Genomic DNA, 57,671 nt, shown 5'->3' on the forward strand with positions numbered 1-57,671 from the left:
CTCGGGGAGGGTGCGGCAGCGGAGAATGCTGCCGGCGCGGCGATCCTCCAGCCGCTCGCCATTGCCTATGTCCGCCAGAACGGCGTGCCGCTCGGCCGCACGGGACGCCCGCGCCTCGCCTGGTATGGCGACATGGACCTCGCGCCCCATCTCCTCGCCGTGCTGCGGCGCGGAGCGGTGGATGTCGAGGTGCATTTCGGTGCCCCGCTCGACGCCGGCGACCGCAAGGCGGCGACGCTCAAGGCGGAGGCAGCGAGCCGCGCCATGCTGGCGCGCGCGCTGACGGGGCGCTGATATTTTCCGGGCAAGACGCGTGCGCGCAGGCGCCTCCGTCTCGTGTCTCCCGCATTCCCTTTTCGCGGGAATCCCGCTACACAGGTCACAAGGTGTCATTTGTGGAGACGTAGGCGATCCCGACCTCGGTGCGAGCGACGATTTTCGGATGCGCCTTGTCGAGGGCGCTCTCGTCGCGCGCCCGAACCTTCAACGCAAGGGACCGCGCCGCCACCGGCGCCGCGCGGGCCGGGTCGATCGATACGCAATGACTGAGCCGCGCAAACTCTACGTCCGCTCCTTCGGCTGCCAGATGAACGTCTATGACGCCCAGCGCATGACGGACACGCTGGCTGGGCACGGTTATGTCGAGACCGACACGGCCGATGACGCCGACCTCGTCATTCTCAACACCTGCCATATCCGCGAGAAGGCGGCCGAGAAGGTCTATTCCGAGCTGGGGCGCCTGCGCAAAAGCCAGGAAGAAGCCGGCCGTCGGCAGATGGTGGCGGTCGCCGGCTGCGTCGCGCAGGCGGAAGGCGCGGAAATCCTCAAGCGCGCCCGCAGCGTCGACCTCGTGGTCGGCCCGCAGAGCTATCACAAGCTGCCCGAGCTGATCGCGCAGGCGGAAGCGCGCGGTTCCAACCGCCGCGCCGGCATCGTCGAGACCGAATTCCCGGTCGAGGACAAGTTCGATTTTCTCCCGCCCCCGAGCCGCGCCGCCATCGCCAAGCGCGGCCCTACCGCCTTTGTCACCGTGCAGGAAGGCTGCGACAAGTTCTGCACCTTCTGCGTCGTGCCCTATACGCGCGGCGCCGAGGTCTCGCGCCCGGTGGCCAGGATCCTCGACGAGGTGATCCGCCTCGCCGATGGCGGGGTGCGCGAGGTGACGCTGATCGGCCAGAACGTCAACGGCTATCACGGCGTTGACGCAGGCGGGCGCGATGTCGGCCTCGCCGAACTGGTGCGTCGCGTCGCGCAGATTCCGGGCATCGCCCGGGTGCGCTACACGACCAGCCACCCGCGCGACATGGATGACGACCTGATCGCTGCCCATCGCGACATGCCCGCGCTGATGCCCTACCTGCATCTGCCGGTGCAGTCGGGCTCCAACCGCATCCTCGCGGCGATGAACCGCCGGCACGACCGCGAACTGTTTTTCGCGATCGTGGAAAAGGTGCGTGCGGCCCGGCCGGACATTGCCTTCTCCTCCGATTTCATCGTCGGCTTTCCCGGCGAGACCGACGAGGATTTCGCCGACACGATGGACCTCGTCGAAAAGGTCGGCTTTGCCGGCGCCTTCTCGTTCAAATATTCCTCGCGCCCCGGCACGCCGGCGGCCAGCATGGACGGGCAGGTTCCCGAGGACGTGAAATCGGCGCGCATCCATGCGCTGCAGGCCCTGCTGGACCGGCAGAAGGCGGCGTTCGACGCCGCCTGCCGCGGCCGCCGCTTCGAGATCCTGCTGGAGAAGCCGGGCCGTTTCCCCGGCCAGCTCATCGGCCGCTCGCCCTATCTGCAGTCGGTGGTGGTCGAGGCGCCGGTCGAGGCGATCGGCACGCTGGCGCTGGTTGACGTGCGCGAGGTCAGCACCAAGAGTCTTTCGGGCGACATCATCGGGGGCGAATTCTTCGCCGGTAATGTCGGCGAAAAGCGTTCGGCGAGGCAGAGCGAGAAGGTGGAGGCGTGAGCGTGCGTCGACCTGGTGGTTCCGATTCCGACCGTGCCTTGGTTGCCACCCGCGCGGGTGGACCGGGAGGTTCGCCGCCGCGAACCGTCAGCCGCCCCGAGGCGCGCTGGCTCGACACCCCGGACGACGCGCCGAGCCAGATCGTGCTCGCCTTCGACGACAACCGCCTCGCCAGCCTGCTGTTCGGCCATTACGGGCAGAACCTCGCGCTGGTCGAGCGGCGGCTTGAGATCGTCGCCGAGCAGCGCGGCAACCATGTCACGCTGGAAGGCCAGCGCGAGGCCTGCGACCAGGCCCGCCATGTGCTGGAAACGCTCTATGCCCGCCTCAAGAAGGGCGGCGAAATCGCACCGGGCGATGTCGAGGGCGTGCTGCGCGAGGCGGCGAGCCAGGGCTTCCTGTTCGATTTCGATCCGGCCGCCAAGAAGCAGAGCTTCGACGAGATCCAGCTGCGCCGCCGCCCGGTGCGCGCCCGCACCGCCGCGCAGGATGCCTATATCCGTGCGCTGAAGCGGCACACGCTGGTATTCGGCGTCGGCCCGGCCGGCACCGGCAAGACCTGGCTGGCCGTGGCCTATGCGGTGCACCTGCTGGAGCGCCGGGTGGTGGACAAGATCATTCTCTCCCGCCCGGCGGTGGAGGCGGGCGAGCGGCTCGGCTTCCTGCCCGGCGACATGAAGGAGAAGGTCGATCCGTATCTGCGGCCGATCTACGACGCCCTGCACGACCTGATGGACCGTGCCTTTGTCGAGCGGGCGATGACGTCGGGCGAAATCGAGATCGCCCCGCTGGCCTTCATGCGCGGGCGCACGCTGGCCAATGCCTGCGTCATCCTCGACGAGGCGCAGAACACCACCTCGATGCAGATGAAGATGTTCCTCACCCGTCTCGGCGAGAATTCCCACATGATCGTCACCGGCGATCCCAGCCAGATCGACCTGCCGCCCGGCCAGACCTCGGGCCTCGCCGAGGCGGTGGCGCTGCTGAGCCATGTCGAGGGCGTCGAGGTCTGTCATTTCGCGGCCGCCGACGTGGTGCGGCACGAACTGGTCGGGCGCATCGTCGCCGCCTATGACGGCAAGGCCGCGAGCGCGCGGGCCCGTGCCGAGGCGCGCGCCAACGAGGTGGCCGGCGCGGCCGAGGCGCCGCCGCGATGAGCGAGGCGCCCGCCATCGGCTTTGCCCTCGAGGTCGACGTCCTCGTCGAGGCCGGCGCCTGGTCGGCCATCCCCGAGGCGGCCGGGCTTGTCGCGCGGGCGGTGATCGCGGCCTGCGAGGGCGCGTCCGCCGATTATGAACTCGACCTCGACGGTGCCGAGATCGCCGTGAAGCTGACCGACGACGCCGCCATCCGCGCGCTCAACCGCGACTGGCGCGGCAAGGACACCGCCACCAACGTGCTGTCCTTTCCCACGCCCGAGGTGGCGCGCGAGGGTGGCGATCCCCATTTCGGCGACATCGCGATCGCCTTCGAGACGCTGGAGCGCGAGGCGGCCGGCGAGGGCAAGCCCCTTGCCGACCATCTCGTCCATCTGGCGGTGCATGGTACGCTGCATCTCGTCGGCTACGACCATGAAACCACCGAGGAGGCGGAGGAGATGGAGGCGATGGAACGCCACGTGCTCGCCAGCCTCGGCATTCCCGACCCCTATGCCGACACTGAACCCGTTCAACAACACCCTTAGAGGCCAATGTCCGACCCCGTCTCCCATTCCTCTTCCGGCTCCAGCGAAGGGCCGGCCGCCGGGCCAAGTAGCTCCGGATCAGGCAACGGTTCGTCCGGTGGCTCGGCGTCAGGCGCCGGGCAGAGTAGAAGCGCCGCCCGCGCCGACGCGCGCGGCGGCCTGTTTGATCGGCTTCGCCATCTCATCGGCGGCTGGCGGTCCACCGGATCGCTGCGCGACGATCTCGCGGAAGCGCTGTCGACCAGCGTGGACACCGGCTCCGACCTGACCGCCACCGAGCGGTCCATGCTCAAGAGCATTCTCGACCTGCGCGAACTGCGCATAGGCGACGTGATGGTACCGCGCGCCGACATCATCGCCGTGCAGAAGGACATCACGCTCGGCGAACTGCTCGCCGTGTTCGCCGATGCCGGGCATTCGCGCCTCGTCGTCTATGACGACACGCTGGACGACCCGGTCGGCATGGTCCACATCCGCGACCTCGTCACCTATCTCACCCAGCGCGCCATGATGCCGCGCCGGGGCGAGGCGCGGAACGACGCTCGCAGCGAGGCGAAGAACGAGCCGAAGAGCGAGACCGGGCGCACCAATGGCGAAGGCGCCAAGGAACGGCCCCACATGCGCGGCTGGGATCTCGCGCACCCGCTGCCGGCCTTCAACCTCAAGGCCATCGACCTCAGCGCGACGCTGAGCGCCGCCAAGCTGATCCGCCGCCTGCTCTTCGTGCCGCCTTCCATGCCGTCCATCGAACTGCTGGCCAGCATGCAGGCGAGCCGCATCCATCTCGCGCTGGTGGTCGACGAATATGGCGGCACCGACGGCATCGTCTCGATGGAGGACCTGGTCGAGGAGATCGTCGGCGATATCGAGGACGAGCACGACGACGACGAGACCCCGCTCATCGCCCGCCAGGCCGATGGCAGCTTCATCGCCGATGCCCGCGCCAGCCTTGAGGACGTCGCCGAAATGATCGATCCGGCCTTCGCGGCAGGCGAGGAGGCGGAGGAAGTCGACACGCTGGGCGGCCTTCTGGTCACCATTGCCGGGCGCGTGCCGGTGCGCGGCGAAATCGTTCCCGGGCCGGGCCAGTTCGAGATCGAGGTGCTCGATGCCGATCCGCGCCGGGTCAAGCGGCTGCGCATTTCCCGCGCCGGCGAAGGCGATGCCCCGGTCCGCCGGGCATCGGCCCCGTCTGAGGAGCGTGACCGGGAAGATTCCGCACGGGTGGAGCGCAGCGGCGCGGCCAGCCTGCCGCCACCGGCCGAACAGGCTAGCGACCGGCGTCCAGAGACCCCCGGCAAGCCGAATGAAGCGGCTTAAGCCACGTCGATGATGCTGACCCCGGTTCTGCTGCGGGGGGCATCCACCCGCTGGCGCGTGCTTGCCGCGCTCACGGCGGGGGGGCTCTCCGCGCTCGCCATGCCGCCATTCGGCCTGTGGCCGGTGCTCGCCGCCACCTTGCCGGTGCTGGTCGGGCTGATCGACGCGGCAAGCGAGGAGCGCAGCCTGCGGCGGCGGCTCGGCGGCGCCTTCGCCAGCGGCTGGCTGTTCGGCATGGGCTATTTCCTCGCCGGCCTGTGGTGGATCGGCGAGGCCTTCCTGGTGCAGGCCGATGCCTTCGCCTGGCTGATGCCCTTCGCCGTTCTGCTGCTGCCGGCAGGCCTGGCGCTCTATATAGGGCTTGGCTGCGCGCTGGCGGTGCTGCTGTGGTCGCGTGGCTGGGGGCGGCTGTTGGCCTTTGCCGGAGCGCTGACGCTGACGGAATGGCTGCGCGGTTTCCTGCTGACCGGCTTTCCCTGGAATAATTTCGGCTACGCGCTGGCCAATGACCTGCGCTTTGCGCAGGCCGCCTCGGTGGTCGGGCTCCTGGGCCTGTGCTGGCTGACGCTGATCACCCTCGCCAGCCCGGCGGCGCTGTTCGACGAGGAGGCGACGCCGCGCGGGCGCCGGTTCCCGCTCGCGCTCGCCGTCCTGCTGCTCGCGCTGGTCTGGGCCGGCGGGCAGTGGCGCCTCGCCTCCACCGAGGTCGGCACCGTGGCCGGCGTGCATCTGCGGATCCTGCAGCCGGATCTGCCGCAGGACCAGAAATTCCGCTATGACGCCCGCCGCAGCGTGATGGACCTTTATGTCGCGACCAGCGAGAGCCAGGGCGGCCTTGCCGGCGTCACCCACCTGATCTGGCCGGAATCGGCCTTTCCCTTCTTCTATGAGCGCGAACCCGAGGCACAGGCCCGCATCGCCGCCATGCTGCCGCCGGGGGCGCTGCTCATCACCGGCGCGGCGCGGCTGGAGCCGGTGCCCGGGCAGCCGCGGCCGAAGGCCTATAACAGCCTCCGGGTGATCGACGCGCGCGGCGAGGTGATCGCCGATGCCGACAAGGTGCATCTCGTTCCGTTCGGCGAATACCTGCCGTTTCAGGAAACGCTGGAGGCGCTCGGCTTCGAGCAGCTGACCCGCCAGCGGGGCGGCTTCACCGCCGCCAGCCATCGCCAGCCGATGGCGATCCCCGGCCTGCCGCTGGCGGTGCCGCTCATCTGTTACGAAGCGATCTTTCCAGAGGAACTGATGCCGGCATCCGCGCCTGGCGCGGCGCGGCCGGGATTCCTGCTCAATGTCTCCAACGATGCCTGGTTCGGGCTGACGCCCGGCCCCTACCAGCACTTCGAACAGGCCCGCCTCAGGGCGGTGGAGCAGGGCCTACCACTTGTACGTGCAACCAATAACGGCATTTCGGCGATCGTCGATCCGCTTGGTCGAATTGTAGGCATGCTACCTCTGGGTGTACGTGGCGTGCTCGACGGTACGCTCCCATTACCGCTGGCGCCGCCAATTTATACAAGCATCGGCAATTTGATACCGCATATCCTTGCGTTGATGAGCCTATTGCTGGCTCTGCTGCTGCATCGGCGGCAGTTGCACCTCTAGATTGATCGACGGTGCCCAACGCTTTGCCTAGACTGATGCTTGTTCGGGCACACCTTCTCCCCGCTGGGCCGGCGGGGACAGGGTTTTTTTTGCTTGCGGTCGGAGACCTCGATGACCAAGAAATCTCCCAACCCCATCGACAAGCATGTCGGGAGCAGGGTGCGGATGCGCCGGATGATGATCGGCATGAGTCAGGAGAAGCTGGGGGAAAATCTGGGCATCACCTTTCAGCAGATCCAGAAATACGAGAAGGGCACGAACCGGATCGGTGCCAGCCGGCTGCAGAACATTTCCAGCGTGCTCGGCGTGCCGGTGGCGTTTTTCTTCGAGGGAATCCCGAACACCACGCCCGGAACCGTGGGATTTGCCGAAGATGCCTCGCCCGCCTATGTCGCCGATTTTCTCGCCACGAACGAAGGCTTGGCCCTGACACGCGCCTTCCTGAAAATACCGGATAGCAAGGTGCGGCGCCGGATTGTCGATCTCGTCGAGGCCCTGGCGGGCGGCGAACCGGTGGCCTGAGACACACCTGCCACAGCGTTCTTTTTTCCGAACGAATTCGCTTGGCAATCTTGACCCGCGTGCCGGCGCTTGCGACACAGGCCAAGCCGGAGCCTGTGCGCGCGCCGGCGAGCATTGAGGAGCTGACGCGTGTCTCGGCAAGCCTACCTGTTCACCAGCGAATCCGTTTCCGAAGGTCATCCCGACAAGGTGTGCGACCGCATTTCGGACGAAGTGGTCGATGCCTTCTTCCGCCTCGGGCCGGAACATGGCTGGGACCCCAGCCACCTGCGTGTGGCGGCCGAGACGCTGGCGACCACCAACCGCGTGGTCATCGCGGGCGAGACGCGCGGTCCGGCCCAGATCACCAAGGATCTGATCACCCATATCGCTCGGCTCGCCATCAAGGATATCGGCTACGAGCAGGAAGGCTTCCACTGGGAGAATGCCGAGGTCGAGGTGCTGTTGCACGCGCAGTCGGCCGACATCGCCCAGGGCGTCGATTCCGCCAGCAACAAGGACGAAGGTGCCGGCGACCAGGGCATCATGTTCGGCTATGCCTGCCGCGAGACCCCGGAACTGATGCCGGCGCCGATCCTGTACGCGCATCAGATCCTGAAGCGCCTCGCCGAGGCCCGTCATTCCGGCGAAAGCACCGTTCTCGGCCCGGATGCCAAGAGCCAGGTCACCGTGCGCTATGAGGACGGCAAGCCGGTCGAGGTCACGCAGATCGTGCTCTCCACCCAGCACCTCGACGCCGACCTCTCCTCGCATGACGTGCAGTCCATCGTGGAGCCCTATATCCGCGAGACACTGCCGCAAGGCTGGATCACCCCCGCCACGATCTGGCACGTCAACCCTACGGGTAAGTTCGTGATCGGCGGCCCGGACGGCGATTGCGGCCTGACCGGGCGCAAGATCATCGTCGACACCTATGGTGGGGCGGCGCCCCATGGCGGCGGCGCCTTCTCCGGCAAGGACCCGACCAAGGTCGACCGCTCGGCCGCCTATGCCGCGCGCTATCTCGCCAAGAACGTGGTGGCGGCCGGCCTCGCCGACCGCGCCACCATCCAGCTCGCCTATGCCATCGGCGTGTCCGACCCGCTGGCCATCTATGTCGACCTGCACGGCACCGGGCAGGTCGAGGAGGCCAAGCTCGAAAAGGTCCTGCGCGAGGTGATGAACCTGCGCCCGCGCGGTATTCGCGAGCATCTCGGCCTCAACAAGCCGATCTATGCGCGCACCTCGGCGTATGGTCATTTCGGCCGCGCCGCGGAGGCCGATGGCGGCTTCTCCTGGGAGCGTACCGACCTCGCCGAGGCCATTCGCGCCGCGGTCGCCTGAGCCGGCGGTTGCACGCGCCTTTCCTGTTTATGATAAGCGGGGCGGACGTCAGTGTCCGCCCCGTTTGCTTTTCTCCCTGTGCCGATGACCGATCCCGCTGCCGACCCCGCAAGTAATGCCTGCGCAAGCGATGCACCTGCCCGTGACGGCCGGGACGGTGACGCGCCCGCGTCCGGCGCCCCCGCCCCCGTGCGCGAGGCCGCCTTCTATGGCCGGCGCAAGGGCAAGAAGCTGCGCGCCGCGCAGGCAACCCATCTCGCCCGCGACCTGCCGGCCCTGGCCATCGACCCCGACGCGTTGGAGGGCCGGCCACTGGCCGAGCTGTTTCCTCATCCGGTACGCGCGGTGCGACTGGAAATCGGCTTCGGCGGCGGCGAGCATTTGCTGTCCGAGGCGCGGCGTCATCCCGATATCGGCTATATCGGCGCGGAAGCCTTCCTCAACGGCATCGCCAAGATGACCGCGGCCATCGCCGAGGCCGGCCTCGCCAATGTGCGCCTCTATGGCGACGACGTCGTGCCGTTGCTCGACCGGCTGCCCGATGGCGCGCTGGAGCGCATCGACCTGCTCTATCCCGATCCCTGGCCCAAGCGCCGGCACTGGAAGCGCCGCTTCGTGCAGGCCGATAATATCGACCGCATCGCCCGCCTGCTGGCGCCGGGCGGGCATTTCCGCTTCGCCACCGACATCGAGCACTATGCCGCCTGGACGCTGGCGCGGCTCAACGCCGATCCGCGCTTCGAATGGACCGCCCGTCGCGCCGATGACTGGCGGCGGCCCTGGGAAGGCTGGCCGGGCACGCGCTACGAGGCGAAAGCGCTGCGCGAGGGGCGCCGACCGGGTTATTACGAGTTCCGGCGCATCTGACTACCGCGTAGAGTGGAACCCGAGTTCCGCGATCGGCGTTGTCGGAACAGCTACCAAAGCACCCGTCAGGAGATGTTCATGGCCGAACCCAACGCGCAGGAAGATTTCGCCCAGCTGTCCGCCGATCTCGCCGTGCTGCGCGCCGACGTCGCCAGGCTCGCCGAAACGCTCACCACATTTGCCAAGGTGCAGGGCGAGGCGGCTGCGGACGCGGTGGCCAGCCGCGTGCGCCAGGGCAAGGAGAAGGCGGAGGCAACCGCCGCCGATCTGATGGAGGAAGGCGCCGACGCCTATCAGGAGGCGAAGGAGCGCGCCAGCCAGTTCGGCGGCGAGGTGACCGCGACGATCGAGCGCAATCCGCTCGGCGCGGTGGCGGCGGCTCTGGGCGTCGGCTTCCTTCTCGGCCTCATCACCCGGGGCCGCTGATGCTGCGCCTCCTCACGGGGCTGGTCGCCGGCGTCGTCGGCGCCGAACTGCGCGTGGCGACCCGCCGCGCGGCGGTCACGATCGTCATCCTGCTCATCGCCGGGCTCATGCTCGGCGGTGCGGTGCTGGCGTTTCTCGTCGCCTGCTTCCTGCTGCTCGCCAGCCATTACGACCCGGTAATCGCGGCGTTCATCATTGCCGGCATCCTGCTGCTGCTGGCGTTGATCCTGTTGATGACGGCGCATCTGCGCTCACGCCGGCGGCATGCGCGGGGCGCCTATTCGAGCCTCGCCGGGCTGACCGCGCCGCCGCCCGCCATGCAGCCGCTGGCCGGGGCGGCACCGCCGCGGCCGACCAATGCCGCAACGGTGATCGCCGTTGCCGCAGGGGCGGCACTTATCGGCCTTATTCTGGGCCGACGCATCTGAAACCGTCGCGGAACGTTCCGCAGCGGCCTGTTTCGGACTCCGGCGATTGTTGCAGGGGGAGCCAAAAAGGACCAATCTGCCGGCGAGCAATGGCTGCGAGTCACGCCGAAGGCATGACGGATGCGCCGCAGGAGGTTCTAACTTGACGTTCCGCCGTTTGTCGCTGCGGCCCGGTGCGGCCATTCTTGCCATCATGACCGCGCTTGGAGCGTCGCCGGTGCTGGCCGATGCCCCGCCGGACAATTTCATCGCCCGCTCCGCGCCGGCCGGCAATTATCTCGCCGCCCGGCTCGCCACCGCCGAGCGTGATACGCCGGCGGCGGCGGCCTATTATCGCGCGCTGGTGCGCAGCTTCCCGCGCAGCGGCGAGATCCTGGAGCGCGCCTTCCTCGCCGTGCTGGCGGAAGGCTCGATCGATGAAGCGGTCGATTACGCCCAGCGCATCGTGCGCATCGATCCCGAGCACACGCTGGCGCGCCTCGTTCTGGGCGTGCGCGCCATCAAGTCGAAGCAATATGTCACCGCCCGCAGCAATCTGCGCCGCTCCGGCCAGGGGGCGATTGCCGAACTCAACTCCACGCTGCTCAGCGCCTGGAGCCAGTATGGTTCCGGCAATCCGCGCGCCGGCGTGGCCGCCATCGACGAGCTGAAGGGCCCGGAATGGTATGCGGGGTTCAAGGACTTCCATGCCGGCCTGCTGCTGGAGGCGGCGGGCGCCAAGAAGGACGCCGGCCAGCGCCTGGAGAGCGCGCTCAAGATCGATCCGCGCACGCTGCGCGTGGTCGATGCCTATGGCCGCTGGGCCTCGCGCTCGGGCAACAAGAAGCTGGCCGTCGACACCTATGAGGCGTTCGACAAGCTGGTGCCGAACGATCCGCTGGTGGATCAGCAGCTGAGCCTGCTGGAAGCCGGCAAGACGCTGCCCGCGCTCATCACCACCCCCTCGGCCGGGGCGGCGGAGGTGCTCTACGGGCTCGGCGCGGCGCTGGCCCGGCAGGGCGGCGAAGACCTCGCGCTCATCTACCTGCAGCTCGGCCACTGGCTGGATCCCTCGCATCCCCTGATCGAGATCACCCTCGCCGACCTGTTCGAGACCCAGAAGCGCAATAACGAGGCCATCACGCTCTACCGCAGCGTGCCGTCCGATTCGCCCTTCAAGGTGAATGCCGACGTGCAGATGGCGCTCAACCTCGACGCCGTCGGCGATTTCGAGGGTGCCCGCAAGACGCTGGAAGCCGTCGTCGCCAAGAACCCGAAGGACCTGCGGGCCCTGATGGCGCTGGGCGACGTGCTGCGCTCGAACGAGAAATATGCCGACGCCGCCGACATCTACACCAAGGCGATCGACCAGCTGCAGACGCCCACCGCCGCCAACTGGATGCTCTATTATTTCCGCGGCACGAGCTATGAGCGCACCAAGCAGTGGGAGAAGTCCGAGGCCGACCTCAAGAAGGCGCTGGAGCTGAAGCCCGACCAGCCGCATGTGCTGAACTATCTCGGCTATAGCTGGATCGACCAGGGCATCCATCTCGACCAGGGCACCGAGATGATCCGCAAGGCGGTGGCGCTGCGGCCCGATGACGGCTTCTTCATCGACAGCCTCGGCTGGGCCTATTACCGCACCGGCCATTATGAAGATGCGGTGCGCGAACTGGAGCGCGCGGTCGAGCTGAAGCCGAACGAAGCGGTCATCAACGACCATCTCGGCGATGCCTACTGGAAGGTCGGGCGCAAGCTCGAGGCGACCTTCAAGTGGAACCACGCCCGCGACCTGAAGCCCGATGCCGACGAATTGCAGGAAATCGAACTGAAGATCGCCGTCGGCCTCGACGAGGCGGAGCGGCGCAAGAACGACAAGCCGGACATCCAGAAGACCGAGGTCGACCCTGCCGCGGCCACCCATCAGGCCGAGGCGCCCAAGGCAGCCGAGCCCCCGGCGCCGGTGGAAACCAAGCCTGACGGCGGCGGCTGATCCGGGCGGGCCGGCAACGGCCCCGAGCGCTCGCGGCAGAACGACATGAAAAAGGGGCGGACCTCATGGGGTCCGCCCCTTTTTCATCCGTCGATTGCCTTGTCCGGCACGGCTGCCTTGTCCGGCACGGCGCCCGGCCGTCAGGCGGCCACTGGGCGCCCGACGAAGAGCAGCGGGCGCGCGCGCAGGGCAAAGGCGCCGTCGCCGATCAGCCACAGGGCGAAGGAGGTGACGATGAGGAAGGCGGGATATTCCCACCCGCCGCCGGCCGCCGAGAATACCCAGCCATTGCCGATATGCGCGGTGGACGCCGCCACCATGACGGGGATGAGCAGCAGCGCGACATGGCGCGCATAGACGCCGAGCAGGATGAGGATGCCGCCCGTCAGTTCCAGCAGGAAGACCGGCCAGGCGAGAGCGGGGGAAAAGCCGAGACTGCCGAGATAGCCGGCAAAACCGGGAATGGTGAAGACCACATATTTCAGCAGGGCATGCGAGACCCACATGCCGCCAAGAGCGACACGCAGGAGGAAAACGCCATAGGGCGCCGAGTTCTTGTCGATCATGGCACAACCTCAGGTGCGAAGGACGGGACGGGTGATCCGTCGGGCCCGTTTGATGCACGGAGGTTTAGATCAGTCAATTACGCAAGGAAATGGCCTTTAGTACCAAGCTCGCATTGCATTCATGCAAAAGCAAAACGCTAGCAGATCCTACTTTCCTCGCCGGCCGCGCGAGGTCAGTGCGGCGGGTCGGACGGGGCTTTCTCGTCGGCCGTTGCCACGTCCTTGCGCTTGGGCGTGGCACGCTCCGCCATGCGGGTGCGGCCGCTGCCACCGCGCTTGAACTCGCACCACATCTTGTCGGCTCCGGCGAGATTGCCGCGGAAGCTCTGCTCGCCGGTCTTGTCGAGGTCGAAACAGGGCTGGAAGGCGAGACCCTTCACCTTGGCGCAGACTTTTTCGCCACGAACGAGAATGGTGCCGGCCGGCAGCGCGACATAGCGCACATTGCCCTTGCCGCGCATCTGGATGGTGCCGGCCACCGAGCCGTCATCCAGGATGCGGCCAGCCCCGGCCGTGCCCTCATAACAGGTGTAGGAAAAAGTCCGGCCATAGACGAAGCGCTCGGCCGACTGGGCGTTCATCGGGTCGGCGGACGCTGGCGCCATCCCCGCCAGGGAGGGGGCGAGGCAGGCGGCAAGCGTGAGAACGGAGGGGATACGCATTCCGGCTTCCATCGTCAGGACGAGCTAGGTTGCGCTGCGAAGGCCCCATCCTGTCAAGGATTAGCGGCCCGCCGCGCGCCCGGCGGCGTGCTTGCGGATCGCCCTGTGACATGGGCGCAACGCCATCGGCACCGCAACACCGCCATGATGAACATACAGGGTTAACAGGCGGCAAACGGCGCCGCCGCTCCCGCCACCCCGCCGGCAATGGGTCAGGCCGGCCGCGCGCGGCGCTCCTCCGGGCGTTCCACCGGGCGTTCCACGATCGGCAGGTTGATCGCCGCCGAGGCGAAGGACAGCGCCACCGCCAGCCACCAGACCAGGTCATAGGAACCGAGCCGCTCATAGAACACGCCGCCCAGCCACACGCCGAGGAAGCCGCCCACCTGGTGCGAGAAGAAGGCGAAGCCGTAGAGCATGGCGAGATAGCGCGTGCCGAACATGAGCATCACCAGCCCCGAGGTCGGCGGCACGGTGGACAGCCACAGCAGCCCCAGCACGACGCCGAAGCCGATCGACGTGACGGGCGAGGCGGGCAGCAGAACGAACACCGCGATGGCGATGCCGCGGGCGAAATAGATCGCCGCCAGCAGATAGCGCTTGGGCATGCGGCTCGACATCCAGCCCGAGCCGAGCGAGCCCACCATGTTGGACAGGCCGATCGCCGCCAGCGTCCAGCCGCCGATGGCGATGGAGAGGCCGCGATCGGCGAGATAGGCCGGCAGGTGGGTCGTCACGAAGGCGAGCTGGAAGCCGCAGGTGAAGAAGCCGAGCACCAGCAGCACATAGCTCGGGTGCCGGAACGCCTCGCCGAGCGCGGCGCCGATCGACTGGCGCGGCCCGGCATCCGCCTTCGCCGCCCCGCGCGGGGTGGCCAGCGCCAGCGAGAAGGGCAGCACCAGCAGCATGGCGAGGCCGAACAGGGTCAGCGTCTCCTGCCAGCCGATGCTGGCATTGAGCCCGGCCGCGAGCGGGGGAAACAGGAACTGGCCGAACGAGCCCGCCGCCGTCGCCGCGCCGAAGGAGAGCGGGCGCCAGCGTTCCGGCAGCATCTTGCCGAAGGCGGCCAGCACGATGTTGAACGAGCAGCCCGACAGGCCGAAGCCGATGAGCCCGCCGGCCGACATGTGCAGCAGTTCCGGAGTCGCGGCATGCGCCATGGCGATGAGGCCCAGCGCATAGAGGGCCGCGCCCACGAACAGCACGCGCACCACGCCGAAACGATCGGCGATGGCGCCGGCAAACGGCGTGCCCAGCCCCCAGATCAGGTTCTGGATGGCGATGGCGAGGCCGAACGTGTCGCGGCCCCAGCCGAATTCGCCGGTCATCGGCAGCAGGAAGATGCCCGAGGAGGCGCGTGGCCCGAAGCTGAGCATGGCGATCATGCAGCCGCACAGCACCACGATGAGCGGCGCGCGCATGGCGAGGCTCGGACGAGCGGCGGGGCTGGACATGGATATCTCCTCCGGCACGCTGGGCGACGGCGGCGCGGGGCCGCGGGCGATTTCGACCACCCGTCACTGTGGAATAAATGGCCATCCTTCGGAAGGAAAACGAATAATTTTCAGGTTGGCGATCAGGAAAAATGATGGACGCAGGTGAGGCGGATCGGCCACAGGCCGTCCGCGAATGAGCGCCATAACGCCACCGTGAAGGCGCTGGCACCAGAAGCGCCATCGCGACACGCTATAGGGGAACATCCCTGTCCCTTCACGCCTCCCGGTCCGCCCGCCATGCTTCTCGACCGCCGCCTGTTCCTGATCGCCTCCCCGCTCGCCCTCGCGGCCTGCACCACCACGCAGGGCCCGCGCGTCAGCCGCGTCCTTCCGCCGTCGATGGATCCACAATTCCTGAAGATGTACGCCGCGATCACCGACGAGCCGTTCCCGGTGCCGGCGGTCGACCTGAGCGAGATCGATCCACGCTTCCTGCGCCAGGAGGTGGCGTATCGCTCGCCGTACCAGCCCGGCACCATCGTGGTCGATCCGAACGAACGCCACGCCTATCTGGTGCTCGGCAATGGCAGGGCGCTGCGCTATGGCGTGGGCGTGGGCCGGCAGGAAGGCTTCAATTTCCGCGGCGAGGGCACGATCGCGCGCAAGGCCACCTGGCCGCGCTGGACGCCGACGCCGACCATGATCGCCCGCGAGCCGGAGCGCTACGGCCCCTATGCCGGTGGCATGCCGGGTGGCGAGACCAACCCGCTCGGCCCGCGCGCGCTCTACCTCTACAAGGACGGGCAGGACACGCTCTATCGCCTCCACGGGACGACCGAGCCCTCAACCATCGGCACCATGGTCTCCTCCGGCTGCATCCGCTTCATCAACCAGGACATCATCGACCTCTATCGGCGCGTGCCGGTGGGCACCAAGGTCGTGGTCCTGCCCGCCACGGGGGCGGCGACGAGTTGAACGCCAACCGCGCAGAGCCGGAGTTCGGCCGCGCGGCTGTTCCGAAACGGGGGCATCCATGGGCCGGGCGGGGAGGCATCGCACCTCTCCCCCCGAGCCGTGCGTTGGACGGGCGCGATGTGTCCGGCCGAGCGAGCGCGGCACCCGACCGGCGAGATCTACGGCGTCGAGACCTTCCGGACGACGATGATCGGGACAAGGGGTTTTTTTTGGGGGCAGTGGCTTTTGGGACGAAAACCTCCGGAACAAGGCCTTGCGAAACAATGGCTTGACGGAGCATGGCCTCTCCGGACGAAGGCCGGCGGGGGGCCGGCGGCACAGCGGCGCCATGCCGTGGCCTGTCGTCATCTGCGGCCGCAACGCGGTCGAAAAGGCGCTTCATCCCCGCGATGTCGCGCGAAACGCGTCGGGTGATTTTCCCACGGGAAGGGCGGTGGCGCCCCCAGCTTCCCACCCGGCGGCGGCTCTCCCCGACACTCACGCGTCAACCGAAACGATCCTCCCGCTGGCATCGCGGGCAAGCCAGGCGGCTGTGGCGCCTCTCCCGCTCATCGACGCGCATCAATCCAGCCGGAGTTCGAACGGCACGTTCTCCATCGCCTCCTCGCCCCGGCCGATGGCGGCGATGGCGGCGCTCATGCGGCCCTGCCGGCCGAGCGCGGCATCGGCGAGCGATACCAGCAGCGCGTTCGGTGTGGCGATGGGCGAGGCGGCGCGCAGGGCGGTGGCGATCTCCGCCTCGTCGCGGGCCGGATTCAGCGCGCAGGCGGCGATATAGGCAGAGGCGGTGGAGCGGCTGATGCCGGCGAAGCAGTGCACCACCAGCGGCGCCGAGCGCGGCCAGCGGCCGGCAAAGGCGAGGATGGCCTCCACATGCTCGATCGCCGGATGGATCAGCCCATCGCGCGGCTCGATGATGTCGTTGAAGCCGACGAACAGATGGTTGTCGCGCGCGATGCTCGCCGGCAGCACGACCGGCGTGCCGCGATTGATCACGCTCAGCACATGCGCGGCGCCGGTGCGGGTCACCGTCTCTTCGAGGCGCGAGAGCGGGCAGATATGGATCATGAGGAACCCCTCCGGACGGCGGATGCGATATCGGGCGCTGATTCGGGTGCCCGCTCGGGCGCGGCCGGCCCGGCGGTGATCTCGCGGAAACGGGCGAGGAAGCGCGTCTTCGCCTCCTCCGCGCTCCACGGGGTGAGATAATCCCGCTCGGCGGCGGCGTCGAGCGGGAAGGGCTGGCCGAAAAAGGCCCGCGCCTCGGCCAGTTCGAAACCGGCCAGACGCGTCGCTTCAAGAAAGGCGCTCGCCCGGTCCGCCGCCTTGACCTGCTTCACCAGCGCGGCCGGCCACAGCGCCGGCAGGCCGAAGCGCAGGCTGATGGCGCCCAGCAGGCGCGCCTCCACCAGCTTGTAGTCGCCACCGAGAACCGCCTTGAACGGGCTGATCATGTCGCCCACCACATATTCCGGCGCGTCGTGCAGCAGCGTGGCGAGCCGTCCGCGCGGATCGAGATCGCGGCCGCGCGCCAGCGCCTGCCGGCAGGCAATGTGCTCCACCAGCACCGAATGCTGGGCGACGGAGAAAATGTGCTCGCCCCGCGTCTGCCCGTTCCAGCGCGCCACCCGGGCGAGGCCATGGGCGATATCCTCGATCTCGACATCGAGCGGGGACGGGTCGATCAGGTCGAGCCGCCGGCCGGACAGCATGCGCTGCCAGACGCGCGCCGGCTTGACACGCGCCGCCTTCACCCATGACGCCGTGCCGTCCCCATTGCCGCCCGCACTCACGCCGGCGCTCCCGGGGATGGGCTCCCGGCATGCGCGCCGTGCCGGTGGCAGGTCACGGCATGGTCGTCCACCATGCCGACCGCCTGCATGAAGGCGTAGACGATGGTGGGGCCGACAAAGTTGAAACCGCGCGTCTTCAGTTCCCTGGACATGGCCACCGCCACCGGCGAGGTGACGATGGGCGGGGCGCCGGGATTGCGGGCATTGTCCAGCACCGGGCCGTTGATGCCCCATAGCAGCTTCGAGAAGCCCGGCCCGCGTTCCATGATGTCCAGCCACACCTGTGCCGAGCGCACGGTGGAGACGATCTTCGAGCGGTTGCGCACGATGCCGGCATCCAGCATCAGCGCTTCCACCTTCTCGGGCGTGTAGCGGGCGATGATTTCCGGCTGGAAGCCGTCAAACGCCGCGCGAAACCCCTCGCGCTTGCGCAGGATGGTGATCCAGGCCAGCCCCGCCTGAAAACCGTCGAGGATCAGCTTCTCGAACAGCGCGCGGTCGTCATATTCCGGCACGCCCCATTCGTCGTCGTGATAGGCGACATAGAGCGGGTCGGTGCCGCACCAGGCGCAACGCGTCACGCCGTCGGGGTGATGGTGCACGTTCACGCCGGATTCTCCCCGCCCGCCGTTCCGGGGACCGCGAAGGACACCCAGCCCGGCTTTTCCGGCACCAGCGCGGCCCCATCCGCTTCGATCACATGGCCGCCGGCGCGGGCATCCTCCAGCCGGTCGAGCCGTATGAGGCCGAGCACCCGCCCTTCGGTGCCCGAGCCGAGCCGGCCGATGGTCTTGCCGCCCGCGAGGATCGGCGTGCCCTCGGCTGGCGGGCGCCCGCACACCGCGAACGGAATGATGCGCGTGCGCGCCGTGCCGCGATGCTGCATACGGCTGACGATCTCCTGGCCGACATAGCAGCCCTTGTCGAAATCGATGCCGCCAAGCTGGTCCATGTCCGCCTCGTGCGGGAAGGCGTCGCCATACAGGAAATCCATGCCGCCCTCCGGCACGCCGAGCGCGATGCGATGCGCCTGCCACTCCTCCTCCGGCACGGCGCCGATCTCGCTGGCCTCGGCGACGGGCAGCAGGAAGCGGCGGCCGAGCGCGGGCAGGCGCGGATCGTCATAGGCGAGCGCATCGACACGCGGGCCGGCGCCGCCCCAGGCGACCGCGACAGCCAGGTCCTCCAGCACGCCGATCTCCACCTTGGCGCGCAGCCGGTAGAGCTGCAGGCGCTTGATCAGGTCGGCCAGCGTGAGGCGCGGCACGTCGAGCCGAAAGCCGCCCTCGGTGGCGAGCACGATCATGTCGGAGACGATCTTGCCCTGCGGGGTGAGCAGGGCCGCGTAGCGCCCCGCCCCGGGCTCGCCCGGCACACGGGCGGTGAGCAGGTTGTCGAGGAAGTGGGCGGCATCGGCGCCCGCAATGCGGGCAACCGCCCGCTCCTTCAGGATCGCGATCGGCATGAGGCAGTTCCGTAGGCAGTTCCGTCGACGGGGTTGCCGCATCCCCTTGCGTCAGATCCGGGCGCGCGGGAACGGGACATTGTGGGTGACAGGTAAGCCCTGCCGCGCGGATGGGCAAGCGGAAATGAACAAACAGGGAACATAGAGAATATCGTGCGTCGGGGCAATGCATCGTGCCGATCCGGATTGCCGCGCGCGGCCGTCGCACCATTTTAGCAGGCGGGCGCTACGCTGCGTCCGGCCTGACCGGTCCGGCTTCACCGGTCCCAACCTTCACCGGTCCCAACCATCACCGGTCCCAAGACGTCATCAACCGAGGAGATTCCCATGTCCGGCACCGTCCTCTTCACCGGCACCGCCACCGCCATCGGCGGCCGCAACGGTCATTCCCAGACCAGCGACGGCTCGGTTTCGGTCGATCTCGCCATGCCGCATAATGGCGTGCTGGATCCCGGCAAGACCACGCCCGAGCATCTGTTCGCCACCGGCTACGCCGCCTGCTTCGGCTCGGCGGTCGAGGCGGTCGGACGGATGAAGAAGCTCGATGTCACCGGCGCCGCCGTCACCGTGGCGGTCTCGCTGGTGAAGGGCGATGACGGCTTCAGCCTCGCCGCCAAGCTCTCGCTCAAGGCCCCGGCGCTCTCGCCCGCAGAGGTGCAGGAAGTGCTCGATGCCGCGCACCAGATGTGCCCCTATTCCAAGGCGACGCGCGGCAATATCCCGGTCGAACTCAGCGTGGGGTGAGCCTTCCCGCCAATGGCGACGTCATCCCGGACGGCCAACAGGGCCGAACCGGGATCGTTCTCCGGCGTACGGAACGCGGCACGCGATCCCGGCTCTCCGCTGCGCTGTGGCCGGGATGACGTATTCAGCCCTCAATGCGCCTCGTCCCAGTTGTCGGCGGCGCGGGCGTCGACCTTGAGCGGCACCTTGAGCGACAGCGCGGGCAGCGGGGCCAGTTCCATCACCTCGCGCACGACCGGCACGGTGGCGCCGATCTCGTCGTCGGGCACCTCGAAAATCAGTTCGTCGTGCACCTGCAGCAGCATGCGCGCGGCGAGCCCCGCCCGGGCCAGCGCCGCGTCCATGCGCGCCATGGCGCGGCGGATGATGTCGGCGGCCGAGCCCTGCAGCCGTGCGTTGATCGCCGCCCGCTCGTTGAAGGCGCGGATGGACGGGTTCTTGGCGGATATGTCGGGGTAATGGCAGCGCCGGCCGAACAGCGTCTCGACATAGCCATGCTCGCGGGCGAAGGCACGGGTCTCGTCCATATAGGCGCGGATGCCGGGGAAGCGCTCGAAATAGCGCTTGATATAGGCGCCCGCCTCCTCGCGCGGGATGGCCAGCTGGTTGGCGAGGCCGAAGGCCGAGATGCCATAGATGATGCCGAAATTGATCGCCTTGGCGCGCCGGCGCACCTCGCCCGGCATGCCCTCGATCGGCACGCCGAACATTTCCGAGGCGGTCATGGCGTGAATGTCCAGCCCGTCCTGGAACGCCTGGCGCAGCGAGGGCGTATCGGCGATCTCGGCCAGCAGGCGCAGCTCGATCTGTGAATAATCGGCCGAGATCAGCTTGTGGCCGGGGGCGGCGATGAACGCCTTGCGGATCTTGCGGCCTTCCTCGGTGCGCACCGGAATGTTCTGCAGGTTCGGCTCGGAGGAGGAGAGCCGGCCCGTCGTGGTCGCCGCCAGCGCGAACGAGGTATGCACCCGGCCGGTCTCGGGGTTCACGTAAGACGGCAGCGCGTCGGTATAGGTCGATTTCAGCTTCTGCAGCTGGCGCCAGTCGAGGATGCGACGCGGCAGCGCGTGGCCCGCTTCCGCCAGTTCCTCCAGCACGTCGGCGCCGGTGGACCAGGCACCCGTGGGCGTCTTGCGCCCGCCGGGAATCTGCATCTTGCCGAACAGGATATCGCCGAGCTGCTTGGGCGAGCCGGGATTGAAGCTCTCCCCCGCCATCTCGGAAATCTCGGCCTCCAGCCGGCCCATGCCCTGCGCGAATTCGCCGGACAGGCGCGAGAGCAATTGCCGGTCGATCATGATGCCGCGCGCCTCCATGCGGGCGAGCACGGTGACCAGCGGGCGCTCCAGCGTCTCATAGACATTCGCCTTGCCCTCCGCCGCGAGGCGGGGCTTGAGCACCCGCCAGAGCCGCAGCGTCACGTCGGCATCCTCGGCGGCGTACTCGGTCGCCCGGTCGATCGGCGCACGGTCGAAGCGGATCTGCCCCTTCCCCTTGCCGCACACCTCCTCGTACTTGATCGGCGTATGGCCGAGCCAGCGGATCGACAGCGGGTCCATGCCATGGGGCGAGGCGCCGGCGTCGAGCACGTAGGAGAGCAGCATCGTGTCGTCATACGGGGCGACCTCGATGCCCTGGCGCTGGAGGATCAGCCAGTCATATTTGAGGTTCTGGCCGATCTTGAGCACGCCCGGATGCTCCAGCAGCGGCTTGAGCGCGGCGATCGCTTCCATGGGCGGGATCTGGCCGGGCAGCAACCCCTCGCTGAACAGCCCCTCGTCGCCGCCCTTGTGGACGAGCGGCACATAGCAGGCCTCGTTCGGCGCGGTGGCGAGCGAGAAGCCGACAAGGTCGGCCTGCATCGGGTCGAGCCCGGTGGTCTCGGTATCCACCGCCACCACGCCGATCTCGATGGCGCGGGCGATCCATTCGTTCAGCCGCGCCAGCGTCGTCACGGTCTCGTAGCGGGACCGGTCGACCGGCGTGGCGGCGCCCTGCGCCACGCGCGCGGCCGACAGTGCTTGAGGCGTCAGCGCCGGCCCGGCACCGGCGGTCGCCCTGCCCTCGTCGGCGGGCGTGGAAGCGGAAGCGTGGGTCTCGGGGTCGATGCCGGCGGCGACCAGCACCGTCTCCGCCCCGCCCGCCTTCAGCCCCGGATCGGGCTCGATGGCGGCCGGGTCGATGCCATAGGCCTCGGCGACGCGACGGGTGAGCGTGCTGAACTCCATCGCCTTGAGAAAAGCGATGAGCTTGCCGCCCGCGGGCTCGATCACCGCGATATCGTCCAGCGGCACGTCCAGCACCACGTCGCGCTTGAGCGTCACCAGTTCGCGCGAGAGGCGGGCCTGGTCGGCGAATTCGATCAGGTTCTCGCGCCGCTTGGTCTGCTTGATCTCGGAAGCGCGGGCCAGCAGCGTGTCGAGATCGCCATATTCGGCGAGCAGCTGCGCCGCGGTCTTGATGCCGATGCCCGGCACGCCCGGCACGTTGTCCACGGAATCGCCGGCCAGCGACTGCACGTCCACCACTTTCTCGGGCGCGACGCCGAATTTCTCGAACACTTCCTCGGTGCCGATCGCCTTGTCCTTCATCGGGTCGTACATGCGCACCCGCGCATCGACCAGCTGCATCAGGTCCTTGTCGGAGGAGATGATGGTGACGAGCGCGCCCTTGGCCTTGGCCAGCTCGGCATAGGTCGCCATCAGGTCGTCGGCCTCGAAACCGGACTGTTCGACACAAGCGAGGTCGAACGCGCGGGTGGCTTCGCGGATGAGCGGGAATTGCGGACGCAGATCCTCCGGCAGGTCCGGGCGCTGCGCCTTGTAGAGCGGGTAGATGTCCTTGCGGAAGGTCTGCTCGGACTTGTCGAACACGACGGCCAGATGCGTCGGCGCCGGGGAGAAGCCGCCCCCGTTCTGTCCGGCCCGCACCAGCTTCCACAGCATGTTGCAGAAGCCCGCCACCGCGCCGACGGGCAGCTTGTCCGACGAGCGGGTGAGCGGGGGCAGCGCGTGATAGGCGCGGAAGATATAGGCGGAGCCGTCGATCAGGACGACATGGTCGCCGGCTTCCAGAGGATCGTGCTCGGGCATTTCGGGCTCCGGTGGGAGCGGGACGGGCCCGCCCCAATTCTCGATTGCCTGAGCTGCGCTCAAGCGGCCGCACGATGCCCGAAGCGGGGCGGGCGGGGCAAGGGGCGATGCCCTCTTGTTCGACGTCATCCCGGACGGCCGCAGGCCGATCCGGGATCGTAAGCAGAATGGAGAGCGATCCCGGCTCTCGCTGCGCTCGACCGGGATGACGGCCTCGGCAATAGATGACGCCGCGCCGTCGCGGCGCTACAGAGCACCATGCCCCGCTACAAGCTCACCATCGAATATGACGGCACCCCCTTTGTCGGCTGGCAGATCCAGAAGGCGGGCGCGAGCGTGCAGGGCACGCTGGCGGGGGCGGTGACGCGCTTCACCGGCGAGGACGTGACCGTGCACGGCGCCGGACGCACCGATGCCGGGGTGCACGCCACCGGCCAGGTCGCCCATGTCGAGCTGAGCCGGGACTGGCGGCCCGACACGGTACGCGACGCGCTGAACGCGCATCTGCGCCCCCATCCCATCGCCGTGCTGGCCGCCGAAAGGGTGGCGGACGATTTCCACGCCCGTTTCTCCGCCACGGGGCGGCGCTATGTCTACCGCATCCTCATCCGCCGGGCCGATCTCGCGCTGGAGCGCGATCGGGCGTGGCGGGTGCTGCGCCCGCTCGACGCCGCGGCGATGGCGCAGGGCGCGGCGCGGCTGGTCGGAAGGCACGACTTCACCACCTTCCGCGCCATCGGCTGCCAGGCCGCCTCGCCGGTAAAGACGCTCGACCGGCTGGAGGTGGAGACGGTGGCGCAGGATTTCGGCCATGAAATCCGCGTGCATGCGGCGGCGCGGTCCTTCCTGCACCATCAGGTGCGTTCCATGGTCGGCACGCTGCTGAAGGTCGGCGAGGGCGCCTGGACCCCGGACGATGTCAGCGCCGCGCTGGAAGCGAAGGATCGCACGCGCTGCGGCCCGATGGCGCCCTCGGCCGGGCTGTATCTGGCGGAGGTGAGGTATTGAGCACCTCGCCCCCTCTCCCCACGGGAGAGGGCTGGGGTGAGGGGCCTGTGCCGTCGGCTCGGGAAGGCCCCCTCACCCGCCGCCGCGCGGCTCCCTCTCGCCCTCGGGAGAGGTCAAGGCGACGGTACTTCGCGCATCACGGCAGAGGCTTCAGCGCCTCCAGGAATCGCACCGGCGCGCCCTGCGACGGGGTGGTCAGCTCGCCTTCCCACATCACCTTGTTGCCGCGAACGAGCGTGCCGACCGGCCAGCCGGTGACCTCGACCCCGTCATAGGGCGTCCAGCCGGGCTTGGAGGCGATCCAGCCATTGCGGATGATCTCGCGGCGCTTGAGGTCGACAATGGTGAAATCGGCATCAAAGCCGACGGCGATGCGGCCCTTGGTGGCGATGTCGAAGATGCGGGCGGGGCCGGCCGAGGACAGGTCGACGAAACGCTCCAGCGTGAGACGGCCGGCATTCACATGGTCGAGCATCATCGGCACCAAGGTCTGCACGCCGGTCATGCCCGAGGGGCTGTCGGGATAGGGCTTGGCCTTCTCCTCCAGCGTGTGCGGCGCGTGATCGGAGCCGAGCACGTCGACCACGCCCTCGGCGAGGCCGCGCCACAGCGCCGCCTTGTGCCGGGCCTCGCGCACCGGCGGGTTCATCTGCACCAGCGAACCCAGCCGGGCGTACCAGCTCGCATCCATGGTGAGGTGGTGCGGCGTCACCTCGACGGTGGCGACATCCTTCTGGGCGCGCAGATACTCGATCTCCTCCTGCGACGTGACGTGCAGCACGTGCACGCGCTTGCCCTCCTCGCGGGCGAGGTTGACGAGGCGCATGGTGGCGGTGAGCGCGGCGATCTCGTCGCGCCAGACGGGATGGGACGCGGCATCGCCCGGCACCCGCAGGCCCCGGCGCTCCGCGAGGCGCGGCTCGTCCTCGCAGTGGAAGGCGGCGCGGCGGTGGATGACCTTCAGGATGGCGCGCACGCCCGGATCGTCGGCCACCAGCAGCGAGCCGGTGGAGGAGCCGATGAACACCTTGATGCCGGCAGAGCCCGGCAGCCTTTCCAGTTCCGGCAGGTCCTTCACATTGTCATGCGTGCCGCCGACGAAGAAGGCGAAGTCGCAATGCATGCGGCCGCTCGCGCGGGCGATCTTGTCGGCCAGCGCGTCGCCCGAGGTGGTGAGCGGGTTGGTGTTGGGCATTTCGAACACCGCCGTCACGCCGCCCATGACCGCGGCGCGCGAACCGGATTCGAGGTCTTCCTTGTGCTCCAGCCCCGGCTCGCGGAAATGCACCTGCGTGTCGATGACGCCCGGCAGCAGATGCAGGCCCGTGCAATCGAGGGTCTCGCCGGCCTGGCCGGCATCGAAGGAGCCGAGGCCGGCGATGCGCCCGCCGCGTATGCCCACGTCGCGCGCGCCGATGCCGTCGTGATTGACCAGCGTGCCGCCCTTGAGCAGGAGATCGAAGGTTTCAGTCATGCCGTCCTCGCCGGTGGGCCCTCTCACGCGCCTCTCCTACGCGCCCTGTCCGGCCGGATGCAAGAGTCCGGATACAAGAGTCCGGATACACGCGCGCGGTCCGGATACACGGGCGCGGATGGAGCGGGAGGTACTGGCGGCGGCGGGCCGGCGTGATTCAGGCGATCACGTCAGGCGATCGCGAACTCGACCCGCACCGTGGTGCCGCCGGCGCTGCCATAGTCGAGCGTGCCGCCGAGCTGGCTGGCAAGGCTCTGGATGATGCGCCAGCCCAGCCCCTGGCTGGCGGCGAGATCCAGCTGCGCCGGCAGGCCGCGCCCGTCATCGGCGATGGAGACTTCATAGCGGTCCGGCCCGCGCGGCACGACCAGGATGCGGATGCTGCCCGCCCGCCCGTCGGCGAAGGCATGTTTGAGCGAATTGGTGACGACCTCGGCCACCAGCATGGACAATGTGGTGAGCTGGGTGACGCTCAGCGGCAGATCGGGCGTCGTCACCTCGCAGCGTATGTTCTCGACGCCGGAGGCGGCGACCAGATCGCAGCACAGTTCGCGCAGATATTGCCCGGTCGGCAGGTCCAGCCGCTCCGGCGCGTGCAGCTGGCGGTGGATGCGGGCGATAGTATCGAGCCGCGCCCGCGCCTCGTCGAGTGCCGCCACCGCCTGGCCCGGATCGTCGGCGACCCGGCGCTTCTGCAACAGGAGCAGCGCGGCGACGAACTGCATGTTGTTCGCCACGCGGTGCTGCAACTCCTGAAACATGGTGCGCTGGCTCTCATAGAGCCGGGCGGTGGTCTCCTTTTCCGCGCGCAGCTTGTCGGCGGCGCTGAAGGTGAAGTGGATCAGGATGATGTCGATGCTGGCGATGCTGATGAAGAAGGCGAGCGCCATCATCGCCTGGCCGGTCATCTCCATGCCGGTGGCCGGGCCGATGAAGAAATACCAGGAGGCGATGGTGGAGAGCGTGGCGCAGGTGATGCCCGGCCGCAGCCCGCAGAAGAAAGTGGTGAGAATCACCACGGGAAAGAAGGTGAGGAACGGGAAGCCCGGCGGCAGGACCGCGTCCACCGCGAATCGCAGCGCGAGCGCTGCCGCGAACATGGCCACGCCGAACGCATCCGGCAGCCAGCGATGCCGGCGCAGCGGGCGCGCGAACTCCACCAGCCGCCAGAAAAACGCCGGATTGGCTGCCGCCGCCGCAGCGTTTTCAGACATTATGCCACGCCGCCGCGTTATCCGCCGCCGGCAGGGCCGTCGCGAGCGGGATGGTCCCGCGGACGCCGGTCCGTCTCATTGCTAGACCCCTCAAGCGCCCCACCGCATCCGCTAGGCCGGATCGGCCTTGCGAATAATGGCAGACTCTTATCGCGATCGTCACGCCGCTTCTGTGCAGGAGTGAACAAAGCGCCGCGTCGTGCGTTCTGGCTCGGGAAGCCCTGGGGAGAACCTCATGACGCACGCCAGCACGGGATCGCTTTCGGAGCCGGTGGCCAATGCCGCCGAAGCCTCCTCGGGCGGCAACAACCTCATCGGCGCCCTGCGCGCGGCCGATTTCCTGCTGATCCGCCACCAGCTGCGGCGCATCGACCGCGCCGCCGGCACGGTGCTGTATGAGCCGGGCGACGACGTGCGCTCGGTGTATTTTCCCTGCGGCCAGACCCTCGTCTCCTTCATGGTGATGATGGAGGACGGACGCCTGGTCGAGATCACCTCGATCGGCCGCGAGGGGGCCGTCGGCGGCATCGTCTCGCACGGGCGGCTGCCCGCCTATGCCCGCGCCGTGGTGCAGATCGGCGGCCCGCTGCTGCGGCTCGACGTCGCCGACCTCGAACGCGCCAAACAGACCTCGCCGCCGCTCGCCAACCTGTTCGCCCGCTATGCCGACTGCCTGCTGGCGCAGGTGTTCCAGTCGGTCGCCTGCAACGGCGCGCACTCGATCGAGCAGCGCGCGGCCAAATGGCTGCTCGCCGCGCTCGACCGCACCGGCGAGGACAGCGTGCGCCTGACCCAGGACCAGCTTGCCTCGATGCTGGCGGTGGGGCGTTCCTATGTCAGCCGCGTGCTGCAGCACCTGCGCCGCTCCGGCGCGGTGGAGCCCGGGCGCGGGCGGCTGACGGTGCGCGATCCGGAACGTCTCAAGGCGATGAGCTGCGGCTGCCACGACGTGGTGCGCCGGCATTTCGACGACGTGCTGGGCGGCGTCTATCCCACCGGCAACGAGGTATCGGACGGGCCGGTCATCACCCATGGGCCGGCCTTCCGGCCCTGAAGCATTGCCCGTGAATTGCGGTTCACCGGAAATGCTCCAGGTTCCTGGTTTGACGCGTTTTCTTCACGCGAACCGGAACCCATTTCGCTGGAAAACGCCCTGGCTGCGTCACACCAGCCCCGGAAACAGCGCGCGCAGGCTCGCCACCAGCATTTCCATGGCGATGGCGGCCAGCACCATGCCCATGAGCCGCTTGGTCACGCTCATCACGGTGGGCGAGACCACCCGGCCGATGAGGGGCGCGGCAATAAGCGTGGCGGCCAGCAGCAGCAGGAAGGCGACGAGCCCGAGGCCGAGCGCGAGGAACTGCTCGGTCCGCTCGGCGGTATGGGCATAGACGATCAGCGCCGAGATCGTGCCCGGCCCCAGCAGCATCGGGATGGCGAGCGGATAGAACGCCACGTTGCTCGCATTGTTGAAGGTTGCTTTCTCCGCGCTCGACCCGCCATGGGTGGCGCTGTCCTCGCCGTGCAGCATGGAGAGCGCGATCAGCAGCACGATGAGCCCGCCCGCGAGGCGGAAATGATCCACGTCGAGGCCGAAGAAGCCGAGAATGGCATTGCCCGCGAGCACGGATACCAGGCAGCCGACCGCCACCGTCAGGCTGACCAGAATCGCGGTGCGGCGCTGCTCGGCCTCCTTCATGCCCGAGGTGAAGGACAGGAAGATCGGCAGGTTGGCGATCGGGTTCATGATGGCGAACAGGGCGGCGAACACCTTGGCCGCGAAGGCGACATCCATGGCGCTGAAGTCTCCTCCGGGGCGGGTGGGCGCGCGCAGCTTCGCGGCCCCTCGTTCCTCGTAGCAGGGACGGGGCGCTGCGGGGAACCCACCCGGGGCACCGCCCGGAAGCATGTATGAAGCGCGCGGGATGAAACGCACGGGATGAAACGCGTGGGATGAAACGCGTGGGATGAAACGCGTGCATGGCTCCTGCGCCGCGGCGGGCCTTGTGCCGCCGCCCGCGCCGTGGCATGCGCGGGGCATGCAAACAGACACCGTTCCGCCCGGAATCCTGCCACCCGTCATCACCTCCTTCGCCGCGCTCGCCCCGCGCTACGACGTTGTGCTGTGCGACGTATGGGGCGTGCTTCACAACGGCGTGGTCGCCGCTGCCGCCGCGTCCGACGCGCTCATCCGCGCCCGGGCGGCCGGCGCCACGGTGATTCTGGTCTCCAACGCGCCGCGCCCGCGCGACGGGGTGGCGAAGATCCTCGACGGGTTCGGCGTGCCGCGCGCCGCCTATGACACGATCGTCACCTCCGGCATGGTGACGAATCGGCTGCTCGCGCGACATGCCGGCGCACGGTTCTGGCATCTGGGCCCCGAGCGCGACCTCGGCATCTATGACGGGCTCGACCTGACCTTCGCCGGGCTGGACGAGGCCGAGTTGATCGTCTGCACCGGCCTGTTCGACGACACGGTCGAGACACCGGAAGACTATGCCGACCGGCTGAAAGCCGCGCGGGCGCGCAACCTTCCCTTCATCTGCGCCAACCCGGACATCGTGGTGGAGCGCGGCGGCGATCTCATCTGGTGCGCCGGCGCGCTGGCCGAGGCCTATGCGGCCCTGGGCGGCGACGTGGTGTTCTGCGGCAAGCCGCACCGGCCGATCTACGAGACGGCGCTGGCCACCGCGCGCGAGCTGCGCGGGGCCGAGACGCCGGCCGGCCGGGTGGTCGCCATCGGCGATGCGCTGCGCACGGATCTCGCCGGCGCGCTCGGCGTGGGCATCGACTGCCTGTTCGTCGCCGCCGGCATCCATGCAGGCGAACTCGGGCTGGAACACGGCGCCGAAGTGGACCCGAAGGCGCTGGCGCGCCTGCTAGCCGACGGGCCCGGCCAGCCGGCGGCCGTCACCACCCGCCTCGCCTGGTAAGGCGGTCCGTCGTCAGGGCATGGTCCGTGCGCAGCCGCATTGACGCCGACGCCCGGCAGCGCCACTAAGGCGGCGCGCCCGTCCCCTCGTGCCGTGTCCGGACATGACCCACGCTGCCGCCCGCCCGCATGATTTCCCCATCTTCCAGGATCCTGCGGGATTGCCCGCCGCCCTGGCCCGGCCGGTCGTCGCCATCGGCAATTTCGATGGCGTGCATCGCGGCCATCGCGCGGTGATCGGCACCGCGATCGACCAGGCCCGCTCCTTCGGGCGGCCGGCGCTGGCGCTGACCTTCGAGCCGCATCCGCGCGCCTTCTTCCGGCCGGACGAGCCGATGTTCCGCCTCACCCCGCCGCCGATGAAACTGAAGCGCCTGGCGCAGACCGGGCTCGACGGCGCCGTGGTGCTGACCTTCGACGCCGGGCTCGCCGGCCTCGATGCCGAGACCTTCGTCAGCGAGATCCTGCTCGGCCGGCTCGGCGTCTCCATGGTGGTCGCCGGCTATGATTTCCATTTCGGCAAGGGGCGCGGCGGCTCGCCGAGTTTCCTGCGCGAGGCCGGCCACCGCCACGGCTTCCCGGTCGAGATCGTCGCGCCGCTGCTGGATGAGGGGGCGCAGATTTCCTCCAGCGCCATCCGCGCGGCACTGGCGCAGGGCCGGGTCGAACAGGCCGCCGACATGCTCGGCAGCCCGTGGGAGATCGAGGCCGAGGTGATCCACGGCGACAAGCGCGGGCGCGAACTCGGCTATCCCACCGCCAACATGCGGCTCGATCCGGCGATCCGCCTCGCCCACGGCATCTATGCGGTCACGGTCGAGGTGGACGGCGTGCGCCACAAGGGCGTCGCGAGCTTCGGCCGGCGCCCGACTTTCGACGATGGCGCGCCGCGGCTGGAGAGCTTCCTCTTCGACTTCCACGGCGACCTCTATGGCCGCGTGCTGCCCGTCGCCTTCCATGCCTATCTGCGCCCCGAGCTGAAGTTCGACAGCATCACAGCGCTGATCGCGCAGATGGACATTGACAGCGCGCGGGCGAAGGCGGCGCTGGAGTAGTCGGGTTTCGGCCGAAGAGTCTTTGCGCCGGGTCCCGCGCCGGGTCCCGGCTCTGCGCTCCGCCTGCGGCGTCGCGGGTCCGGGACACGAGGCCATTTCTGTTTGCCGGACGAGGTGCGCGAAGCGCGCCGCCGATCCGGGACCCCGCGCAGAACTCCGCGCAGCGGCCAAGCCGCCTTTCCGCGCCAACCATCTCCGCCCCCATCCCCGCCCTTGCACCGCCTTGCCGCTGCGCTTAAACCGTGCGGCGAGTGAAGGAGTCCGTCATGACGAGCCGCAACAGCGATGGTCGATCCGCGAACGAGCCCGCCGAGGAGGCGAAGGCGCGCGATTATTCATCGACACTGTTCCTGCCGCAGACCGATTTCCCCATGCGCGCGGGCCTGCCCCAGCGCGAGCCGGAACTGCTCGCCCGCTGGCAGCGCATCGACCTCTACGGCCAGCAGCGCGCTCTCGGCGCCGGCCGGCCGCGCTTCGTGCTGCATGACGGCCCGCCCTATGCCAATGGCAACATCCATATCGGCCACGCGCTGAACAAGATCCTCAAGGACGTGGTGGTGCGCAGCCAGGGCGCGCTCGGCCACGATTCCAACTATGTGCCGGGCTGGGACTGCCACGGCCTGCCGATCGAGTGGAAGATCGAGGAACAGTACCGCGCCAAGGGCAAGAACAAGGACGAGGTGCCGGTCGTCGAGTTCCGTCAGGAATGCCGGGCCTTTGCCGCCAGCTGGCTCGACATCCAGCGCGAGGAGTTCAAGCGGCTCGGCGTGGAGGGCGACTGGTCGCACCCCTATGCCACGATGAGCTTCGACGCCGAGGCGCAGATCGCCCGCGAGATCATCAAGTTCGCCACCAACGGCCTGCTCTATCGCGGCTCCAAGCCGGTCATGTGGTCGGTGGTGGAGCGCACCGCGCTGGCCGAGGCCGAGGTGGAGTATCACGACCACCAGTCGACCACGATCTTCGTGAAGTTCCCCGTGACCGGCTATCGCGAAAGCGCGGCGACCGCCGGCGGCCTGCCCAAGGGGCTGAAGCCGGCCAGCGAGGCGGACGACATCCACCTGTTCCCCTCCTATGAGGGGGCCTCCATCGTCATCTGGACGACCACGCCGTGGACCATCCCCGGCAACCGCGCCATCGCCTTCTCCAAGGACGTCACCTATGCCGTCTACGAGGTGACGGAGGCGCCGGCCGATAATTGGGCCAAGGTGGGCGAGCATTTCATCCTCGCCGACAAGCTGGCGGCGGACGTGTTCAAGGCCGCGCGCGTCACCGGCTATGAGCGCCACACGCAGGTCGACCCGACCCATCTCGTCTGCGCCCATCCCTTTGCCGGGGCGGCGGGCACGGACGGCTATTTCGACTTCCCCGTGCCCGTGGTGGCCGGCGACTACGTGACCGACGATGCCGGCACCGGCTTCGTGCACATCGCCCCCGGCCATGGCGCGGACGACTTCAATCTCTACATCGCCGAGAAGCTCGGCGACGTGCCGCACACGGTCGGCCCGGACGGGCGCTATTACGACCATGTGCCGCTGTTCGCCGGCCACCGGGTGATGGACGACAAGGGCCGGGATGGCGACGCCAACGAGGTTGTCATCAAGGCGCTGCTCGCCGCCGACCGGCTGCTGGCGCGCGGCCGGCTGAAGCACCAGTACCCGCACTCGTGGCGCTCCAAGGCGCCGATCATCTTCCGCAACACGCCGCAATGGTTCATCGCGATGGACAAGGACATCGCGGCGAGCGACGGCTCCTCCACGTCCGGCGACACGCTGCGGGCGCGCGCGCTCGGCGGCATCGCGCGCGTCGACTGGGTGCCGGCCTCCGGCCAGAACCGCATCACCGGCATGATCGAGAACCGCCCGGACTGGGTGGTGTCGCGCCAGCGCGCCTGGGGCGTGCCGATCGCCGTGTTCGTGCGCGACGCCGGCGACGGCAATGTCGAGATCCTGCGCGACGAGGCGGTCAACCGGCGCATCGCCGACGCCTTCGCCACCGAGGGGGCGGATGCCTGGTACAAGGACGGCGCCGCCCAGCGCTTCCTCGGCCCGGATCACAGCTCGAACGAATGGCACAAGGTCGACGACATTCTCGACGTCTGGTTCGACAGCGGCTCCACCCACGCCTTCACGCTGGAAGTGCGCGAGGATTTGAAGGTGAACCGCGCGTTCCAGGGCGGGCCGGACCGGGTGATGTATCTGGAAGGCTCGGACCAGCATCGCGGCTGGTTCCACTCCTCGCTCTTGGAGAGCTGCGGCACCCGCGCCCGCCCGCCCTATGACGTGGTGCTGACGCATGGCTTCGTGCTCGACGAGCAGGGCCGCAAGATGTCGAAATCGGTCGGCAACGTCGTCGCCCCGCAGGAGGTGATCAAGTCCTCCGGCGCCGACATCCTGCGCCTGTGGGTGTGCGCCTCCGACTATTCCGACGATCTGCGCATCGGCCCGGAAATCCTCAAGACCACGGTCGAGACCTATCGCAAGCTGCGCAACACGTTGCGCTGGCTGCTGGGCTCGCTGCACCATTACCGCGAGGCCGAGCGCGTCGCCTATGCCGACATGCCGGCGCTGGAGCGCATGGTGCTGCACCGGGTGCATGAACTCGACCGGCAGGTGCGCGAATCCTATGCCGCGTTCGACTTCAAGCGCGTGCACGCGGCGCTGTCCTCCTTCATGACGACCGAGCTGTCCGCCTTCTATTTCGACGTGCGCAAGGACGCGCTCTATTGCGACCCGATCTCCTCGGTGACGCGCCGGGCGTGCCTGACTGTGCTGGACGAGGTGTTCAACCGCCTCGTGCTGTGGCTGGCGCCGATCCTGCCTTTCACGGCCGAGGAGACCTGGCTCGCCCGCTTCCCCTCCGAGACGGATTCGGTGCATCTCCAGCTCTTCCCGCAGACGCCGGCCAAGTGGCGCGACGAGACGCTCGCCGACGAGTGGCGCAAGATCCGGCTGGTGCGCCGCGTGGTGCTCGGCGCGCTGGAAGTGGAGCGCGCCGCCAAGCGCATCGGCTCCAGCCTGGAGGCCGCGCCGGTCATCCATGTCAGCGACGCCAACCTGTTCGCGGCGGTGAGCGCGGTGGATCTGGCGGAGGTATGCATAACCTCCGACGCGCACCTGATGCCGGATGCCGGGCCGAAGGAGGCGTTCCGCCTGCCGGACGTGCCGGGCGTCGCGGTGGTGCCGGCCAAGGCGGTGGGCGAGAAATGCGCCCGCTCCTGGAAGATCTCGCCGCTGGTCGGCAGCGATCCGGAATTCCCCGACGTGACGCCGCGCGACGCCATGGCGCTGCGCGAGCTTGCCAATGCCCGGCGCGCCGCCGAATGACACCGTCGCATCGCGCCCCGTGAGGTTCTCCGCATGAAGCTGCGCCTCGCCGGGCTACGTCTGACCGGGCCGCTCTCGCTCTATGGCGGCGCCTTTGCGCTCGCCGCGCTGATGATCGACCAGGCGTCCAAGCTCGCCGTTCTGCACGGCGTCGATTTCGGCGACGCGGGGATCGTGAGGATCCTGCCCGTCCTCGATTTCGTGCGGGCCTGGAACACGGGCATCAGCTACGGCCTGTTCTCGCAGGGGGCGGATGGCTGGTGGGTGCTGGGCGGGCTCAAACTGGCGGCGGCGGTGCTGTTCTGGTTCTGGCTCGCCCGGGTCGACCGCCGGATCGAGGCGGCGGCGCTCGGCCTGCTGATCGGCGGCGCGCTCGGCAACGCCATCGACCGCCTCGCCTATGGCGCGGTGTTCGACTTTGTGTCGCTGCACGCCTTCGGCTTCTACTGGTACGTGTTCAATCTCTCCGACGTCGCGATTGTTGCCGGTGTCGGACTGCTTCTGTATGACTCTTTCCTGGGCGGCGCCGCAAAATTGCCGTCCTGACATGAAGAGTTGACGCTTCGGGACGCGCGTCATGGGAGGCGGGCGAGCCCGTGCCCGATAGGCCCCGTGTTCTACATGCCCGTGCCCGCGCGACTCCCGACGAGCGGGTCTTTCGCGGCAGAAGCAGGAGATGACCGAATGTCGAGACAACCTCTGACAATGCGCGCCGCCCTGCTTTCCGGCGCCTTCTGCGTGGCTGTTCTGGTCAACGGGAGCCCTGCTTTCGCCCAGGAAGACAATTTCACCGAGCAGTTGCTGACCAATCTCGGCCTCGTCGCCGCGCCGCCGCCGGATATCGATTATCGCGAGCGCGCGCCGCTGGTGGTGCCGCCCACGGGCGAGACGCTGCCGCCCCCGCGCGCGGCCGACGCCATCACCCAGAACCCGAACTGGCCGAAGGACGACGACATCAAGAAGCGCGCCGATGCGCAGAAGGTCGCCAGCAAGCCGACCAGCTTCAACGACCGTGACGCGACCCGCGCCCTCACCCCGGCCGAGATTGCCACCGGCACCAATCCGAACGCCAACAACATCACCACCAAGCCCGGCCTCGTGGCCGAGAACAATGCGCAGCGGCAGGACTGGCTGAAGCCGACCGGCGGCCTCGGCTTCCTCGGCTGGGGCAGCAAGAAGGAAGAGAAGCCGATCGCCTTCGCGGGCGAGCCGGAGCGTCAGACGCTGACCGACCCGCCGGTCGGCTATCAGACGCCGGCATCGAGCGCCGCCTATGGCACGGTTGCCGAGCGTCCCGAGGAGAGCGTCTGGCAGTTGCCGGACTGGTTCGACCGCTCGCAGAAGAACAATACTCGCAACTGACCCGCGGCTGGCCGGCTCCGACACTGCCATCGCAGCTGGCCGCAAGGCCATGGCTTGCCAAAGTATGGCCCGCCCAAACGTGGCCCGCCCGAAGCCATGGCCCACCCAAAGCATGGGCCGCCGCAGGGCGGCAGCCTGCCATGGGACGACGCGCGGCGCACGTGCCGCTGCCGTCTGCCGCCGGTGATGCCTCCCGCGCCGGTGGCGACTCACACGGGAGTGATCCGGCCGGCCGTTTTCATCGCTCGATCTGTGGCACACTCTGCCACACGGCGTGTGTCTCCGGTGGATCGCACCGGGGCTGCGCGCCGTCCCTCGTCTTCCGATCCGCCCGTCTGGTCGCGTCCAGCGCGGGAGACGACGGCAGGCCCGATCCGACGATACGACGCGGGTGGACGCGCCCGCGTGCCCGCGCCGATACCGCTGGCGCCGCTTTCTCATCGCGTCGTTCTTGAGGGCGCTATGAGAAAGCGGCGCCTCAATGCGCCCCCCTCGATGCGCCTCCTCTTGGCGCCTGCGCCGACATGTCCCTATATCAGGGACCCAATACGGATATTGTGACCGGAATGGCGTCTCGAACCCTGTCGACTGGAAAGCTGATGTCCGCCGTGATGCTCATCGCCGCCTCCCTCGCCTCGACCAAGGCCGCCGAGGCGGCGGACGTCGCCGAATTCACCCTCGACAACGGCATGCAGGTCGTCGTCGTGCCCGACCACCGCGCGCCGGTCGTCACCCATATGGTGTGGTACCGGGTCGGCTCGGCCGACGAACAGCCGGGCAAGTCGGGCATCGCCCATTTCCTCGAGCATCTCATGTTCAAGGGCACGCAGAAGCACCCGGCGGGCGAGTTCTCGCAGGTGGTCGGCAAGCTCGGCGGGCAGGAGAACGCCTTCACCTCGCAGGATTACACCGCCTATTTCCAGCGCGTCGCCAAGCCGAGCCTCGGCACGGTGATGGCCTTCGAGGCGGACCGCATGACCGGGCTGGTGCTGACCGACGAGGTCGTGCTGCCCGAGCGCGACGTGGTGCTGGAGGAGCGGCGCATGCGCACCGACAACGATCCGGCATCCCAGCTTTCGGAAGCCGCGCAGGCCGCGATGTACGTGAACCATCCCTACGGCCACCCGATCATCGGCTGGGAAGAGGAGATCAAGCAGCTCAACCGCGAGGACGCGCTGGCCTTCTACCGCCGTTTCTACACCCCGAACAACGCGATCCTCGTGGTGGCCGGCGATGTCGAGCCGGATGAGGTGAAGAAGCTTGCCGAAGAGACCTATGGCAAGGTCGAACGCCGCGCCGAGACCGCCGAACGGCTGCGCCCGAGCGAGCCCACGCCGCGCGCCGCGCGCCGGCTCATCCTCGCCGATGCGCGCGTCGGCCAGCCGAACCTGTCCCGCGCCTATCTCGTGCCGTCCTATCGGCAGGCGAAGGAGGACAGCGTCGCGCTCGACGTGCTGGCGCAGGTGCTGGGCGGCGGCTCGACCGGCCGGCTCTACCGCGACCTCGTGGTCGAGAAGGGCTTGGCGGCCAGCGCCGGCGCCTGGTACCAGTCCACCGCGCTGGATGCCACGCGCTTCGGCATCTCGGCCTCGCCGCGACCTGACGTGACGACCGAGGCGCTGGAGGCCGCGCTCGACGAGGCCATCGCCGCGCTGGCCAAGGACGGCCCGGCGGCGGACGAGCTGGAGCGCGCCAAGACCCGGCTGGTCGCCGATGCCATCTACGCCCAGGACAACCAGGCGACGCTGGCGCGCATCTACGGCGCCGCGCTCACCACCGGATCCACCGTCGAGGACGTGAAGATCTGGCCAGACATGGTCAAGGCGGTCACGGCCGACCAGCTGCGCGACGTTGCCCGCCGCTATCTGGTGCCGGCCCGCGCCGTGACCAGCGAACTTCTGCCCGCCGCGGCGGCCTCCGCCTCGTCCGAACCCGCCGCGCCCGGGGCGCCGGAGAAGCGTTCGTGAACCGCGCGCCACGCGGTTCCGCCCGCGCCGGTGCCCAACCGTCCGTGCGCGCCCGGCTCCGGTCGGGGCTCGGCCTCATCCTTTCCGTTCCCGTCCTTTTCGCCACGGCCTTTTTCATCATGAACATCGCTCTCGCGCCCGCCGCCTCCGCCCAGTCCGACACCACGCGTATCCAGCGCGTGGTGAGCCCGGGCGGCATCGAGGCGTGGTTGGTGCACGACAAGACCCTGCCGCTGGTGGCGATGGAGTTCGCCTTCGTCTCCGGCGCGGCGCAGGACCCGGCGGACAAGCCGGGCATGGCGAGTCTCATGACCTCGCTGCTCGACGAGGGCGCGGGCGACCTCGATTCGCGCAGCTTCCAGGACAAGCTGGCGGAGAAGGCGATCGAGCTGCGCTTCGATGCCTCGCGCGATTCGATCGGCGGCTCACTGCGGACCCTCTCGGAAAATGTCGCGCCGGCCTTCGAGCTGACCCGGCTGGCGGTCAATGCGCCGCGCTTCGACGATGAGGCGGTGGAGCGCATCCGCCAGGGCCAGCTGGCAAGCCTGCGCCGTCGGGCGAACGATCCTTCCACGCTGGCCAGCCTTGGCTGGTCGGCGAGGGCCTTCCCCAACCATCCCTATGGTCGCCCGGTGGCGGGCACGCTGGAGAGCGTTCCCACCATCACCCGCGAGGATCTCGCCGCCTTCGCCAAGCGCACGCTGGCGCGCGACAATCTCAAGATCGCCGTAGTCGGCGACATCACGGCCGAAACGCTGGCCCCGGCACTGGACGCCATGTTCGGCGCGCTGCCGGCCAAGGCCGAGCTGACCCCGGTGCCCGACGTGGTGCCGGAGGGCCTCGGCACAGTGGAGGTGAAGACGCTCGACGTGCCGCAGACCTCGGTGGTGTTCGGCGGCATCGGGCTCAAGCGCAACGACCCGGATTTCATTCCCGCCTTCGTTCTCAACCACATGCTGGGCGGCTCGGCCTTCTCCTCGCGCCTGTTCAAGGAAGTGCGCGAGAAGCGCGGCCTCGCCTATTCGGTCTACAGCCATCTCGCCCCGCTTGACCACGCGGCGCTGATTCTCGGCGGCACCGCGACCAAGAACGAACGGGCGGGCGAGGCCATCGACCTCATCCGCGCCGAATATCTCAAGCTGCTGACCGACGGGCCGAGCGAGGCCGAGCTGGACGACGCCAAGAGCTATCTCATCGGCTCCTTCGCGCTGCGCTTCGACAGCTCCGCCAAGGTTGCCTCGCAGCTTCTGCAGATCCAGATCGACAATCTCGGCATCGATTACATCGACGTGCGCAACCAGCTGGTCTCCGCCGTGACGCTCGATGACGTGAAGCGCGTCGCCGCGCGCCTCAAGGCAAATCCGGCGCTGCTGTTCAGTCTGGTCGGCAAGCCGGCCGGGGTCGTGCCGAACGGCGGTTGATTTCCGCTGTTGACGCTGGGTCACGAATCATGCGGCGACGCCGCAGGATGTTCCCCCCGCGCGGGATCGCCTGCTATAAGAGCCCCCGGTCTTGATATCTCGAATGGAAACGGGGTCCGGCGTGGCGACGCGCCGGTAAGCTGACGGTCTTGTCGGTCCTGGGCGGGAGTAGCTGTATGCGTCGAGCTCACATGCGGAACGGAACTTCGGGTGTCACCGGGCACGGCGCCCGTGGCACGGCCATTCGCCTTCGTGCGGCGCTGGCCGCGACAGGGCTGGCATGGCTGCTGGCGGGCTGCGCCGGTGCCGGCACGGGTGGCGGCAATGGCAATGTCGGCCCGATGGGCGTCGGCGGCACGGATGGCCAGGGTCTGTTCGGGTCGCAGATGCAGACCACGACCGTGGCGTCGTCCGGTACCACCACCTCGACCAATCTCTCGCCGGACGACCCGGTCATCCGCGGCTCGGTGTCTCCCACGCCCAAGACGACGGACAATCCCGATTATTCCTGCCCGCTGGTGCAGGTTCGTGGCGGGGCGGGCTCCTGGCAGGTGACGGAGCCGGCCCGGGGCGAGGAGCCGGCCGGCGTGCGCTACCAGGCGACGCTCGGCCAGTTCGCCCGCGAATGCCGCTACACCTCGCCGGACATGACCATGCGCGTCGGCATCCAGGGCCGCGTGCTGCTGGGCGCCAAGGGCGGCCCGGGCAAGATCAACGTGCCGATCCGCCTCGCTTTGCTGCAGGAAGGGCCCGAGCCGAAGTCGATCTGGACCAAGCTCTATTCGGTGCCGGTCGAAATCGGTCCCAACGTGCTGCAGGTCGATTTCGGCCTCGTCGCGGACGACGTGACCTTCCCGCGCCCCGACGCGGCGACGCTGGACAAGTATGTCGTCTATGTCGGCTTCGATCCGCAGGGCGCCACGGCCGCGGACAAGCCGGCCGCCCGGCCGCGCACCTCGCGGCCGAAGCCGGTGCAGAGCGCGCCCGCCCCCAGTGCGCCCGCCCAGACATCGCGTCCCACCACGGCCCCGTCGGCACCCTCCACGCCCGTGGTACAGCAGGCCCCGATCGAAGCGCCGGCCGCGCCCGTGACGGAGGCCCCCGCGACCCCGGCCGCGCCCGCCGCGCCGCAGGCGGCGTCGGGCAGCGGGCAGAACCAATGGATCGGCGCGCCCGCCCCGGCGACCAACACCTTCTCGCAATAGGCGCGCGCGCGACCGTCGAAGCGCCTTTCCCGACACGGGCGACGCCTCAGGCCGCCGCCCGCCCTACCGGACTCCCGGCCCAGCCCGTCCCGGCTCGACTCTCGTCGACTTAGTTCTCGTCGACTTAGTTCTCGTCGACTTAGTTCTCGTCGACATGGCCGCGGCGGATGCGCCGCACCACCAGCCAGATCAGCAGCGCGACGAGCGGCACCGACATCGCGGTGGCGGTGCCGACGTCGTAATGCAGGCCGGCCGCCTCCGCGCGGGCGTGGATGCCTTCCAAGAGATAATGGATCAGGCTGACCACGTAATAGGAGATGGCGGCGACGGAGAGACCCTCGACCGTCTGCTGCAGCCGCAATTGCTGGCGGGCGCGCTTGTTCATGCTGTGCAGCAGATCGCGGTTCTGCTGCTCCAGTTCGACATCGACGCGCGTGCGCAGGAGGTTGGCGGCGCTGGTGAGCTTGACCGAGAGATTGGCCTGCCGCTGCTCGATCGCCTGGCAGGTGCGCATGGCCGGCTGCAGCCGGCGCAGCAGGAATTGCTGCCAGGTCGGATAGCCTGAAATCGGCCGCTCGCCGATCGCCCGCAGCCGGGCCGAGACGATTTCCTCATAGGCTCGCGTCGCGCCGAAGCGGAACAGCGAGGCGGCGGCATCCGCCTCCAGCGCGGCGGCGAGCGAGGTGAGCGCGCCGAGCAGCTTGTTATTGGCGGCCAGTCCCTCGCTCTCGCGCATTTCGCTGGTCAGCGCGCTGAGCTGCTGCTCGCTGCTGGCGACGGTGGGCGCGAGACGCTGCGCCTCCGGCAGGCCCAGCAGAGCGAGGGTGCGGTAGGTCTCGATCTCCAGCAGACGCTGCACCAGCGCGCCGGCCGCATCCGCCGTCATGCCGCGATCGCGCACGAGGATGCGCACGAAGCCGGACGGGTCCGGCTGGAAATCGGTGGCGATCTCCGCGAAGCCGTCCTCCACATCCGAGCGCGCGAGGCTGGCGCGGTCGAACAGCCGGTCGAGCGCCAGCGCATCGGCGGTGTCGGTGGCGAGGTGCACGTCGACCGCGACCAGCAGCGGGCCGGGCTGGGGCACCTGCGCCAGCATCTCGGCAAGACTGCCGGAGGAGGGGTGGAAGGGAAGCCCGCCATCCACCAGATCCTGCGCCGGCAGTTCCCAGGTATAGGTGGTGAATTCGGCGTGGCGCTCCCAGCGCACCACGGCGCCGCCGAAGGACACGCGATGCTGCTTGGCCTCGCGCGCCGGCGCCGGCTGGCCGCGCGCGGTGCACAGCGCGGCAAAGGCGGCGCGGTCGGCCCCGGCCTGGCTGCGGTCCACCAGGAAGGCGGCATGCAGGATGCGGGCGGGCGTCGCCACCGGCACGAAGGGGCGCGCGTGCAGCTCGGCCAGCACGGTCGCGCGCAGCGGATGGTCGTAGAAGGCGCCGGCGCGCGGCAGCATGGGTTCGCCCTTCGCGAGGATAGTCGACGTCACGGCCTGTGCTCCCTGCTTCAAGGCTTGCCCGCGCAAACGCGGCCTGCGCAGCGGAGCCTCTTCGTGAACCCGGGTTCACCAAACAGGCTCCACTATCGGCTTCACGCATGTCTTCACACGAGCCGGTTCTCGCCTCGCTCGAAAATGCCCTGCGCCATAACGTCCCGGCGACAGCCTTCGCGATCGCCCGCGCGTGCAAACCCACCCGGCGAAACGGGAAAATTTACCCATTTCGACCATGCTACCAAATCGACGCCGTCCCCGTCCGGCCGGGCGGGAACCCGCGGCGACCCCAGTCGGTTGCATGGTGGCGGGGCACTGGCAAGCCCGCCGCGCCGACCTGCCGCAGCAGGACCGGTCACACTCTGTTGCCGATTCGCATCAGCCCGGTCGGGATGCTGGAGCGAATCAAAATACGGTTTGCCTTGCCGATCATGGCAGATGCATGAAGTTGAGCGATATTTCGGGAATCGTGACATGACGCCTGCGCGGGCTTGGTTCTTCAGTTTCGTCGCCGTCCTCACCCTGGCTCTCGCCGCCGCCTTTCCGGGCGCCGCCCTCGCCCAGGCGCGCAAGCCCAACGCGGGCAAGGCGCCGGAGGTGCGGGTCTACCTGCTGCGCGGCCTCGCCAACATCTTCTCGTTCGGCATGGATGATCTCGCCACCAAGCTCAAGGCGCGCGGCATCAAGGCGAGCGTGCACCCCTACACCGACTGGCAGACGCTCAGCACGATGGCCATCGAGGAGGCCACCAAGGGCAAGCGCCGTGCGACGCCGGTGATCATCATCGGCCATTCGCTCGGGGCCGACGCGGCCATCTACATGGGCAACAAGGTCGCCGGTGCCGGCGTGCCGGTGCCGCTGGTCGTCACCTTCGACCCCGTCTCGAACGTCACGTCCTCCGGGCGCATCACCCGCGTGCTGAACTATTATCAGACCGGCGGCGCGGGAAAGCGCGTGGCCGGCCCGCGGGTCGAGAATGTCGACCTCGCCGGCAAGGGGCTGACGCATTTCAACATGGAGAAGGCGTCGGACCTGCACCAGCACGTGATCGCGCTGATCGAGCAGCCCGCGCGCCGCACGCCGCGCCGTCCCCGGCCGATCGCTCCGCCCGCCGCCGCGCCGGTCGCCACCCCCGGCGCGCCGGCCGGAAGTGTCGCACCCACCGCCGCCGCCACGCCTGCGCCGCCGGCGACGGAAACCGCCGCCGCGCCCGCCGCCAGCGCCGTCATTCCCGCCGTGATACGCGCGCCGAACTGAGGCGCGCCGATCGACGATCGGGCGGCCGGCACGCTCTGGCCGGAACCATCAGGCCGGCACGACCGAAAATACCACGAATGTGTGCAGCGCGCCGTCTTCCTCGCGCAGCGAGACATATTCCCCCGGCGCGAAGGCATGGTCGGCGAAGCGGTAGCCGGCCTCGTCATCCTCGCTGGTTCCCTCCTCATAATCGAAGACCCACGTCGCGCCCTGCGCGCCGCCGGCGCGGTGCACGAGATGGCCGCTCTCCGGTGCGTCCGTGCCCCAGAAGCGGGTGACGGTGCAGGCCGCGCGCGCGGCCTTCCAGCTCTCGAGATCGATATGGCCGCGCGCGTCGAGCGGCGCGACGAACTCATAGCCGTGGCGGGCGCTGCCCTCGGGAAAGTCCCTGGAGCGCGCCAGATGCAGGCGGATTCGCTGAAGCGCGGTGGCCGCGACGTCGTTCATGCGTGTCTCCTCGTGTCCGGTCGCCGGAACGGGCCGGCAATGTGCCCGCCCGCCGCGACATGATTAGGCGCGGAGGCCGGCCCTCTTCCTTGATGCGCCGCAAGCCCGTTGGTTCCCCGAGCACCGCGCGAACGACGCGAGGACGGGTCACATTCTGCGATGGTCCAGTTTTTTTACCATAGGAAGCGTGCGCGCTTTTCCCTAGAATGGCTCGAAAGCCAGATGCGCGCCGCCAAGAACACGTCGCCAAGAACACGTCGCCGAGAATACGTCGCCGAGAACACGTCGCCGAGAACGCCCCCGATAACGCTCCCGATAACGCTCCCGAGAGCGCCAGCCGGGAACGAGGAGAAACGCCATGTCCGGTCTCGTCATGCCGGCGCCGAAAGCCGACCTGCTGGCCCGCCGGGCGGAGATCGTCGCGGCGCTGCGCCAGATCGTCCCCGGCGAGGGGGTGATCGATACCGAAACCGAGATGCGCCCTTTCGAGAGCGACGGCGTCACCGCCTATCGCCAGTTGCCGCTCGTGGTCGTGCTGCCCTCCACCACGCAGCAGGTGTCGCAGGTGCTGGCCTATGCCAATGCCAACGGCATCCCCGTGGTGCCGCGCGGGGCGGGCACCTCGCTGTCGGGCGGCGCGCTGCCGCTGGCGGACGGCATCCTGCTCGGCATGGGCAAGTTCAATCGCATTCTCGACATCGATTTCGAAAACCGCACCGTGGTCGCCCAGCCGGGCGTGACCAATCTGGGCATCACCACCGCGGTGGCCGATCACGGATTCTATTACGCGCCCGACCCCTCCTCGCAGATCGCCTGCACCATTGGCGGCAATGTGGGGGAGAATTCCGGCGGCGTGCACTGCCTGAAATACGGCCTCACCACCAATAACGTGCTCGGCGTCGAGATGGTGCTGATCACGGGCGAGATCATCCGCCTGGGCGGCAAGCATCTCGATTCCGGCGGGCTGGACCTGCTGGGCGTCATCGTCGGCTCGGAAGGACTGCTGGGCGTGGTGACGGAAGTCACGGTGCGCATTCTCCGGAAGCCGGAGACGGCGCGCGCGGTGCTGCTCGGCTTCCCCTCCTCGGAGGCGGCGGGCGCCTGCGTCGCCGCCATCATCGCCGCCGGCATCATCCCCGGCGGCATGGAGATGATGGACCGCATGATGGTCCACGCGGCCGAGGCCTTTCTGGGCGCCGGCTACCCGCTCGATGTCGAGGCGCTGCTGATCGTCGAGCTGGACGGGCCGGAGGCGGAGGTGAACCACCTGATCGGCCGCGTCGCGGAGATCGGCAACGGGCTCGGCTGCATGACGCTGCGCGCCTCCACCAGCGAGGCCGAGCGCGTCGCCTTCTGGGCCGGGCGCAAGGCGGCCTTCCCGGCGGTGGGGCGCATCTCGCCGGATTATCTCTGCATGGACGGCACCATTCCGCGCAAGGCGCTGCCGCTGGTGCTGAGCCGCATGGAGGAGATGTCGGTCAAATACGGGCTGCGCTGCGGCAATGTCTTCCATGCCGGCGACGGCAACCTGCATCCGCTCATCTGCTACGACGCCAACACGCCCGGCGAACTCGACAAAGCCGAGGCCTTCGGCGCCGATATCCTGCTCCTGTGCGTCGAGGTGGGCGGCGTGCTGACGGGCGAGCACGGCGTGGGCGTGGAAAAGCGCGACCTCATGCCCTCCATGTTCAACGAGGTCGACCTCGCCCACCAGCAGCGGCTGAAATGCGCCTTCGATCCCGAGGCGCTGCTCAATCCCGGCAAGGTGTTCCCGGTGCTGCACCGCTGCGCCGAACTGGGGCGCATGCATGTGAGCGCCGGCAAGCTGCCCTTCCCCGACATTCCCCGATTCTGAGCTCCCCCATGAACCCGCCCGACAGCACGCTCCTCGTCCGCAACGCCACGGTGCTCGTCACCATGGACGGCGCGCGCCGCGAGATCGCGGGGGGCGGGCTGTTCGCGCGCAACGGGATCATCGAAGCCGTCGGGCCGAGCGAAACCCTGCCCGCAACGGCCGATCGCATCCTCGACCTTGACGACCATGTGGTGCTGCCGGGCCTGGTCAATTGCCATCACCATCTCGACCAGACGCTGACGCGCAACCTGCCGGTCGCGCAGAACGTCAACCTGTTTCGCTGGCTCACCGCGCATTACCGGCGCTGGGCGGCGCGCACGCCGGAAGCCTCGCGCACCGCGACGCTGGTCGGCCTCGCCGAACTGGCGCTGACCGGCTGCACCACCTGCTTCGACCACGCCTATGTGTTCCGCAATGGCTGCACGGTCGACGACCAGATCGCGGCGGCGCGCGAGATCGGCCTGCGCTTCATGGTCTCGCGCGGCTCCATGTCGCTCGGGCAGTCGAGAGGCGGCCTGCCGCCGGACGATTGCGTGGAGGCGGAGGAGGACATCCTTGCCGACAGCGAGCGCGTGATCGCCCGCTATCATGACGCCGCGCCCGGCTCGTTGCTGCAGATCGCGCTCGCGCCCTGCTCGCCCTTCTCGGTGACGCCGGAACTGATGCGCGACAGCGCGACGCTGGCCCGCGCCAAAGGCGTGCGGCTGCACACGCATCTGGCCGAGACCATCGACGAGGAACGCTACACGCTGGCGCGGTTCGGCAAGCGCCCGGTCGCCTATATGGAGGAACTGGGCTGGCTCGGGGAGGATGTGTGGTTCGCCCATGCCGTCCACGTCAACGCGCACGAGATCGGCTGCTTCAAGGGCGCGGAGGTGGGCGTGTGCCATTGCCCGTCCTCCAACATGCGGCTCGCCTCCGGCATCGCGCCGGTGAAGGCCTACCGCCGCGCCGGCGTCAAGGTCGGGCTCGGCGTCGACGGCTCGGCCTCCAATGACGGCAACAACATGCTGGGCGAGGCGCGCCAGGCGATGCTTCTGGCGCGGCTGCAGATCAGCCTGCGCCCGCCCGAGGGCCCCGATACCACGCTGTCCACCTCCGATCCCTCGCGCGATGCCGAGTGGATGACCGCCCGCGAGGCGCTGGAACTGGCAACGCTGGGTGGCGCCGCCGTGCTCGGGCGCAGCGATATCGGCGCGCTGGCGCCGGGCAAATGCGCCGATTTCTTCGCGCTCCGGCTCGACGACGTCGCCTTCGCCGGCGGCCTCGCCGACCCGGTGGCCGCCGCCCTGTTCTGCACGCCCGGCCGCGCCGCCTTCACCGTGGTGCACGGCCGACCGATCGTCGCCCATGGCGAGATCGTCAGCATCGACTTGGCCGCCGTCGTCGCCGAGCACAACCGGCATGCCGCGCGGCTGGCCGCGCTTTCGGAGTGACCCCGCCATGAGTGCCGCTACCGCCGCCATGTCCGGCGATCGCCTGTGCCCGCGCGACGAGGCCGATGTCGCCGAGACCGTGCGCTGGGCCGCGAGCGAGGGCCGCACGCTGGATGTCGCCGGCCGCCGCTCCAAGGCCGCACTCGGCCGCGCCATCCAGACCGATTTCACACTGGAACTCGCCGCGCTGTCCGGCGTCACGCTCTATGAGCCGGAGGAACTGGTGCTGAGCGCGCGGGCGGGCACGCCGGTCGCCGAGATCGCGGCGCTGGTCGCCGGCGCCAACCAGATGATGGCGTTCGAGCCGATGGATTTCGGCCCGCTGCTCGGCCAGAAGGCGGGCGCGGGCACGCTGGGCGGGCTGCTCGCCTGCAACCTCGCCGGCCCGCGGCGCCCGAGCGCCGGTGCGGCGCGCGACCACGCACTCGGCATCCGCGCCGTGTCCGGCCGGGGCGAGGTGTTCAAGGCCGGTGGGCGAGTGGTGAAGAATGTCACCGGCTACGACCTGCCGCGCGGCCTCGCCGGCTCGCATGGCACCTTCGCCGCCTTTACCGAGATCACCATCAAGGTGTTGCCGCGCCCCGAGACGGTGGAGACGCTGCTCATCCTGGGTCTCGACGACGCCGCCGCCGCCGGCGCCATGAGCGCGGCGGTCGGCTCCTATTATGACGTGTCCGGCGCCGCCCATGTGCCGGGGGATGTCGCGCAGACCCTTCCCGCCCTCGCCGGCATCGGTCGCGCCGTCACCGCGCTGCGGCTGGAGGGGGTGCAGCCCTCCATCCTGCACCGGCGCGGCAAGCTGGAGGCGTTGCTGCGCGCGCGGGGCGAACTCGCCTTTCTCGATGCCGACGCCTCGCGGGCGTTCTGGCTGGCAATCCGCGATGTCCTGCCCTTCGCGGCCTCGGGCGGGGGCGAGGTCGGGGGCGAAGTCGGGGGCGAAGTCGGCGGGGCCACCGCGCGGGCGGAGAGGGATGCCCGCGTCATCTGGCGCGTCTCGGTGGCGCCGATGGCGGGGGCGCGGATCGGCGCGGCGGTCCGCACGGTCGGCGGGCGCTGCTTCTATGACTGGGCCGGCGGGCTGGTCTGGATCGAGATGCCTTGCACGGAGCCGCAGGCGTCGCTTGTCCGGCAGGCAGTGAGCGCGGCCGGCGGCGGGCACGCCACGCTGATCCGCGCCGCCGCCCCGGTGCGCGCGGCGCAGGAGGTGTTCCAGCCGCTCGACGCGATCACGGGGGCGCTGGTGAGGCGCATGAAGAGCGGCTTCGACCCGGCGGGGGTGCTCAGCCCCGGCCGCATGTATGCGGGGATGTGAGCGATGCAGACCAACTTCTCCCTGGCCCAGCTCGCCGATCCGCAGATGGCGAGGTCCGAACAGGTGCTGCGCGCCTGCGTGCATTGCGGCTTCTGCACCGCCACCTGCCCGACCTATGTGCTGCTGGGCGACGAGCTGGATTCCCCGCGCGGGCGCATCTACCTCATCAAGGACATGCTGGAAAATGACCGGCCGGCCACGGTCGAGGTCGCCCGGCATGTCGACCGCTGCCTCTCCTGCCTGTCCTGCATGACCACGTGCCCCTCGGGCGTGCATTACATGCACCTGATCGACCACGCCCGCGACCATGTCGAGAAGACCTATGACCGCCCGTGGATCGACAAGTTCACCCGCGCCCTGCTGGCGCGCGTGCTGCCCAGCCGCGCGCTGTTCCGTCTCGCGATCGGCGGGGCGATGCTGGCGCGGCCCTTCGCCTTCCTGTTCGAGGGCGTGCCGGCGCTGCGCCCCCTCGCCGCCATGCTGAAGCTGGCGCCCGCGCGCCCCGCCACGCGCTCGGCGAACGAGGGCGAGCGGCGGTTTGCGGCGAAGGGGCCGCGCCGCGCGCGCGTCGCGCTGCTCGACGGCTGCGCCCAGCCAGTGCTGCGGCCGGATATTGACGATGCCGCGATCCGCCTGCTCACCCGCATGGGCGTGGAGGTCGTGCGTCCCGTCGGCGGGGGCTGCTGCGGCTCGCTCACCCACCACATGGGCAAGGAGGAACTGGCGCTGGCCAATGCGCGCGCCAATGTCGGCGCCTGGTCGCGCGAGATCGAGGGCGAGGAACGCGGAGGGCTGGACGCCATCCTCGTCACCACATCCGGCTGCGGCACCACCATCAAGGATTACGGCCACATGCTGCGCGGCGAACCGGCCTATGCCGCGCGCGCCGCCCGGGTCTCGGCGCTGGCGAAGGATGTGAGCGAGTTCCTCGCGGAGCGGGAACTGCCGGTGCCGGTCATCGCCGCCGGCATCCGCGTCGCCTACCACTCGGCCTGCTCGCTGCAGCACGGCCAGCGCGTGCGCACCGCACCGAAAACCCTGCTGTCGTCGGTCGGCTTCACCGTGCTGGAACCCGCCGAGGGGCACCTGTGCTGCGGATCGGCCGGCACCTACAACATCCTGCAGCCGGAGATTGCCGGGCGCCTGCGCGCGCGCAAGGTCGCCAATATCGAGCGCACGGAGCCGCAGATCATTGCCGCCGGCAATATTGGCTGCATGACGCAGATCGGCGGCGGGACCACGATTCCCGTGGTGCATACGGTCGAGCTACTCGACTGGGCGACCGGCGGACCGCTGCCGGCGGGCCTGCCCTCCCTGTCCGCCGCCGCCTGAAACGCCCCGCCTGTCCGACGCGGCGCGGGCGGGCTATGATCGCACCCCGCATCGCTTCGCCCAGAGGCCCCGATGACACGCCCGCGCCTTCTCGTGCTCTCGCTCGGGGGCACTATCACCATGACCGCCTCGGCGGCGGGCGGCATCGCCCCGACGCTGGGGGCGGCCGAACTCGTGGCCGCGGTGCCCGGGCTGGGCGACGTGGCCGACATCGAGGCGCGCTCGCCGCTGCGCCTGCCCAGCCCCTCGCTCACGCTGGAGCACGTCGTCACCGTGGCGGCGGAAATCCGCATGGGCTTCGGCGCCGGGTTTGACGGCGCCATCGTCATCCAGGGCACCGACACGATCGAGGAAACCGCCTTCGCGCTGGACCTGCTGGTGCCCGGCGATCGCCCTGTCGTGGTGGTCGGCGCCATGCGCGGCCCGCAGCAGGCCGGCGCGGACGGTCCGGCCAACCTGCTCGCCGCCGCCCTTGTCGCCGTCGCTCCCGATGCCCGTGGGCTGGGCGCGCTGGCGGTGCTGAACGACACGATCCACGCCGCCCGCTTCGTCCGCAAGGCGCACACCGCGCTGACCTCGGCCTTCGTCTCCGACAATGGCGGGCCGCTCGGGCTGGTGGCGGAAGGCCGGGCGCGTTTCTTCGCGCGGCTGGCGCCGATCGACCTTCCGGCCCTGCACATCATCCCCGGCGAGTTGCCGCCGGTCGCCCTCGTCAAGATGGCGATGGGCGATGACGGGCGCCTGCTGCGGGCGATTCCCGAGCTGGGCTATGCCGGTCTGGTCATCGAAGGGATGGGCGCGGGCCACGTGCCGGCGCCGCTGGCCGATCTGGTCGGCGAGGTCGCGCTGGCCCTGCCGGTCGCGCTGGCCAGCCGGACGCTGGCCGGCCCGGTCTTCGAGCGCACCTATGGCTATGCCGGCTCGGAGATCGACCTGATCGGCCGCGGCGCCCTGCCGGCCGGGCTGCTCTCCGGGCCGAAGGCGCGCGTGCTGCTCGCCCTCGCCCTGAGGGCCGGCTGGGACCGCGCGGCGATCCGCGCGGCGCTGGCCGCCTATGGCTGAGCGCGCTCAGGACGAGCCGATGACGATGCCGGTGATGAGCACGAGCATGCCGCCGAGCACCACCTGCACGATGGCCGAGGTGAACGGCGTCTCCATATAGCGGGTGCGCACCCAGGCGATGGCGGCGAGTTCAAAGGCGACGACCACGCCGGCCACCGCCGTGGCGGTCCAGAAATCGGGGATGAGATAGGGCAGGGTATGGCCGAGCCCGCCCAGCGTCGTCATCACGCCGCAGGCGATGCCGCGTGGCCAGGGACTGCCGCGGCCGGTGATGGCGCCATCGTCCGACAGCGCCTCGGTGAGGCCCATCGAGATGCCGGCGCCGATGGAGGCGGCGAGGCCGACAAGGAAGGCCGCCCAGGAATCCTGCGTGGCGAAGGCCGCCGCGAAGATCGGCGCCAGCGTGGAGATCGACCCGTCGATCAGCCCGGCAAGGCCCGGCTGCACGATCTGCAGCACGAAGATGCGATGGGCGGCCTCGTCCTCGCTCTGCCGCGCGCCGCTGGCCTCGATCTGCCCGCCGAGATCCTGCGCCAGCTTCTCGTGCCGGCTCTCCGCCTCGGCAAGATCGGCGAGCAGCTGGCGCGTATCGGCATCGCGGGCGCGCGCGGCTGCCTTGATGTAGAATTGCTCAGCCTCGTATTCCATCATCTCGGCCTGCTGGCGCACGCTGTCGATGCGCAGCGTCTCCAGCAGCCAGATCGGGTTGCGCTTGAGAAAGCCCTTCACGTCCTGCCGGGTGATGTAGGGCAGCGCGCCGCCGAATTTCGTCTTGTACAGCTCGTGCAGCGCATGCCGATGGCCGTGCTCCTCCTCCGCCATGCGCTCGAACATCGCGGCCGTGGCCGGATAATCGGCGCGCAGCCGGCCGGCGAACTGGAGGTAGATGCGCGCATCCTCCTCCTCGTTGGAAATGGCGAGGGCGAGGATCTCGGCCTCGGTCAGGTCGGCAAAGCGTTTCATCGGCAGCACTCGCGATCAGATTAGAATAACTCTAATCTCATGCCGGCCACCTGTCGATTGACTGTCCGGACGCGCCGCCATGCGTTTCGCGCAGGGGTCTCCGCCCGCCAAACGAAACGGGGCGCCCGAAGGCGCCCCGCTGGATGATGCATGATGCGTCAGGAACGCGCGCGGCCGATCACTCGGCGGCGTCGCCTTCCTTGTCGGCGTCCTTGCTGCCCTTCGCCTCGAGGTCCTCGCCGGTCGCCTGGTCGACGACCTTCATGGACAGGCGGGTCTTGCCGCGCTCGTCGAAGCCCAGCAGCTTGACCTTGACCTTCTCGCCTTCCTTGACCACGTCGGACGGCTTGGACACGCGCTCCTTGGCGAGCTGCGAGACGTGCACGAGCCCGTCCTTGGCGCCGAAGAAGTTCACGAAGGCGCCGAAATCGACGACCTTGACGACGGTGCCATCATAGATCTGGCCGATCTCCGGCTCGGAGGCGATGGACTTGATCCAGTTGAGCGCCGCCTTGATCGATTCGCCCGAGGCCGAAGCCACCTTCACGGTGCCGTCATCCTCGATGTTGATCTTGGCGCCGGTCTTCTCGACGATCTCGCGGATGACCTTGCCGCCGGAGCCGATGACTTCGCGGATCTTGTCGACCGGGATCTGGATCACCTCGATGCGCGGGGCATGTTCGCCGAGCTCGGCGCGGGCGCCGGTGAGCGACTTGGCCATCTCGCCGAGAATATGCGCGCGGCCATCCTTCGCCTGGGCGAGGGCGACCTGCATGATCTCCTCGGTGATGCCGGCGATCTTGATGTCCATCTGCAGGGCGGTGACGCCCTTGTCGGTGCCGGCCACCTTGAAGTCCATGTCGCCGAGGTGATCCTCGTCGCCGAGGATGTCGGAGAGCACGGCGAACTTCTCACCCTCGAGGATGAGGCCCATGGCAATGCCCGCCACCGGACGGCGCAGCGGCACGCCGGCATCCATCAGCGCCAGCGAGGTGCCGCAGACGGTCGCCATGGAGGAGGAGCCGTTCGACTCCAGGATCTCCGACACGGCGCGCAGCGTGTAGGGGAACTCATGCGCGGGCGGCAGGATCGGGCGGATGGCGCGCCAGGCGAGCTTGCCGTGGCCGATCTCGCGGCGGCCGGGCGAACCCATGCGGCCGGTCTCGCCAACCGAGAAGGGGGGGAAGTTGTAGTGCAGCAGGAAGCGCTCCTTGTAGGTGCCTTCCAGGCTGTCGATGAACTGCTCGTCCTCGCCGGTGCCGAGCGTGGCGACCACGAGGGCCTGCGTCTCGCCGCGGGTGAACAGCGCCGAGCCGTGGGCGCGCGGCAGCACGCTGGCTTCGGCGACGATCGGGCGGACCGTCTTGGTGTCGCGGCCGTCGATGCGCACGCCATCGTCGAGGATGGTCCAGCGCACGATCTTGGCTTCGAGCCCCTTGAGGACCTCGGAGAGCACCTGACCGTCCGGAACCGGCTGGCCTTCGGCCGCCAGCGCGGCGTAATGCGCCTTCGCCTTCGCCTTGGCCGCGCCGACCGCGTCATAGCGATCCTGCTTGCGGGCGATCTTGTAGGCGGCGCGCAGGTCCTGCTCGATCAGGCCGCGCAGTTCGGCTTCGAGCGCCGAATGGTCCGGAGCGACGAAATCGCGCGGTTCCTTGGCGGCCTTCTCGGCGAGGCGGATGATGGCCTCGATCACCGGCTGGAAGTGGCGGTGGCCGAACATGACCGCGCCGAGCATCACTTCCTCGGACAGTTCCTTGGCCTCGGACTCCACCATCAGCACGGCGTCGGCGGTGCCGGCGACCACGAGGTCGAGCGCCGATTCCTTCAGCTCGTCGCTGGTCGGATTGAGCACGTATTCATTGTCGATGAAGCCGACCCGGGCGCCGCCCACCGGGCCCATGAAGGGCACGCCGGAGAGGGTGAGCGCGGCGGACGAGGCGACCAGCGCGACGATGTCGGGATCGTTCTCGAGGTCGTGCGACAGCACGGTGATGACGACCTGGGTGTCGTTCTTGTAGCCGTCGGCGAAGAGCGGGCGGATCGGGCGGTCGATGAGGCGGGAGACCAGCGTCTCCTTCTCGCTCGGGCGCCCTTCGCGCTTGAAATAGCCACCGGGAATGCGACCGGCCGCGTAGGCCTTTTCCTGGTAGTTGACGGTCAGCGGGAAGAAGTCCTGGCCGGGCTTGGGCGCCTTGGCGGAGACGGCGGTGGCGAGGACGGTGGTGTCGCCATAGGTCGCGAGCACGGCGCCGTCAGCCTGGCGCGCCATGCGGCCGGTCTCGAGAACGAGCGTGCGCCCGCCCCAGTCGAGTTCCTCGCGGTGAATATCGAACATGTCTGTCTCTGGCTTTCCGAAGCGGGGCCATGGGCAAGACGGCGAGAGGCTCGGGCACGTGCCCCGAGCCTCCGGCGATCCTGCCATGGCGCGCCGCTTCTCATCGGTCGCGGCGAGCCCCATGCCCGCCGCTCTTGCGGTATCGGCGCGGGCGGACCATCCGCTGCACCGTCTTCCGGAGCCTGTTCCGCAAGGGCCGAGGGGCACCTGCCGCGAACACGCTCCACGTCATCCTGCAGGTGCCTGCCCGTCGGTCCGGCCTTCCGGTCGGCAAGCAGGGCGCCCATGCGCACGAGGCCCGCACCGTCGCGGTGCGAGCCTCGCGTCGAAGGTCAGCGGCGGATGCCCAGCCGCGCGATCAGCGACTTGTAGCGGGCTTCCTCGGTCTTCTTGAGATAGTCGAGGAGGCCGCGACGGGCCGAGACCATCTTGAGCAGGCCGCGGCGGGAATGATTGTCCTTCGCGTGGCCCTTGAAGTGCCCGGTGAGGTTGGCGATGCGCTCGGTGAGGATCGCGACCTGCACCTCGGCCGAACCGGTATCGCCCGGCTTGGTGGCGTATTCCTGGATGAGCGCCTGCTTGCGCTCGGCAGTGATCGACATCGGATCGTCCTTTCGATTCTGACGGTGAAAGTGGCGAACGCCGCGGCAGATCCCTCCGGGATCTCGTGCCGCTCTCGTTCGCCGGTTCCGCAGTTCGGCCGGGCCGGGATGTCGTCCAGCGCGGTCGAAGGATTGCGGATCGCGCGGACAAGGGTCCGCGACGCGGGCGCAAGATACACGAAAACGCCAATCTGGCTAGCGTCAACTGTGCCAGGCGCCGCGCCGGCCGCGCCGGCCGCGGCGGGGATGACGACGCCCGGCGCGCGCCCACGCGCCGGGCGAGCCGCCTACTTGCCCGAATGGAAGATCCGCTTGGGGTGGATCTCCCCGGCCTCGGCCTCGCCGAGCGCGACGAGGCGCCCGCCGGCGGTGATCGCCACCGGTCCCTCGAGGATCGGCGCGTCGCGGCCGCGCAGGATGATCGGCTGGCCATGAACGAGCCGCGCGGCATCGGCCGGCGAGACGCGCAGCGAGGGCAGCGTATCGAGGCCGATCGACACCGGGCGCAGCGCCTGCATGGGCGCGGCATCGTCCATCGCCTCGGAAATCGCGCGCAGCGTCGCCAGCGGCACGAGTTCCTCCTCGGCGAAGGTGCCCACGCGGGTGCGGCGCAGGGCCGAGATATGGCCGCGCGTGCCCAGCCGCTGGCCCATGTCGCGGGCCAGCGAGCGTACATAGGTGCCCTTGCCGCACTCGGTCTCGAACACCGCGTGGTCGGCGTCCGGCATCTCCACAAGGTCGAGCGAGTGGACGATGACGGTGCGCGCGACCAGTTCCACCTCGATGCCTTCGCGGGCGAGGTCATAGGCGCGCTCGCCATTGATCTTCAGTGCCGAGAACTGCGGCGGCACCTGCTCGATCTCGCCACGGAACTCGTCGAGGATCGACAGGATGGCCTCACGCGAGGGGCGTTCGTCGGCGGTCGCGATCGCCTTGCCCTCGCTGTCGTCGGTGTCGGTCTGCACGCCCCAGCGGACGGTGAAGCGATAGACCTTGCGGCCTTCCATCACGAAGGGAACCGTCTTGGTGGCTTCGCCCAGCGCGATGGGCAGGCAGCCGGAGGCGAGCGGATCGAGCGTGCCGGCATGGCCCGCCTTCTTGGCCTGGAACAGCCATTTCACCGCGCCCACCGCCTGGGTGGAGGTCATGCCGACCGGCTTGTCGAGCAGCACCCAGCCGTCAAGGTCGCGCTTGGGGCGGCGCTTGCGCTCCGGCGCCGCGCGCGGGGCGGGCGCCCGCTCGGCAGCGGTCTCGTCGCCGGCGTCGACGCGCGGCGCCGGATCCATCGGAACCTCGTCAATCGGCGCCTGCTGGGCGAAAGGGGCGTTCATCGGGCGTCCTCGTGGTCGTTCTGGCCGTCGTCGTTCTTGTCGTCGTCATTCCTGTCGAGATCGCGCTGCACTTGCGGCGAGCGCAGCAAGGCGTCGATGCGCCCTCCCTCCTCGAAGGACGTGTCGATGCGGAAGCGCAGTTCGGGCACGAATTTCAGCTCGACCCGGCGCGCGATCTCCCCGCGCAGCGGCTTGGCATTGGTCGCCAGCGCCTCGATCGCCGCCTTCGGGTCCTTGCCGCCGAGCGGCATGACGAAACAGGTGGCGATCTTGAGGTCCGGGCTCATCCGCACCTCGGGAACGGTGATCAGCACCTTGGACAGCGCCGGATCCGCGACATCGCCCCGCGCCAGAATATCGGCGAGGGCATGGCGCACCAGTTCGCCCACGCGCAACTGGCGCTGGCTCGGGCCTGCGCCCGAGCTCGCTTTGTTCTTCATGATTCACAAACCTTCAAGGCCCCCGCCGGTGAACCGGATCGATGGGGCCGGCCTCGACCGGAGCGAGCGGGCTTGGACCGCTCGCTCCCGTGGAAAATCCGCGCCCGGCCGACGGCGTATGCCGAGCCTGCGCGGGGCGCGCGCTTCCCGCGCACGGGAAGCGGCAGGGCGGCGCGCGTCAGAGCGTGCGCTGCACGACCTCGACGCGGTAGCACTCGATGGTGTCGCCCGCGCGCATGTCCTGGTAGTTCTCGAAGGACATGCCGCACTCCTGGCCCGACTGCACGACGTTGACCGCATCCTTGAAGCGGTTGAGCGTCGACAGCTTGCCTTCGTGGATCACCACGTTGTCGCGGATCAGGCGGACATGCTGGCCGCGCTCGACCGTGCCGTCGGTGACCAGGCAGCCGGCGACCTTGCCGACCTTGGAGACCGCGAAGATCTCCTTGATCACGGCATTGCCGAGCATGGTCTCGCGGTTGATCGGCGCGAGCAGGCCACCCATCGCCGCCTTCACGTCATCCACCAGGTCGTAGATGATGTTGTACTGGCGGATCTCGATGCCGGCACGCTCGGCCGCGTCGCGGGCTTCCTTGTTGGCACGCACGTTGAACGCGATGATCGCCGCGCCCGCCGTCTCGGCCAGCGTCACGTCGCTCTCGTTCACGCCGCCCGCGCCGGAATGGATGATGCGGGCCTGCACTTCGTCGGTGCCGAGCTTCTCCAGCGAGGAGATGATCGCCTCGACAGAGCCGGACACGTCACCCTTGATGATGAGCGGGAATTCCTTCCGGCCGGTGGTCTTGGCCTGGCTCATCATCTGCTCCAGCGAGCCGCGGATGGTGGCGGAACGGGCCGCCGCCTTCTCGCGCTTCTGGCGCTGGCGATAGTCGGTGATCTCGCGGGCGCGGGCCTCGTTCTCCACCACGGCGAGACGGTCGCCCGCCTCCGGCGTGCTGTTGAAGCCGAGTACCTCGACCGGGAAGGACGGGCCCGCCGCGGTGACGTTGGCGCCCTTGTCGTCGATCAGCGCGCGCACGCGGCCGAATTCCGCGCCGGCGACCACGATGTCGCCGACATGCAGCGTGCCGCGCTGCACCAGCACGGTCGCCACCGGACCGCGGCCCCGATCGAGCTTGGCTTCGATGACCGTGCCTTCCGCGACGCGGTGCGGGTTGGCCTTGAGGTCGAGCACTTCCGCCTGCAGGGTGATGGCTTCCAGCAGCTTGTCGAGGTTGGTCTGCGCCTTGGCCGACACTTCCACTTCGAGCGTGTCGCCGCCGAGACTTTCGACCTGGACCTCGTATTGCAGCAGCTCGGTGCGCACGCGCTCCGGCTTCGCATCGGGCTTGTCGACCTTGTTGATCGCCACGATCAGCGGCACCTTGGCGGCGCGGGCGTGGTTGATCGCCTCGATCGTCTGCGGCATGACGCCGTCATCGGCCGCCACGACCAGCACCACGATATCCGTCACCTTGGCGCCGCGGGCGCGCATGGCGGTGAACGCCGCATGGCCGGGCGTGTCGATGAAGGTGATCTTGCCGCCGAGCGGCGATGTCACCTGATAGGCCCCGATATGCTGGGTGATGCCACCGGCCTCGCCGGAGACGACGTTGGCCTTGCGGATGGCGTCGAGCAGCGAGGTCTTGCCGTGGTCGACATGGCCCATGATGGTGACGACCGGGGGACGCGACTCCAGATCCTCGTCGGTGTCGGCCGTGTCGAACAGGCCTTCCTCGACGTCGGATTCGGCGACGCGGCGCACGGTGTGGCCGAGTTCCTCGGCCAGCAGCTGGGCGGTATCGGCGTCGATCACGTCGGTGATCTTCACCATCTGGCCCTGCTTCATCAGCAGGCGGATGACGTCGACCGCGCGCTCGGCCATGCGGTTGGCGAGTTCCTGGATGGAAATCGTCTCCGGGACCGTGACCTCGCGGGCGATCTTTTCCTTGGTCTCGACATGGCGATGGCCGCTCATGCGCTGGGTGCGGCGGCGGAACGAG

The 57,671-nt window shown here is 69.0% G+C and carries 49 protein-coding genes (2 of these 49 running past the window's edge); 30 read left to right on the forward strand and 19 right to left on the reverse strand.

The features are described from left to right. From olsA to QOZ99_RS09560, 12 genes are all read left to right on the forward strand, one after another. A protein-coding gene (olsA, locus tag QOZ99_RS09505; RefSeq protein ID WP_306889736.1) for a lyso-ornithine lipid O-acyltransferase crosses the window boundary here: on the forward strand, nt 1–294 show its 3' portion. It extends 504 nt beyond the left edge of the window; only the last 294 of its 798 coding nucleotides appear in the window; its start codon lies beyond the left edge, outside the window; it ends in the stop codon at nt 292–294. A gap of 247 nt (nt 295–541) precedes the next feature. Continuing rightward, a complete protein-coding gene (miaB, locus tag QOZ99_RS09510) occupies nt 542–1,963 on the forward strand; it encodes a tRNA (N6-isopentenyl adenosine(37)-C2)-methylthiotransferase MiaB (RefSeq protein ID WP_306889737.1) in 1,422 nt (473 codons plus the stop codon). 38 nt (nt 1,964–2,001) lie between these two features. Then, a complete protein-coding gene (locus QOZ99_RS09515; protein WP_370876830.1) occupies nt 2,002–3,120 on the forward strand; it encodes a PhoH family protein in 1,119 nt (372 codons plus the stop codon). Next, nucleotides 3,117–3,647 carry an rRNA maturation RNase YbeY gene (gene ybeY / locus QOZ99_RS09520; protein WP_306889738.1) on the forward strand — a complete coding sequence of 177 codons (531 nt, stop codon included), beginning with the start codon at nt 3,117–3,119 and terminating at the stop codon, nt 3,645–3,647. The genes QOZ99_RS09515 and ybeY overlap by 4 nt, the downstream gene beginning before the upstream one ends. 6 nt (nt 3,648–3,653) lie before the next feature. Beyond that, nucleotides 3,654–4,967 (forward strand): transporter associated domain-containing protein, encoded by a 1,314-nt coding sequence (locus QOZ99_RS09525; protein WP_306889739.1) that lies wholly within the window; start codon nt 3,654–3,656, stop codon nt 4,965–4,967. A 12-nt stretch (nt 4,968–4,979) separates the two neighbouring features. Beyond that, the gene (gene lnt, locus QOZ99_RS09530) at nt 4,980–6,572 is read left to right on the forward strand and encodes an apolipoprotein N-acyltransferase (RefSeq protein WP_370876831.1); all 1,593 of its coding nucleotides are present in this window, start codon (nt 4,980–4,982) and stop codon (nt 6,570–6,572) included. 111 nt (nt 6,573–6,683) lie between these two features. After that, nucleotides 6,684–7,094: a helix-turn-helix domain-containing protein gene (locus QOZ99_RS09535; protein WP_306889741.1), complete on the forward strand. Its 411-nt coding sequence runs from the start codon at nt 6,684–6,686 to the stop codon at nt 7,092–7,094. 129 nt (nt 7,095–7,223) lie between these two features. After that, the gene (gene metK / locus QOZ99_RS09540; RefSeq protein WP_306889742.1) at nt 7,224–8,417 is read left to right on the forward strand and encodes a methionine adenosyltransferase; all 1,194 of its coding nucleotides are present in this window, start codon (nt 7,224–7,226) and stop codon (nt 8,415–8,417) included. Nucleotides 8,418–8,606: 189 nt separating this feature from the next. Beyond that, entirely contained in the window at nt 8,607–9,284 is a 678-nt protein-coding gene (gene trmB, locus QOZ99_RS09545) for a tRNA (guanosine(46)-N7)-methyltransferase TrmB (protein ID WP_306889743.1), read from the forward strand. A 78-nt stretch (nt 9,285–9,362) separates the two neighbouring features. After that, a complete protein-coding gene (locus tag QOZ99_RS09550) occupies nt 9,363–9,710 on the forward strand; it encodes an ElaB/YgaM/YqjD family protein (RefSeq protein WP_306889744.1) in 348 nt (115 codons plus the stop codon). Then, nucleotides 9,710–10,138 (forward strand): phage holin family protein, encoded by a 429-nt coding sequence (locus QOZ99_RS09555; RefSeq protein WP_306889745.1) that lies wholly within the window; start codon nt 9,710–9,712, stop codon nt 10,136–10,138. The genes QOZ99_RS09550 and QOZ99_RS09555 overlap by 1 nt, the downstream gene beginning before the upstream one ends. Nucleotides 10,139–10,331: 193 nt before the next feature. Then, complete coding sequence (locus QOZ99_RS09560; protein ID WP_370876832.1) at nt 10,332–12,110, forward strand: tetratricopeptide repeat protein; 1,779 nt, start codon at nt 10,332–10,334, stop codon at nt 12,108–12,110. A 140-nt stretch (nt 12,111–12,250) separates the two neighbouring features. Here the strand turns inward: QOZ99_RS09560 and QOZ99_RS09565 are convergent, their stop codons facing one another. From QOZ99_RS09565 to QOZ99_RS09575, 3 genes are all read right to left on the reverse strand, one after another. Continuing rightward, complete coding sequence (locus QOZ99_RS09565; RefSeq protein WP_306889747.1) at nt 12,251–12,676, reverse strand: DoxX family protein; 426 nt, start codon at nt 12,674–12,676, stop codon at nt 12,251–12,253. A 173-nt stretch (nt 12,677–12,849) separates the two neighbouring features. Beyond that, the gene (locus QOZ99_RS09570) at nt 12,850–13,338 is read right to left on the reverse strand and encodes a hypothetical protein (protein ID WP_306889748.1); all 489 of its coding nucleotides are present in this window, start codon (nt 13,336–13,338) and stop codon (nt 12,850–12,852) included. A gap of 212 nt (nt 13,339–13,550) precedes the next feature. Beyond that, complete coding sequence (locus QOZ99_RS09575; RefSeq protein WP_306889749.1) at nt 13,551–14,792, reverse strand: MFS transporter; 1,242 nt, start codon at nt 14,790–14,792, stop codon at nt 13,551–13,553. Nucleotides 14,793–15,071: 279 nt separating this feature from the next. Here QOZ99_RS09575 and QOZ99_RS09580 point away from each other — a divergent pair, with 279 nt between their 5' ends. Then, a complete protein-coding gene (locus QOZ99_RS09580) occupies nt 15,072–15,749 on the forward strand; it encodes a L,D-transpeptidase (RefSeq protein ID WP_306889751.1) in 678 nt (225 codons plus the stop codon). 561 nt (nt 15,750–16,310) lie between these two features. Here the strand turns inward: QOZ99_RS09580 and QOZ99_RS09585 are convergent. The 4 genes from QOZ99_RS09585 to ygfZ form a co-directional block, all read right to left on the reverse strand. Further along, a complete protein-coding gene (locus QOZ99_RS09585; protein WP_306889752.1) occupies nt 16,311–16,817 on the reverse strand; it encodes a tyrosine phosphatase family protein in 507 nt (168 codons plus the stop codon). Then, nucleotides 16,814–17,461: an HD domain-containing protein gene (locus QOZ99_RS09590; RefSeq protein ID WP_306889932.1), complete on the reverse strand. Its 648-nt coding sequence runs from the start codon at nt 17,459–17,461 to the stop codon at nt 16,814–16,816. The genes QOZ99_RS09585 and QOZ99_RS09590 overlap by 4 nt, the downstream gene beginning before the upstream one ends. Nucleotides 17,462–17,538: 77 nt before the next feature. Beyond that, entirely contained in the window at nt 17,539–18,150 is a 612-nt protein-coding gene (locus QOZ99_RS09595) for a DNA-3-methyladenine glycosylase I (protein WP_306889753.1), read from the reverse strand. After that, entirely contained in the window at nt 18,147–19,007 is an 861-nt protein-coding gene (gene ygfZ / locus QOZ99_RS09600) for a CAF17-like 4Fe-4S cluster assembly/insertion protein YgfZ (protein WP_306889754.1), read from the reverse strand. Before ygfZ ends, QOZ99_RS09595 begins: the two co-directional genes overlap by 4 nt. Nucleotides 19,008–19,334: 327 nt before the next feature. On the opposite strand from ygfZ, the gene QOZ99_RS09605 reads away from it, so the two are divergent. Beyond that, on the forward strand, nt 19,335–19,751 hold the full coding sequence (locus QOZ99_RS09605; protein ID WP_183188880.1) for an Ohr family peroxiredoxin: 417 nt from the start codon (nt 19,335–19,337) through the stop codon (nt 19,749–19,751). A 131-nt stretch (nt 19,752–19,882) separates the two neighbouring features. Here the strand turns inward: QOZ99_RS09605 and polA are convergent, their stop codons facing one another. Further along, nucleotides 19,883–22,843, reverse strand: coding sequence for a DNA polymerase I (polA, locus tag QOZ99_RS09610; protein ID WP_306889755.1), 2,961 nt, complete (start codon nt 22,841–22,843; stop codon nt 19,883–19,885). Between the two features lie 258 nt (nt 22,844–23,101). On the opposite strand from polA, the gene truA reads away from it, so the two are divergent. Then, complete coding sequence (truA, locus tag QOZ99_RS09615) at nt 23,102–23,851, forward strand: tRNA pseudouridine(38-40) synthase TruA (protein ID WP_306889756.1); 750 nt, start codon at nt 23,102–23,104, stop codon at nt 23,849–23,851. A gap of 136 nt (nt 23,852–23,987) precedes the next feature. Here truA and QOZ99_RS09620 read toward each other — a convergent pair whose 3' ends face one another. Continuing rightward, nucleotides 23,988–25,325, reverse strand: a complete 1,338-nt coding sequence (locus QOZ99_RS09620; protein ID WP_306889933.1) for a dihydroorotase — start codon at nt 25,323–25,325, stop codon at nt 23,988–23,990. A 170-nt stretch (nt 25,326–25,495) separates the two neighbouring features. Next, nucleotides 25,496–26,539, reverse strand: a complete 1,044-nt coding sequence (locus QOZ99_RS09625) for a sensor histidine kinase (protein WP_306889757.1) — start codon at nt 26,537–26,539, stop codon at nt 25,496–25,498. 235 nt (nt 26,540–26,774) lie between these two features. On the opposite strand from QOZ99_RS09625, the gene QOZ99_RS09630 reads away from it, so the two are divergent. Beyond that, nucleotides 26,775–27,593, forward strand: coding sequence for a Crp/Fnr family transcriptional regulator (locus tag QOZ99_RS09630; protein WP_306889758.1), 819 nt, complete (start codon nt 26,775–26,777; stop codon nt 27,591–27,593). A 108-nt stretch (nt 27,594–27,701) separates the two neighbouring features. On the opposite strand, the gene QOZ99_RS09635 is transcribed toward QOZ99_RS09630, so the two are convergent. After that, nucleotides 27,702–28,334 (reverse strand): MarC family protein, encoded by a 633-nt coding sequence (locus QOZ99_RS09635; protein ID WP_306889759.1) that lies wholly within the window; start codon nt 28,332–28,334, stop codon nt 27,702–27,704. A gap of 244 nt (nt 28,335–28,578) precedes the next feature. Here QOZ99_RS09635 and QOZ99_RS09640 point away from each other — a divergent pair, with 244 nt between their 5' ends. The 8 genes from QOZ99_RS09640 to QOZ99_RS09675 all read left to right on the forward strand — a co-directional run bounded on the left by QOZ99_RS09640 (nt 28,579) and on the right by QOZ99_RS09675 (nt 39,807). Beyond that, nucleotides 28,579–29,472: a TIGR01459 family HAD-type hydrolase gene (locus QOZ99_RS09640; RefSeq protein ID WP_306889760.1), complete on the forward strand. Its 894-nt coding sequence runs from the start codon at nt 28,579–28,581 to the stop codon at nt 29,470–29,472. A gap of 103 nt (nt 29,473–29,575) precedes the next feature. Continuing rightward, on the forward strand, nt 29,576–30,526 hold the full coding sequence (locus QOZ99_RS09645) for a bifunctional riboflavin kinase/FAD synthetase (protein ID WP_306889761.1): 951 nt from the start codon (nt 29,576–29,578) through the stop codon (nt 30,524–30,526). 266 nt (nt 30,527–30,792) lie between these two features. Beyond that, nucleotides 30,793–33,852 carry an isoleucine--tRNA ligase gene (ileS, locus tag QOZ99_RS09650; RefSeq protein ID WP_306889762.1) on the forward strand — a complete coding sequence of 1,020 codons (3,060 nt, stop codon included), beginning with the start codon at nt 30,793–30,795 and terminating at the stop codon, nt 33,850–33,852. A 33-nt stretch (nt 33,853–33,885) separates the two neighbouring features. Then, entirely contained in the window at nt 33,886–34,398 is a 513-nt protein-coding gene (lspA, locus tag QOZ99_RS09655; protein WP_306889764.1) for a signal peptidase II, read from the forward strand. Nucleotides 34,399–34,536: 138 nt separating this feature from the next. Continuing rightward, a complete protein-coding gene (locus QOZ99_RS09660) occupies nt 34,537–35,214 on the forward strand; it encodes a hypothetical protein (protein WP_306889765.1) in 678 nt (225 codons plus the stop codon). A gap of 599 nt (nt 35,215–35,813) precedes the next feature. Next, entirely contained in the window at nt 35,814–37,181 is a 1,368-nt protein-coding gene (locus tag QOZ99_RS09665; RefSeq protein ID WP_306889934.1) for a M16 family metallopeptidase, read from the forward strand. 119 nt (nt 37,182–37,300) lie between these two features. Continuing rightward, nucleotides 37,301–38,602: a M16 family metallopeptidase gene (locus QOZ99_RS09670; RefSeq protein WP_370876833.1), complete on the forward strand. Its 1,302-nt coding sequence runs from the start codon at nt 37,301–37,303 to the stop codon at nt 38,600–38,602. 191 nt (nt 38,603–38,793) lie between these two features. Further along, the gene (locus QOZ99_RS09675; RefSeq protein ID WP_306889768.1) at nt 38,794–39,807 is read left to right on the forward strand and encodes a hypothetical protein; all 1,014 of its coding nucleotides are present in this window, start codon (nt 38,794–38,796) and stop codon (nt 39,805–39,807) included. Between the two features lie 139 nt (nt 39,808–39,946). Here QOZ99_RS09675 and QOZ99_RS09680 read toward each other — a convergent pair whose 3' ends face one another. Beyond that, nucleotides 39,947–41,257 (reverse strand): DUF3422 family protein, encoded by a 1,311-nt coding sequence (locus QOZ99_RS09680; RefSeq protein ID WP_306889935.1) that lies wholly within the window; start codon nt 41,255–41,257, stop codon nt 39,947–39,949. A gap of 510 nt (nt 41,258–41,767) precedes the next feature. Here QOZ99_RS09680 and QOZ99_RS09685 point away from each other — a divergent pair. After that, a complete protein-coding gene (locus QOZ99_RS09685) occupies nt 41,768–42,550 on the forward strand; it encodes an alpha/beta hydrolase family protein (protein WP_306889769.1) in 783 nt (260 codons plus the stop codon). A gap of 48 nt (nt 42,551–42,598) precedes the next feature. Here QOZ99_RS09685 and QOZ99_RS09690 read toward each other — a convergent pair whose 3' ends face one another. Further along, nucleotides 42,599–42,997, reverse strand: a complete 399-nt coding sequence (locus tag QOZ99_RS09690) for a hypothetical protein (RefSeq protein ID WP_306889770.1) — start codon at nt 42,995–42,997, stop codon at nt 42,599–42,601. Between the two features lie 358 nt (nt 42,998–43,355). Here QOZ99_RS09690 and QOZ99_RS09695 point away from each other — a divergent pair, with 358 nt between their 5' ends. The 5 genes from QOZ99_RS09695 (at nt 43,356) to QOZ99_RS09715 (ending at nt 49,994) form a co-directional block, all read left to right on the forward strand. Beyond that, the gene (locus tag QOZ99_RS09695; protein WP_306889771.1) at nt 43,356–44,852 is read left to right on the forward strand and encodes an FAD-linked oxidase C-terminal domain-containing protein; all 1,497 of its coding nucleotides are present in this window, start codon (nt 43,356–43,358) and stop codon (nt 44,850–44,852) included. An 8-nt stretch (nt 44,853–44,860) separates the two neighbouring features. Beyond that, nucleotides 44,861–46,288, forward strand: coding sequence for an 8-oxoguanine deaminase (locus QOZ99_RS09700; protein ID WP_306889772.1), 1,428 nt, complete (start codon nt 44,861–44,863; stop codon nt 46,286–46,288). Between the two features lie 7 nt (nt 46,289–46,295). Then, complete coding sequence (locus QOZ99_RS09705; protein WP_306889773.1) at nt 46,296–47,600, forward strand: FAD-binding protein; 1,305 nt, start codon at nt 46,296–46,298, stop codon at nt 47,598–47,600. A 3-nt stretch (nt 47,601–47,603) separates the two neighbouring features. Beyond that, complete coding sequence (glcF, locus tag QOZ99_RS09710) at nt 47,604–48,932, forward strand: glycolate oxidase subunit GlcF (protein WP_306889774.1); 1,329 nt, start codon at nt 47,604–47,606, stop codon at nt 48,930–48,932. A gap of 72 nt (nt 48,933–49,004) precedes the next feature. Beyond that, nucleotides 49,005–49,994 carry an asparaginase gene (locus QOZ99_RS09715; protein WP_306889775.1) on the forward strand — a complete coding sequence of 330 codons (990 nt, stop codon included), beginning with the start codon at nt 49,005–49,007 and terminating at the stop codon, nt 49,992–49,994. A gap of 6 nt (nt 49,995–50,000) precedes the next feature. Here QOZ99_RS09715 and mbfA read toward each other — a convergent pair whose 3' ends face one another. From mbfA to infB, 6 genes are all read right to left on the reverse strand, one after another. After that, the gene (mbfA, locus tag QOZ99_RS09720) at nt 50,001–50,957 is read right to left on the reverse strand and encodes an iron exporter MbfA (protein ID WP_306889776.1); all 957 of its coding nucleotides are present in this window, start codon (nt 50,955–50,957) and stop codon (nt 50,001–50,003) included. Nucleotides 50,958–51,135: 178 nt separating this feature from the next. Beyond that, entirely contained in the window at nt 51,136–53,295 is a 2,160-nt protein-coding gene (gene pnp / locus QOZ99_RS09725; RefSeq protein WP_306889777.1) for a polyribonucleotide nucleotidyltransferase, read from the reverse strand. Between the two features lie 332 nt (nt 53,296–53,627). Next, nucleotides 53,628–53,897 carry a 30S ribosomal protein S15 gene (gene rpsO, locus QOZ99_RS09730; RefSeq protein WP_183188857.1) on the reverse strand — a complete coding sequence of 90 codons (270 nt, stop codon included), beginning with the start codon at nt 53,895–53,897 and terminating at the stop codon, nt 53,628–53,630. 287 nt (nt 53,898–54,184) lie between these two features. Next, on the reverse strand, nt 54,185–55,183 hold the full coding sequence (gene truB / locus QOZ99_RS09735; RefSeq protein ID WP_306889936.1) for a tRNA pseudouridine(55) synthase TruB: 999 nt from the start codon (nt 55,181–55,183) through the stop codon (nt 54,185–54,187). A gap of 41 nt (nt 55,184–55,224) precedes the next feature. Then, nucleotides 55,225–55,668, reverse strand: a complete 444-nt coding sequence (gene rbfA, locus QOZ99_RS09740; protein WP_183188855.1) for a 30S ribosome-binding factor RbfA — start codon at nt 55,666–55,668, stop codon at nt 55,225–55,227. 178 nt (nt 55,669–55,846) lie between these two features. Continuing rightward, nucleotides 55,847–57,671, reverse strand: the 3' portion of a protein-coding gene (gene infB, locus QOZ99_RS09745) for a translation initiation factor IF-2 (protein ID WP_306889778.1). The gene runs 989 nt beyond the window's last position; only the last 1,825 of its 2,814 coding nucleotides appear in the window; the start codon falls outside the window, past its right edge — the gene reads right to left on this strand; it ends in the stop codon at nt 55,847–55,849.

The organism is Ancylobacter amanitiformis (assembly GCF_030814815.1).
Lineage (GTDB): Bacteria > Pseudomonadota > Alphaproteobacteria > Rhizobiales > Xanthobacteraceae > Ancylobacter > Ancylobacter amanitiformis.

Coding starts and splice junctions, on each gene's coding strand:
- miaB (WP_306889737.1), top strand. CDS start 542: ATGACTGAGCCGCGCAAACTCTACGTCCGCTCCTTCGGCTGCCAGATG.
- ybeY (WP_306889738.1), top strand. CDS start 3,117: ATGAGCGAGGCGCCCGCCATCGGCTTTGCCCTCGAGGTCGACGTCCTC.
- QOZ99_RS09525 (WP_306889739.1), top strand. CDS start 3,654: ATGTCCGACCCCGTCTCCCATTCCTCTTCCGGCTCCAGCGAAGGGCCG.
- lnt (WP_370876831.1), top strand. CDS start 4,980: ATGCTGACCCCGGTTCTGCTGCGGGGGGCATCCACCCGCTGGCGCGTG.
- QOZ99_RS09535 (WP_306889741.1), top strand. CDS start 6,684: ATGACCAAGAAATCTCCCAACCCCATCGACAAGCATGTCGGGAGCAGG.
- QOZ99_RS09550 (WP_306889744.1), top strand. CDS start 9,363: ATGGCCGAACCCAACGCGCAGGAAGATTTCGCCCAGCTGTCCGCCGAT.
- QOZ99_RS09555 (WP_306889745.1), top strand. CDS start 9,710: ATGCTGCGCCTCCTCACGGGGCTGGTCGCCGGCGTCGTCGGCGCCGAA.
- QOZ99_RS09560 (WP_370876832.1), top strand. CDS start 10,332: ATGACCGCGCTTGGAGCGTCGCCGGTGCTGGCCGATGCCCCGCCGGAC.
- QOZ99_RS09565 (WP_306889747.1), bottom strand. CDS start 12,676: ATGATCGACAAGAACTCGGCGCCCTATGGCGTTTTCCTCCTGCGTGTC.
- QOZ99_RS09570 (WP_306889748.1), bottom strand. CDS start 13,338: ATGCGTATCCCCTCCGTTCTCACGCTTGCCGCCTGCCTCGCCCCCTCC.
- QOZ99_RS09575 (WP_306889749.1), bottom strand. CDS start 14,792: ATGTCCAGCCCCGCCGCTCGTCCGAGCCTCGCCATGCGCGCGCCGCTC.
- QOZ99_RS09580 (WP_306889751.1), top strand. CDS start 15,072: ATGCTTCTCGACCGCCGCCTGTTCCTGATCGCCTCCCCGCTCGCCCTC.
- QOZ99_RS09585 (WP_306889752.1), bottom strand. CDS start 16,817: ATGATCCATATCTGCCCGCTCTCGCGCCTCGAAGAGACGGTGACCCGC.
- QOZ99_RS09590 (WP_306889932.1), bottom strand. CDS start 17,461: ATGCTGTCCGGCCGGCGGCTCGACCTGATCGACCCGTCCCCGCTCGAT.
- ygfZ (WP_306889754.1), bottom strand. CDS start 19,007: ATGCCGATCGCGATCCTGAAGGAGCGGGCGGTTGCCCGCATTGCGGGC.
- QOZ99_RS09605 (WP_183188880.1), top strand. CDS start 19,335: ATGTCCGGCACCGTCCTCTTCACCGGCACCGCCACCGCCATCGGCGGC.
- polA (WP_306889755.1), bottom strand. CDS start 22,843: ATGCCCGAGCACGATCCTCTGGAAGCCGGCGACCATGTCGTCCTGATC.
- truA (WP_306889756.1), top strand. CDS start 23,102: ATGCCCCGCTACAAGCTCACCATCGAATATGACGGCACCCCCTTTGTC.
- QOZ99_RS09620 (WP_306889933.1), bottom strand. CDS start 25,325: ATGACTGAAACCTTCGATCTCCTGCTCAAGGGCGGCACGCTGGTCAAT.
- QOZ99_RS09625 (WP_306889757.1), bottom strand. CDS start 26,539: ATGTCTGAAAACGCTGCGGCGGCGGCAGCCAATCCGGCGTTTTTCTGG.
- QOZ99_RS09630 (WP_306889758.1), top strand. CDS start 26,775: ATGACGCACGCCAGCACGGGATCGCTTTCGGAGCCGGTGGCCAATGCC.
- QOZ99_RS09635 (WP_306889759.1), bottom strand. CDS start 28,334: ATGGATGTCGCCTTCGCGGCCAAGGTGTTCGCCGCCCTGTTCGCCATC.
- QOZ99_RS09640 (WP_306889760.1), top strand. CDS start 28,579: ATGCAAACAGACACCGTTCCGCCCGGAATCCTGCCACCCGTCATCACC.
- QOZ99_RS09645 (WP_306889761.1), top strand. CDS start 29,576: ATGACCCACGCTGCCGCCCGCCCGCATGATTTCCCCATCTTCCAGGAT.
- ileS (WP_306889762.1), top strand. CDS start 30,793: ATGACGAGCCGCAACAGCGATGGTCGATCCGCGAACGAGCCCGCCGAG.
- lspA (WP_306889764.1), top strand. CDS start 33,886: ATGAAGCTGCGCCTCGCCGGGCTACGTCTGACCGGGCCGCTCTCGCTC.
- QOZ99_RS09660 (WP_306889765.1), top strand. CDS start 34,537: ATGTCGAGACAACCTCTGACAATGCGCGCCGCCCTGCTTTCCGGCGCC.
- QOZ99_RS09665 (WP_306889934.1), top strand. CDS start 35,814: ATGTCCGCCGTGATGCTCATCGCCGCCTCCCTCGCCTCGACCAAGGCC.
- QOZ99_RS09670 (WP_370876833.1), top strand. CDS start 37,301: ATGAACATCGCTCTCGCGCCCGCCGCCTCCGCCCAGTCCGACACCACG.
- QOZ99_RS09675 (WP_306889768.1), top strand. CDS start 38,794: ATGCGGAACGGAACTTCGGGTGTCACCGGGCACGGCGCCCGTGGCACG.
- QOZ99_RS09680 (WP_306889935.1), bottom strand. CDS start 41,257: ATGCTGCCGCGCGCCGGCGCCTTCTACGACCATCCGCTGCGCGCGACC.
- QOZ99_RS09685 (WP_306889769.1), top strand. CDS start 41,768: ATGACGCCTGCGCGGGCTTGGTTCTTCAGTTTCGTCGCCGTCCTCACC.
- QOZ99_RS09690 (WP_306889770.1), bottom strand. CDS start 42,997: ATGAACGACGTCGCGGCCACCGCGCTTCAGCGAATCCGCCTGCATCTG.
- QOZ99_RS09695 (WP_306889771.1), top strand. CDS start 43,356: ATGTCCGGTCTCGTCATGCCGGCGCCGAAAGCCGACCTGCTGGCCCGC.
- QOZ99_RS09700 (WP_306889772.1), top strand. CDS start 44,861: ATGAACCCGCCCGACAGCACGCTCCTCGTCCGCAACGCCACGGTGCTC.
- QOZ99_RS09705 (WP_306889773.1), top strand. CDS start 46,296: ATGAGTGCCGCTACCGCCGCCATGTCCGGCGATCGCCTGTGCCCGCGC.
- glcF (WP_306889774.1), top strand. CDS start 47,604: ATGCAGACCAACTTCTCCCTGGCCCAGCTCGCCGATCCGCAGATGGCG.
- QOZ99_RS09715 (WP_306889775.1), top strand. CDS start 49,005: ATGACACGCCCGCGCCTTCTCGTGCTCTCGCTCGGGGGCACTATCACC.
- mbfA (WP_306889776.1), bottom strand. CDS start 50,957: ATGAAACGCTTTGCCGACCTGACCGAGGCCGAGATCCTCGCCCTCGCC.
- pnp (WP_306889777.1), bottom strand. CDS start 53,295: ATGTTCGATATTCACCGCGAGGAACTCGACTGGGGCGGGCGCACGCTC.
- rpsO (WP_183188857.1), bottom strand. CDS start 53,897: ATGTCGATCACTGCCGAGCGCAAGCAGGCGCTCATCCAGGAATACGCC.
- truB (WP_306889936.1), bottom strand. CDS start 55,183: ATGGATCCGGCGCCGCGCGTCGACGCCGGCGACGAGACCGCTGCCGAG.
- rbfA (WP_183188855.1), bottom strand. CDS start 55,668: ATGAAGAACAAAGCGAGCTCGGGCGCAGGCCCGAGCCAGCGCCAGTTG.